The organism is Phormidesmis sp. 146-33, from assembly GCF_052939515.1.
In genome coordinates this window covers 1-46,537 of record NZ_JBJPHU010000047.1, presented here as the reverse complement: position 1 = coordinate 46,537, position 46,537 = coordinate 1, and the positions used below count along the sequence as shown (strand labels likewise).

At 50.0% G+C, this 46,537-nt stretch carries 46 protein-coding genes and 1 tRNA gene; 24 read left to right on the top strand and 23 right to left on the bottom strand.

The window, feature by feature from the left end; translation table 11 throughout:
- Positions 1-114 precede the first annotated feature (114 nt).
- From ACJ2PR_RS19030 to ACJ2PR_RS19000, 7 genes are all read right to left on the bottom strand, one after another.
- A complete protein-coding gene (locus tag ACJ2PR_RS19030) occupies positions 115-750 on the bottom strand; it encodes a hypothetical protein (RefSeq protein WP_446878136.1) in 636 nt (211 codons plus the stop codon).
- An 80-nt stretch (positions 751-830) separates the two neighbouring features.
- Positions 831-1,592: an alpha/beta hydrolase gene (locus ACJ2PR_RS19025; protein WP_446878135.1), complete on the bottom strand. Its 762-nt coding sequence runs from the start codon at positions 1,590-1,592 to the stop codon at positions 831-833.
- 190 nt (positions 1,593-1,782) lie between these two features.
- The gene (locus tag ACJ2PR_RS19020) at positions 1,783-4,023 is read right to left on the bottom strand and encodes a glycoside hydrolase (protein ID WP_446878134.1); all 2,241 of its coding nucleotides are present in this window, start codon (positions 4,021-4,023) and stop codon (positions 1,783-1,785) included.
- Between the two features lie 104 nt (positions 4,024-4,127).
- A complete protein-coding gene (locus ACJ2PR_RS19015; protein ID WP_446861172.1) occupies positions 4,128-4,370 on the bottom strand; it encodes a NifU family protein in 243 nt (80 codons plus the stop codon).
- A gap of 121 nt (positions 4,371-4,491) precedes the next feature.
- On the bottom strand, positions 4,492-5,145 hold the full coding sequence (locus tag ACJ2PR_RS19010) for a DUF3386 domain-containing protein (RefSeq protein ID WP_446878133.1): 654 nt from the start codon (positions 5,143-5,145) through the stop codon (positions 4,492-4,494).
- 84 nt (positions 5,146-5,229) lie between these two features.
- Positions 5,230-7,026: an ATP-binding protein gene (locus ACJ2PR_RS19005; protein WP_446861174.1), complete on the bottom strand. Its 1,797-nt coding sequence runs from the start codon at positions 7,024-7,026 to the stop codon at positions 5,230-5,232.
- Positions 7,027-7,238: 212 nt separating this feature from the next.
- The gene (locus tag ACJ2PR_RS19000; protein ID WP_446878132.1) at positions 7,239-7,469 is read right to left on the bottom strand and encodes a hypothetical protein; all 231 of its coding nucleotides are present in this window, start codon (positions 7,467-7,469) and stop codon (positions 7,239-7,241) included.
- Positions 7,470-7,920: 451 nt separating this feature from the next.
- Here ACJ2PR_RS19000 and lepA point away from each other — a divergent pair, with 451 nt between their 5' ends.
- The 3 genes from lepA to ACJ2PR_RS18985 all read left to right on the top strand — a co-directional run bounded on the left by lepA (position 7,921) and on the right by ACJ2PR_RS18985 (position 12,588).
- Positions 7,921-9,732 carry a translation elongation factor 4 gene (gene lepA / locus ACJ2PR_RS18995; RefSeq protein ID WP_446861176.1) on the top strand — a complete coding sequence of 604 codons (1,812 nt, stop codon included), beginning with the start codon at positions 7,921-7,923 and terminating at the stop codon, positions 9,730-9,732.
- Positions 9,733-10,107: 375 nt separating this feature from the next.
- Positions 10,108-11,073, top strand: a complete 966-nt coding sequence (locus ACJ2PR_RS18990) for a UDP-glucuronic acid decarboxylase family protein (protein WP_446870642.1) — start codon at positions 10,108-10,110, stop codon at positions 11,071-11,073.
- Positions 11,074-11,178: 105 nt separating this feature from the next.
- On the top strand, positions 11,179-12,588 hold the full coding sequence (locus tag ACJ2PR_RS18985) for a UDP-glucose dehydrogenase family protein (protein WP_446861178.1): 1,410 nt from the start codon (positions 11,179-11,181) through the stop codon (positions 12,586-12,588).
- Positions 12,589-12,854: 266 nt separating this feature from the next.
- Here the strand turns inward: ACJ2PR_RS18985 and ACJ2PR_RS18980 are convergent, their stop codons facing one another.
- Positions 12,855-13,733, bottom strand: a complete 879-nt coding sequence (locus ACJ2PR_RS18980) for a lysophospholipid acyltransferase family protein (protein WP_446870643.1) — start codon at positions 13,731-13,733, stop codon at positions 12,855-12,857.
- 202 nt (positions 13,734-13,935) lie between these two features.
- Here ACJ2PR_RS18980 and ACJ2PR_RS18975 point away from each other — a divergent pair.
- Positions 13,936-14,008, top strand: a tRNA-Glu gene (locus ACJ2PR_RS18975).
- A 160-nt stretch (positions 14,009-14,168) separates the two neighbouring features.
- On the opposite strand, the gene ACJ2PR_RS18970 is transcribed toward ACJ2PR_RS18975, so the two are convergent.
- From ACJ2PR_RS18970 to ACJ2PR_RS18940, 7 genes are all read right to left on the bottom strand, one after another.
- Positions 14,169-14,927 (bottom strand): hypothetical protein, encoded by a 759-nt coding sequence (locus ACJ2PR_RS18970; protein ID WP_446878131.1) that lies wholly within the window; start codon positions 14,925-14,927, stop codon positions 14,169-14,171.
- Between the two features lie 246 nt (positions 14,928-15,173).
- Positions 15,174-15,467, bottom strand: a complete 294-nt coding sequence (locus ACJ2PR_RS18965; protein ID WP_446870645.1) for a hypothetical protein — start codon at positions 15,465-15,467, stop codon at positions 15,174-15,176.
- Between the two features lie 88 nt (positions 15,468-15,555).
- On the bottom strand, positions 15,556-15,753 hold the full coding sequence (locus ACJ2PR_RS18960) for a hypothetical protein (protein ID WP_446870646.1): 198 nt from the start codon (positions 15,751-15,753) through the stop codon (positions 15,556-15,558).
- Between the two features lie 3 nt (positions 15,754-15,756).
- A complete protein-coding gene (locus ACJ2PR_RS18955; RefSeq protein WP_446878130.1) occupies positions 15,757-16,011 on the bottom strand; it encodes a hypothetical protein in 255 nt (84 codons plus the stop codon).
- 73 nt (positions 16,012-16,084) lie between these two features.
- Positions 16,085-16,612 (bottom strand): hypothetical protein, encoded by a 528-nt coding sequence (locus tag ACJ2PR_RS18950; RefSeq protein ID WP_446878129.1) that lies wholly within the window; start codon positions 16,610-16,612, stop codon positions 16,085-16,087.
- 153 nt (positions 16,613-16,765) lie between these two features.
- The gene (locus ACJ2PR_RS18945) at positions 16,766-17,371 is read right to left on the bottom strand and encodes a hypothetical protein (RefSeq protein ID WP_446878128.1); all 606 of its coding nucleotides are present in this window, start codon (positions 17,369-17,371) and stop codon (positions 16,766-16,768) included.
- A 200-nt stretch (positions 17,372-17,571) separates the two neighbouring features.
- Positions 17,572-17,778, bottom strand: a complete 207-nt coding sequence (locus tag ACJ2PR_RS18940) for a helix-turn-helix domain-containing protein (RefSeq protein ID WP_446878127.1) — start codon at positions 17,776-17,778, stop codon at positions 17,572-17,574.
- 172 nt (positions 17,779-17,950) lie between these two features.
- On the opposite strand from ACJ2PR_RS18940, the gene ACJ2PR_RS18935 reads away from it, so the two are divergent.
- The 15 genes from ACJ2PR_RS18935 to ACJ2PR_RS18865 all read left to right on the top strand — a co-directional run bounded on the left by ACJ2PR_RS18935 (position 17,951) and on the right by ACJ2PR_RS18865 (position 28,142).
- Complete coding sequence (locus tag ACJ2PR_RS18935) at positions 17,951-18,262, top strand: hypothetical protein (protein WP_446878126.1); 312 nt, start codon at positions 17,951-17,953, stop codon at positions 18,260-18,262.
- Between the two features lie 41 nt (positions 18,263-18,303).
- A complete protein-coding gene (locus tag ACJ2PR_RS18930; protein WP_446878125.1) occupies positions 18,304-18,516 on the top strand; it encodes a hypothetical protein in 213 nt (70 codons plus the stop codon).
- A 246-nt stretch (positions 18,517-18,762) separates the two neighbouring features.
- On the top strand, positions 18,763-20,145 hold the full coding sequence (locus tag ACJ2PR_RS18925; RefSeq protein ID WP_446878124.1) for an AAA family ATPase: 1,383 nt from the start codon (positions 18,763-18,765) through the stop codon (positions 20,143-20,145).
- A 34-nt stretch (positions 20,146-20,179) separates the two neighbouring features.
- Positions 20,180-20,449: a hypothetical protein gene (locus ACJ2PR_RS18920; protein WP_446878123.1), complete on the top strand. Its 270-nt coding sequence runs from the start codon at positions 20,180-20,182 to the stop codon at positions 20,447-20,449.
- A gap of 374 nt (positions 20,450-20,823) precedes the next feature.
- Positions 20,824-21,018, top strand: coding sequence for a hypothetical protein (locus ACJ2PR_RS18915; RefSeq protein WP_446878122.1), 195 nt, complete (start codon positions 20,824-20,826; stop codon positions 21,016-21,018).
- Between the two features lie 79 nt (positions 21,019-21,097).
- Positions 21,098-21,424, top strand: a complete 327-nt coding sequence (locus ACJ2PR_RS18910) for a hypothetical protein (RefSeq protein WP_446878121.1) — start codon at positions 21,098-21,100, stop codon at positions 21,422-21,424.
- Between the two features lie 66 nt (positions 21,425-21,490).
- On the top strand, positions 21,491-21,796 hold the full coding sequence (locus tag ACJ2PR_RS18905; RefSeq protein WP_446878120.1) for a hypothetical protein: 306 nt from the start codon (positions 21,491-21,493) through the stop codon (positions 21,794-21,796).
- Positions 21,796-24,252: a hypothetical protein gene (locus tag ACJ2PR_RS18900; RefSeq protein ID WP_446878119.1), complete on the top strand. Its 2,457-nt coding sequence runs from the start codon at positions 21,796-21,798 to the stop codon at positions 24,250-24,252. The genes ACJ2PR_RS18905 and ACJ2PR_RS18900 overlap by 1 nt, the downstream gene beginning before the upstream one ends.
- A 6-nt stretch (positions 24,253-24,258) precedes the next feature.
- Positions 24,259-25,080: a hypothetical protein gene (locus tag ACJ2PR_RS18895; RefSeq protein WP_446878118.1), complete on the top strand. Its 822-nt coding sequence runs from the start codon at positions 24,259-24,261 to the stop codon at positions 25,078-25,080.
- 128 nt (positions 25,081-25,208) lie between these two features.
- On the top strand, positions 25,209-25,751 hold the full coding sequence (locus tag ACJ2PR_RS18890) for a hypothetical protein (protein ID WP_446862520.1): 543 nt from the start codon (positions 25,209-25,211) through the stop codon (positions 25,749-25,751).
- Positions 25,751-25,984, top strand: coding sequence for a hypothetical protein (locus ACJ2PR_RS18885; protein WP_446862521.1), 234 nt, complete (start codon positions 25,751-25,753; stop codon positions 25,982-25,984). The genes ACJ2PR_RS18890 and ACJ2PR_RS18885 overlap by 1 nt, the downstream gene beginning before the upstream one ends.
- Positions 25,966-26,469 (top strand): hypothetical protein, encoded by a 504-nt coding sequence (locus ACJ2PR_RS18880; RefSeq protein WP_446862522.1) that lies wholly within the window; start codon positions 25,966-25,968, stop codon positions 26,467-26,469. The genes ACJ2PR_RS18885 and ACJ2PR_RS18880 overlap by 19 nt, the downstream gene beginning before the upstream one ends.
- Positions 26,466-26,795 (top strand): hypothetical protein, encoded by a 330-nt coding sequence (locus ACJ2PR_RS18875; protein WP_446862524.1) that lies wholly within the window; start codon positions 26,466-26,468, stop codon positions 26,793-26,795. Before ACJ2PR_RS18880 ends, ACJ2PR_RS18875 begins: the two co-directional genes overlap by 4 nt.
- A gap of 1 nt (position 26,796) precedes the next feature.
- A complete protein-coding gene (locus ACJ2PR_RS18870; protein ID WP_446878117.1) occupies positions 26,797-27,966 on the top strand; it encodes a discoidin domain-containing protein in 1,170 nt (389 codons plus the stop codon).
- A gap of 2 nt (positions 27,967-27,968) precedes the next feature.
- Positions 27,969-28,142: a hypothetical protein gene (locus tag ACJ2PR_RS18865; RefSeq protein ID WP_446871563.1), complete on the top strand. Its 174-nt coding sequence runs from the start codon at positions 27,969-27,971 to the stop codon at positions 28,140-28,142.
- Positions 28,143-28,390: 248 nt separating this feature from the next.
- Here the strand turns inward: ACJ2PR_RS18865 and ACJ2PR_RS18860 are convergent, their stop codons facing one another.
- Together ACJ2PR_RS18860 and ACJ2PR_RS18855 are read right to left on the bottom strand one after the other, a co-directional pair.
- A complete protein-coding gene (locus tag ACJ2PR_RS18860) occupies positions 28,391-30,016 on the bottom strand; it encodes a DUF2079 domain-containing protein (protein ID WP_446878116.1) in 1,626 nt (541 codons plus the stop codon).
- 49 nt (positions 30,017-30,065) lie between these two features.
- Positions 30,066-31,631 (bottom strand): NupC/NupG family nucleoside CNT transporter, encoded by a 1,566-nt coding sequence (locus ACJ2PR_RS18855; protein WP_446878115.1) that lies wholly within the window; start codon positions 31,629-31,631, stop codon positions 30,066-30,068.
- Positions 31,632-31,889: 258 nt separating this feature from the next.
- Here ACJ2PR_RS18855 and ACJ2PR_RS18850 point away from each other — a divergent pair, with 258 nt between their 5' ends.
- A complete protein-coding gene (locus ACJ2PR_RS18850; RefSeq protein ID WP_446878114.1) occupies positions 31,890-32,156 on the top strand; it encodes a hypothetical protein in 267 nt (88 codons plus the stop codon).
- A gap of 49 nt (positions 32,157-32,205) precedes the next feature.
- On the opposite strand, the gene ACJ2PR_RS18845 is transcribed toward ACJ2PR_RS18850, so the two are convergent.
- Together ACJ2PR_RS18845 and ACJ2PR_RS18840 are read right to left on the bottom strand one after the other, a co-directional pair.
- Complete coding sequence (locus tag ACJ2PR_RS18845) at positions 32,206-33,558, bottom strand: FAD-binding oxidoreductase (RefSeq protein ID WP_446878113.1); 1,353 nt, start codon at positions 33,556-33,558, stop codon at positions 32,206-32,208.
- Between the two features lie 110 nt (positions 33,559-33,668).
- Positions 33,669-34,979, bottom strand: coding sequence for a cytosine deaminase (locus tag ACJ2PR_RS18840; RefSeq protein ID WP_446878112.1), 1,311 nt, complete (start codon positions 34,977-34,979; stop codon positions 33,669-33,671).
- Positions 34,980-35,318: 339 nt separating this feature from the next.
- Here ACJ2PR_RS18840 and ACJ2PR_RS18835 point away from each other — a divergent pair, with 339 nt between their 5' ends.
- Both ACJ2PR_RS18835 and ndhD1 read left to right on the top strand, forming a co-directional pair.
- Positions 35,319-37,400 carry an NAD(P)H-quinone oxidoreductase subunit 5 gene (locus ACJ2PR_RS18835; protein WP_446878111.1) on the top strand — a complete coding sequence of 694 codons (2,082 nt, stop codon included), beginning with the start codon at positions 35,319-35,321 and terminating at the stop codon, positions 37,398-37,400.
- 120 nt (positions 37,401-37,520) lie between these two features.
- A complete protein-coding gene (gene ndhD1, locus ACJ2PR_RS18830; protein ID WP_446878110.1) occupies positions 37,521-39,113 on the top strand; it encodes a photosynthetic/respiratory NAD(P)H-quinone oxidoreductase subunit D1 in 1,593 nt (530 codons plus the stop codon).
- 158 nt (positions 39,114-39,271) lie between these two features.
- Here ndhD1 and ACJ2PR_RS18825 read toward each other — a convergent pair whose 3' ends face one another.
- Entirely contained in the window at positions 39,272-39,988 is a 717-nt protein-coding gene (locus tag ACJ2PR_RS18825) for a Crp/Fnr family transcriptional regulator (protein ID WP_446859901.1), read from the bottom strand.
- A gap of 281 nt (positions 39,989-40,269) precedes the next feature.
- Here ACJ2PR_RS18825 and ACJ2PR_RS18820 point away from each other — a divergent pair, with 281 nt between their 5' ends.
- On the top strand, positions 40,270-41,130 hold the full coding sequence (locus ACJ2PR_RS18820) for a DALR anticodon-binding domain-containing protein (protein ID WP_446878109.1): 861 nt from the start codon (positions 40,270-40,272) through the stop codon (positions 41,128-41,130).
- A 530-nt stretch (positions 41,131-41,660) separates the two neighbouring features.
- Here the strand turns inward: ACJ2PR_RS18820 and thiL are convergent.
- From thiL to ACJ2PR_RS18805, 3 genes are all read right to left on the bottom strand, one after another.
- Positions 41,661-42,659 (bottom strand): thiamine-phosphate kinase, encoded by a 999-nt coding sequence (gene thiL, locus ACJ2PR_RS18815; protein WP_446878108.1) that lies wholly within the window; start codon positions 42,657-42,659, stop codon positions 41,661-41,663.
- A 70-nt stretch (positions 42,660-42,729) separates the two neighbouring features.
- A complete protein-coding gene (locus tag ACJ2PR_RS18810) occupies positions 42,730-43,863 on the bottom strand; it encodes a peptidylprolyl isomerase (protein ID WP_446878107.1) in 1,134 nt (377 codons plus the stop codon).
- A gap of 133 nt (positions 43,864-43,996) precedes the next feature.
- Positions 43,997-44,491, bottom strand: a complete 495-nt coding sequence (locus ACJ2PR_RS18805) for a hypothetical protein (RefSeq protein WP_446878106.1) — start codon at positions 44,489-44,491, stop codon at positions 43,997-43,999.
- 299 nt (positions 44,492-44,790) lie between these two features.
- Here ACJ2PR_RS18805 and ACJ2PR_RS18800 point away from each other — a divergent pair, with 299 nt between their 5' ends.
- A complete protein-coding gene (locus ACJ2PR_RS18800) occupies positions 44,791-46,314 on the top strand; it encodes an N-acetylmuramidase domain-containing protein (RefSeq protein ID WP_446878105.1) in 1,524 nt (507 codons plus the stop codon).
- Positions 46,315-46,537: the final 223 nt, after the last annotated feature.

The window sequence follows — 46,537 nt, the reverse complement described above, 5'->3', positions numbered from 1 at the left end:
GCCCTCGGTTTTTGGGAACGAAATGGCTATCATCGACGCGGCGAACCGTTTGCAGAAGAACGATATAGCGATCGCTAAAAAGCTGTGAGAATCATTTCACCCATTTGCTCATCTTTAAATAAACGACGATTTCGCTTTCTCTTCAGCTTCGATCACCGCTTGCCAGGTGCGATTATAAACTCCCGGCGTGAAGGGAAAAGCCTGGTCTGAGGTGCGTCCAGTTAGTTGCGTCAAAAAGTCCCAAGTTGGATTGGCGACAAGATCCCATTCGTAGAGCGTGACTCCCATCTCTTGGGCGATTTGGTAACAGGCGGCAGTGTGACGATCGTAGGCTTCTGCAAACCGTTGGCGATCGAACGTTACGCCTCCATACAGCGCTTCTCGAATTTCGATTTCAAAGGGTGACAGCGTATCAGACGGTCGTGACTCAAACCAGGCTTGACAATCTTCTAGCCAGGGTTTTAGCGATCGTGTGGTGAGAATGTAAAGGCCATTTTTGGGCAACTTTTTTTGTCGAAACCAGAAGGCGACGGGCGCATCCGTGACCGCATGAAACTGCCAGAGAGACTCGTACGATCGGGGATAATGTTTCCACGAATAGCCCAACAGCGTCATGGCTTTGCCTGCGGTGCGGTTTCCAGTGGCGGCTAGCCCTACAAAGAAAAATCGCTGACGGTAAATCAGAGCCGTTGTCACAACGTAGCGAATCCTATGGAAGATCTGTTTAATTTGACGTTTTAGAGAGTCCATTGTTTTAGTAGATGCTGAAATTAATTTAGGGGTCAGTATAACTTTGCTTTCAGCCAAAATCTAATCATTAAAATATCTATTTAACTGCCTGTCTTTGCTTGTACAGTCTGAACGAATTGTTTGACAACGTTGGTATATTTTTCTGGCATATTATTGTCGTGTCCACCGTTTTGAATTAAGAGCAGTTGCTTGGATTTGGGAGCCGCCGCATAGAGCGCTTGACCCATCTCGACGGGGATTTGAATATCACTGGTGCCTTGAATAATCAGAACGGGCATCTGGACAGATTTCATCTTCTCAAGCGACTCAAAATGCTGCTGCATTAAAACGTCGATCGGCAACACCCAAAAAACGCCAAACCGCTTGCTCATATCCCTCATGCTAGTGAACGTACTTTGCACAATTAGAGCGGACGCTTCGGGATGTTTTGAGGCAAGGTCGATCGCGATCGCACCGCCGATCGAGTGTCCATAAATCACAATTTGTTTGGCTGAAATCTTCAGATCCTGAGTCAAATACTTCCAGGCAGCTTGTGCGTCTTCATACACTTGAGATTCTGTCGGAAAGTCTCCTTCACTTTGACCAAATCCTCGATAGTCTATCAACAAAATTGAGTAGCCCAACTTGTGAAACTGACGAGCCTGACTGACATTTGCGCCAATATTTACCGCATTGTGATGAAAGTAGAGCATGACGGGCGCATTCGTTTTCTCAGCAGGAATCCACCAGCCATGTAAGCGATCGACCTTCCCTGGTTTTGTCGTAATCAGTAGCCAAACATCTTGATAATTTAGCTTGTATAAATTAGGAGTATGGGGATAATCCCGTAAGGGAAAAAACATTAACCGCTGCTGTTGAAAGAATAGCAATGTGCAGAAAATAGAGTACCCGATCGCAAACCGTCTTGCTCGAATTAACCATTTTTTGGAACGTGAAATCGGCGGTTTTTTAGAGCGCGATTGTCCTTTTTTGAACACTAAATTTGTCCCAGTTTTGCGATTTTCTTGACCAACGATGTTAGCCTTCCCAGTATTAGGGAACTGAGATTGGAATCAGCGAATTTTCTGGAAAATATTGCCGATAGCGTCCGTTTTCAGACAGTACAACCACCATTTTTAACGGGTAATCAGGCTGCACCTGCAAATCTGCCCAGGGCACACTAATCTCCAAACATTTGTCTAAGCCGACCTGAGCGCGAGTCTTGCGAGAATACCACTTAAAATCGTCTCCCGCTTCCTGAAGCCGAACCGTCTGCGTCAACAAATTCACCCCCAAATGATGGTGAAACTGATACGTCAACGGCGCTTCGTCCGGCAACTCTGTGAGCGGAATCGGGCTATTTCGCATGGGACGGTCGGCATAATACCACAGCAAATTCAACTCAGGCGGACAGTCAATACCGGGTTGAACGCCCGATCGAAAGTCTAACCGCACATAGAAATTCAGGTGATCCAGCCCATACCAAAGGCGTTGAATCTCACTGCTCTGGTGCATTGTCCCTCGTGCGCCACCGACTTCGATTCGACCCGCTTTATCCCAATCCTGCTCGTCTCCCCGCCCATCAACAACGGGATGAATAAAGCCCTGTGGCGCATGGTCGCCCTGTTTCGCATGAACTTCGACCGCCCGCCGCACATTGTCAGGAATCGGCTCCCCTAACGCCTGATACAGCGCTGCCAAATGTTCTCGAAACAACTGGTCAAACATGGCATCTTGATTCGACGAGTGCCCTTCGCCAAACCACCAAAACCAATCAGACCCTTCTGCTGCATACAGCGCTTCCCAGGCTTCAGGGTTCGTTTCCTCGGTCGCTTCGGGATGGGTAGACAACACCTGCCGAGCCGTCGTCAGCAAATCCCAGGCGCGATTTTTTGCCGGATCGCCAATCCAAGTTGTAAAACTCCCATCCACCCAGGAACCACTGTGAAGCTGATTAGTCGGAATCGTTTCCGTCGCAGGATGCTGGTCTAAAAATTCCGAAACCGTCACCAGCTTGATCCCCGTGTGGCTGTTCAGCGTTTGGTAGAGGCTTTCCAAAAAGGGCTTGCCGTCCTGCGGATAATATTCCCAGCAGTTTTCACCATCCAAAGCGATCGTCACCAGCCAGGGTTTGTCCAGGTTGCCGCCGTTTCGCTGTCTGAGCGATCGAGAAATTGCCTCCAAATGTCCCACCAGATCGGCTGCGGCCCGTTTTGGCTCCATCGATCCGTAAGTGAACCCAATCAGATCCGACAAACGGTGATCCCGAAAGACGATCGACAAATCCCCAGCCGGAGTTTCCAGGCGATAGGGACGATACAGCATTTCGGGGTCATACACATTCCCCGTTTCATCGCGATTAAAAAAGTGCTTGAGCGACCAGCCCAACACCGCTTCATCCGAGCAGAGCCACTGAAAGCCCGACTTCGCCACATAAGGCAACATCGCAGGACTGACTGATTGCTCAGACGGCCACAGACCACGAGGCGATCGCCCAAACCGCTCTTCGTACATCTGCCACGCTTTCTGAAGGTGGCGCGTAATATCGTCTGCAAACTGAAATCGCTGCTCAGGCAAAGCCATCTGAGGAACAGCAACCCGACCCGCATTCGTATCCGCCAAGAGCGGCAAAATGGGGTGAGTATAAGGAGTCGTCGTCACCTCAAGCTGACCTGCATCCTGCATTTTGCGGTGTTGAGGAATGATCTGGCTAAGAATTTCGCGATGTTTGGCGATGATGAGCTGGCGATCGCTCAGACTAAATCCCTTTCCTTTCTCTAGCCAGCCTGCGATTAACGGATCATCCCAAAACAACGGATCAATCCACGCTAGGTTGTGCCACATCAGCAGGTCGCCAAAGTCTTCTAGCCCCCAGTGATTAACACACCATTCGCGTCCTTTATCCTGTCGCTGTCCATACAGTTCGGCATAGCGAGGATGAGGATCAACCAGCGTATGGTGATTGCCGTCAAAGAAATGCTCAACAATAAATTCTTTTTGCTCCTGGTCTAGCCGCTCTACCGGAGTCAGTGTCAGGGTCAGATAAGGGTCGATCGCCGTCCCCGCTACATAGTCTTCGATCTGAAGAATCAGCGAAGGCACCAAATTGACCGTCTGATGCAGGTTAGGATATCGCTCCAACAGCAGCACCAGATCTAAATAATCTTTTGTACCATGCAGGCGCACCCAGGGCAGACGATATTGCCCTTCAGATTGCGCGTCTGCACCTCCCCTGCTTTTGTACAACGGCTGGTGCTGGTGCCAGATAAACGCGACGTACAGAGGATGAGACATAAAGTTTTGAGGGGTGGAGTTTGAGTTTTGAGCCTGTCTGAGATGCAGGAGTGAGTGCTGTGTTCTTAAATTGATTCAAAACGCAGCACCCAAAACTCAACCTACTACATTACTTGCTCAACTTCTTCGATTTCGGGAATGAATTCGCGTAGACGGCGCTCGATCCCCATTTTTAGCGTCATCGCAGAACTGGGGCAAGATCCACAAGCGCCTTGTAGACGAAGCTTGACGATCGGCCCGTCTAACTCAACTAGCTCGACGTTTCCGCCGTCTGACATCAGATAAGGACGCAGTTCATCCAGGACAGTTTCAACGTTCTCAGGGGTTAGTGCCAATGCTTGAGACATAATTCACCTTTTTGGTTTCAGTCTTTTTTGGTTTCGGTCAATTGTCTTGATCCTAGCGCTATCTGAGAGGGGTTTTGCGATTCGGCTGTCTGGTTTCCTTCAATCCCCTCCCCAAGACTCTCTACACCAGCGCAGGTTGTAAAAGTTTGACATTTGAGAAAGCAAACTCACTGGTTGAGACCTTTCCGGCTTCCTCAGTGCGAATGATGCGCTGCGTCATCACGTAGTAGTCGCCCACTTTCTCGTAGGTGTCTTCAAAGTCGCTCTTGCCGCCCTTCGATTCGCCTGTTGCCGCGTCGGTATAGACCGAATCGTAGCGGTGAGACAGATAGCCTTCGCCCGTTTCGTGGCTGCTGTAAGTGTTGATTGTGACGACCACATCGCGAATGTGACGGTGAACCAGCGTAATTTCGTTGTTTTTGACTTTGTAGCGATCGCCCATCGATTTGCCTTCGACGAACACCTCAACGGCTCCCGGGTCATCTGAGTTACCCAGCGTGAAAACGTTCTTGCCGTGGGTGTCTTCAAACGCTCTGCGGACTCGATGAATTGCAGTTTCCCACACCTGCCCCTGAATGGCTTTTTTGGCTTCTTCATCTTCAACGTCGGTCACCTCAAAGGTGCAGTCCTGGTTGATGCGAATCTTGCCCGTGTATTGGCGATCGTCTAGCCGATAAGTCACATCTGCCGTGTAGCCAGGAAAGTTGCTGTCCCAGGTGTAGCGATTTTCGTAAGCCGATCGAAATAGCTCACGAGCTTCCATTGGTTTTGTCATGAAACGCTCCTTAATCTCTTTCTTTAGTCTAGTTGGTCTGGGCAGGCGTTAGAGAGCGGGATCACCGCTCATTTCTCATCAATTTTACCCGGCAATCATCACGGGTTCCTGGTAGAGCGGCACTGTAAACGTCACAGTAGATCCCAACCCCTCGCCCATACTGTAGAAGTTGACCACGCCGCCCATCGCTTCCACCAGCTTTTGAGAAATCGCCAGCCCCAATCCGGTGCCTCCATATTGACGAGTCAGCGACCCATCTACTTGACTAAACGACTGAAAAAGTTTGTCTTGCTTATCTAACGAGACTCCAATTCCGGTGTCCGCTACCCGCACCTTGACCACACCTGGAAGATCATGATTTTGAACGACGATGCGCTTTTTGATCACTTCAGCACTAATCGTCACGCCGCCTTCGTGAGTGAACTTGATGGCATTTCCCACCAGATTGAGCATGACTTGCAGCAAACGTTGATAGTTGCCAAACAGAATGATCTCATCGTGGGTCTGGGGCTTCTGAATCTCAAAGCTGAGGTTTTTTTGCTGAACCTGAGTTCGCGTAAAGTTCTCGACATCCGCCATCAACTCATCTAGTTTGACGGGGCTGAGATCGATCTGCATCTTGCCCGCTTCGATCTTGGCGATGTCTAGCACGTCGTTGATGATATTCAACAAATGCAGCGCCGATCGATACGCCTCTTCGATAAACTCTTTTTGCTCCTCCGGGTCTTCGGCCATCCCATCCAGGATTAGCTTCAAAAAACCGATCATCCCGTTTAGAGGGGTTCGCAATTCGTGAGACGTGTTTGCTAGAAATTCACTCTTGAGGCGAGAGGCTTCTTCGGCTTGTTCTCTGGCTTCCTCCAGTTCACGATGCTTTTGCATCATATTGCTGTTAACGCGCTGAAGCTCGGTGGCCAAGTCCTGACTTTCTGAGAACAGGGATGCATGAGCGATCGCCGTTCCCACTTGGTCTGCCAACTCGCGCATAAACTCAACTTCGGCTTGGCTCCAGACGCGCTGGCGATCGCACTGGTACAGCACAATCACCCCGTTTGGCTGCTCTTGATAGCAAGTTGCCACCATCAATCGGGTCAAAGGCTGCTCAGGATCATCAGACGGAACGCACACCACTGGCTCAAGTCCGGCAATCTGATGAGTCGTGGAACTGATCGGCTTCAAAGTCGCCAACGCTTCACACAAAACGGGATCGTCAGCCAGCACAATCTCCGCTCCCAAAAGAGACTGTTGAGAATCGTGACAATATTCTGCGACCACCTCAACTTTAGAACTGAGCGGCGCAAAGGGGCAGAGAATACAGCGACTCACGCCCAAAGCGCGCCCCAACCCATCGACGGTCTGTTGCCAAATGGTGCTGAGATCAAGGGTTCGGCGGATATTCCAGGCGATCTGAGTTAAAAGCTTTTGGTAGCGATCGCTGTAGAGCGCCAACCCGCCCGCCGCCCGCGATTCTTCTAACAAATCGTCTGCGCGCATGGGTGGCAATCGTTTGCCTGTGACCACAACCGTCGAAGCCAGTCCATCCGGCAGCATGATCGGACTCATCACCAACTCAAACAGCAACGTCTGTTCAGCACAGCGAAACAGCGCGCGAAACTTTTCGGGGGTTTGAGACGTAAGGACTCGCTTGATCCGTTGCAGGTAATGCGCGATCGCCACCGGATAAAAACACTCCCCTAACGCATTCCCAGATAGCTCTGGTTGCAGCCCATACGTCTCCGACTCCTGCCAATAAAACGACAAAAAATGCCCGGCCGCATCCTGTGTCATCACCAAATCAGCAGCAGTCTCAGAAGCAGCATTCCCTACAGGATTCACAATATGAGTCTGAAACGAGTCAGGAGGTAAGCTTGAAAATTTCACAACAAGAGACCATTTGACTTAGGACTGGAAGCGATCGATTAAAAAGGAAATCAACACCGGAGCAAGGAGTTTTGGTACCAATTTTTGACTGAGACTCAATCATCCTTGTGCGATCTCCGCATTCTAATCACGACCCTACACAGATGCAACCAGTATCGGTTTTTCTAGCGCTAAGCGAGAATCCAACCGCTCAAGCCAGTATTTTTCTAGCGTTAATCGTTCCACTCACCTCTAGGAGGCACCCTCGGATTGCGTTCCAATGGGCGCGAGGATTCGTCTTCACGGTACGTTTCGCTCCGTAACCATTGGCGAATGGCAACCTCGACCACTTTGCTAGGATCGTTGGTCAGATGCTTGATGCGCTCAAGCAATTCAGAATCGATGTGGATTGAGAGTTCCACCTTATCAATGTGCGGATGAGAATGAGTCACTGGATCAGTCATGGTGAATGCGGTTGAACGCCGACTTGTGTAGCCCAAACCTATGTGTTAGTTTAGCTGACGAATTGCCCTTCGGAAAATTCTGTAGCCGATTTCAGCTAAACGATGTATGTAAAGCGTACGTAAAGTGCGATGAAGGACGATCGCGCGGAGGTTGGTCAAATTAAGCGCCAGTTAAATTATGCTGGGCGATCGGCTGCCTGTTTTTCAAAAACTCCTTCTAGATAACACCTCATCATCAAGTGGGCTAGAAAGAATGCCCGACGTGCTCCGTTAAAAACCCTATAGAAACATAGAATCCAACTTCTCTTATCACCCTTCGTAAAGAGAATCCTGTACTAAGCTGAGAAAGCATTAAAATATTTTAAGTAATCGATGTACGCTTCCTTCTGTTGAGAAGACAGTCCTTGCTGCGCCCATTTTGCCCATCTAAGTGTCCATCTAAGTAAACTGTATGACTGACGTTCCCGTCACCCGTATTCGCAACTTTTCGATCATCGCTCACATCGATCACGGCAAATCCACGTTGGCAGACCGCCTCCTTCAAGAAACGGGCACGGTTAACTCGCGGGAAATGAAAGAACAGTTTCTCGACAACATGGATCTGGAGCGAGAACGCGGGATCACCATCAAGCTGCAAGCCGCCCGGATGAACTACACCGCCAAAGATGGGCAGCAGTATGTCTTAAATTTGATCGATACGCCAGGACACGTTGACTTTTCTTATGAAGTCTCGCGATCGCTGGCTGCCTGTGAAGGGGCGTTGCTCGTCGTTGATGCGTCTCAGGGCGTTGAAGCGCAAACATTGGCAAACGTCTACCTGGCTTTAGAAAATGATCTAGAAATTATTCCTGTTCTTAATAAAATCGATCTGCCGGGTGCAGAGCCTGAGCGCGTTCGAGGAGAAATTGAGGAAGTCGTTGGGTTGGATTGCAGTGGTGCGATTCTAGCCTCCGCAAAAGAAGGGATCGGCGTGCCTGAGATTTTGGAGTCGATCGTTCAACTCGTCCCGCCACCCAAAGATACCGTTGATCAACCGCTACGTGCCCTGATTTTTGACAGCTACTACGACCCCTATCGCGGTGTGATTGTCTACTTCCGAGTGATGGATGGTCGGGTCAAAAAGGGCGACAAAATTCGCTTGATGGCATCTGGAAAGGAATATGAGATTGACGAATTGGGCGTTTTGTCTCCGACTCAAGTTCAGGTCAGCGATCTACATGCCGGAGAAGTGGGCTACATTGCCGCTTCCATCCGAGGGGTCGAAGATGCCCGCGTCGGAGACACCATCACACTATGCAGCAAGCCTGCTTCTGAAGCGCTACCGGGCTATGTCGAAGCAAAACCAATGGTCTTTTGCGGCATGTTTCCCACGGATGCTGACCAATTCCCCGATCTGCGCGAAGCCCTCGAAAAGCTTAAACTCAACGATGCCGCTTTAAACTACGAGCCAGAAACCTCTAGCGCGATGGGCTTTGGCTTCCGGTGTGGCTTCCTAGGTCTGCTGCACATGGAAATCGTTCAGGAGCGACTGGAGCGAGAATATAACCTCGATCTGATTATTACAGCCCCTTCGGTTGTCTACAAAGTGACCACCCTTAAGGGAGAAACCGTCTTTATCGACAATCCCAGTAAGCTGCCCGACCCTCAGCATCGCGAGAAAATTGAGGAACCCTACGTTCAGGTAGACATGATTACGCCCGAAGCCTACGTTGGGATGCTAATGGAGCTATCTCAGACTCGGCGAGGGGTCTTCAAAGATATGAAGTATTTGACTCCAGGACGCACGACGCTGATTTACGAGTTGCCCCTGGCGGAAGTGGTGACAGATTTCTTTGATCAAATGAAATCTCGATCGCGCGGTTATGCCAGCATGGAATATCAACTGATCGGCTACCGCGAAAATGCGCTGGTGAAGCTAGACATCATGATTAACGGCGACCCGGTTGATCCGTTGGCGACGATCGTTCACCGCGACAAAGCCTACGGAGTGGGGCGTGCACTGACCGAAAAGCTCAAGGAATTGATTCCACGGCACCAGTTCAAGATCCCAATCCAGGCCGCGATCGGCAGCAAAGTGATTGCCAGCGAACATATTCCTGCCATTCGTAAAGACGTGTTGGCAAAGTGTTACGGCGGCGACATTTCACGAAAGAAAAAGCTGTTGCAAAAACAGGCAAAAGGTAAAAAACGCATGAAGGCGATCGGAACGGTCGATGTACCCCAAGAGGCCTTTATGGCGGTGCTGAAGCTAACGCAGGACTAGACGTTTGCAGCGCTACACGCGGAGGAGCAGGCAAGCCATTGTTTCAACTGCTCCAGTGAGTTTCTTTAGAAATAGCACCCTCTAAACAGATTTACCCTCCCCTTTAAGATTTAATGAAGCTGCCCCTCCAAAACATCGTTTCTGGGGGGGGTTTGCTAAGGTTCTATTGAAATTTGCAATAAAATTTTACCGAGGGCAACACACTTTGTCCGTAAGGTGCATTTCAGGACGTGGAGCTTGTCGTACCGAGTCCGAGTTCCGTGAGAACATTGTGGCTTCTGGGTACACTTTTGCCATGTCAAGAAACTAAACCCTATGGCACGGTTGGTTTCACCTTCTCTGTTTGCAACTCCCCTAGCCTATTTGATTGAACTTATGCGAATCCTTGTTACTGGTGGTGCTGGTTTTATTGGTTCTCACCTGATCGATCGCCTGATGACGCAAGGGCATGAAGTTGTCTGCTTGGATAACTTCTACACAGGACACAAACGAAACCTGCTCAACTGGCTTGATAGCCCCTACTTTGAGTTGATTCGTCACGACATTACAGAACCGATTCGGCTAGAAGTAGACCAGATCTATCACCTGGCTTGCCCCGCTTCCCCGATTCACTACCAATACAACCCTGTCAAAACCATCAAAACCAATGTGATGGGGACGATGAATATGCTGGGTCTAGCCAAGCGCGTCAAAGCTCGGTTTCTACTCGCCTCAACCTCAGAAGTGTACGGCGATCCTGAAGTGCATCCCCAGTCCGAAGAATATCGGGGCAGCGTCAATCCGATCGGCATTCGCAGTTGCTATGACGAAGGCAAACGAGTTGCTGAAACTCTGGCATTTGATTATCACCGCCAAAACGAAGTCGATATTCGCGTCGCTAGAATTTTTAACACCTACGGCCCACGCATGTTAGAAAACGACGGGCGTGTCGTCAGCAACTTTGTCGTGCAAGCCCTACGCAACAATCCCCTGACGGTCTATGGAGACGGTTCCCAGACGCGCAGTTTTTGCTATGTCTCTGACCTGGTAGAAGGGCTGATGCGGCTGATGAATGGTGACTTTATTGGGCCGGTGAATCTGGGGAATCCTGACGAATACACCATTTTAGAGCTTGCCCAAGCTGTCCAACAGATGGTCAACCCATCCGGCAACATCAAATTTGAACCCCTACCCCAGGATGATCCTCGTCGTCGCAAACCCGATATTACCCGCGCCAAGACGCACTTAAATTGGCAGCCGACGATCCCCCTGCAAGATGGACTCCAGCGGACAATCGCTGATTTTCGCGCTCGGATTGTTGCAGAAAGCATGGTCGAGCCAGAAACGATCGCGCTTCACTAAAATCCACGCTTTTCTCTCAGTCGCCCTTTTTAGCAACCAGGGAAATCTATTCACAACCTTGTAGTTAGTCTGACTGCTACGCTCACCCTTTCTTGAGGAGCTTCTATGCGTGTTTGTGTTATTGGTACGGGGTACGTTGGTTTAGTGACCGGGGCTTCGCTGGCTCATGTGGGTCATCATGTGATCTGTGTAGACAACAATGAAGCCAAAGTTCAGTTAATGAAATCTGGGCAATCTCCAATTTTTGAACCCGGACTCTCAGAAATTATGCAGTCTGCCCTTCAAAGCCAACGTCTGGAGTTTACAACCGACCTGGCAGCCGGGGTCGAACATGGACAGGTTCTCTTTATCGCCGTTGGCACCCCAGCACTGCCTACAGGTGAAAGTGATACCCGATATGTCGAAGCCGTTGCCCGCGGAATTGGCTCTCATCTCAACGGCGGCTATAAAGTCATTGTCAATAAGTCCACGGTGCCGATCGGTTCTGGTGACTGGGTGAGAATGCTCGTTTTGGATGGAGTTGCCGAGCGCAAAGGTCTCTCAGTAGAGCCTGTCTTAGCGGGAATAGGCAGCGAAGAACCCATGAAGGCCAGCGCTCTGACTGGCGATTATGATTTTGATGTCATCAGCAACCCTGAGTTTTTGCGAGAAGGCTCTGCTGTTTTCGACACCTTTAACCCCGATCGCATCGTTTTGGGTGGAAACAGCCCCCGTGCAACCGCCCTCATGCAAGAACTGTATGCCCCGATCGTGGATCGCCAGTTTGCCGCAGACAAGTCCCTGCCCCCGGTGCCTGTTGTCGTGACAGATTTAAGTTCGGCAGAAATGATCAAGTACGCTGCCAACGCCTTCTTGGCCACCAAGATCAGCTTTATCAACGAAGTGGCGAATATCTGCGATCGGGTCGGTGCAGATGTCACCCAAGTTGCCAAGGGCATTGGACTCGATTCGCGGATTGGCAGCAAATTTCTGCAAGCGGGACTCGGTTGGGGCGGCTCTTGTTTTCCTAAGGATGTCTCTGCGCTGATTCATACCGCCGATGACTATGGCTATGAGACTCAACTGCTCAAGGCTGCTGTCAGTGTCAACCAACGCCAAAAGCTGATTGTGGTTGAAAAGCTTCAGCAAGTGTTGAAAATTCTTAAGGGCAAAACAGTGGGACTGCTGGGTCTCACCTTTAAACCCGATACAGACGATCTGCGCGACGCTCCCGCTCTCAGTTTGATTGAAAACTTGACTCGGTTGGGTGCCAAGGTCAAAGCCTACGACCCGATTATTTCTCAAACGGGAATGCGTCATGGTCTCTCGGATGTGATTGTAGAAACCGATGCAGAACGTCTGGCTGATGGGTGCGATGCGCTAGTCTTGGTGACCGAGTGGCAGCAGTTTCTCAACCTCGAATACATCAAGATGTCGCAACTGATGCACACGCCAATTTTGATCGACGGTCGAAACTTCTTGAATCAAAGCGTTCTCGAAGAAGCTGGGTTCCGCTACGTTGGAATCGGACGCTAGACTCAAGATTACTTCTACTGAATTTCTACTGAAGAAGATGGGGACGGGTTGATCACTCGTCTCTATTTTTTTAACGTGAACTTGATGAGATTGTTCACTCCGCTTACAGACTTGAGTAGCCCCCTAGATCCCTACCAATCAGGGACTTTGAACTGGAATTCTTGTCTGAAAGTCCCGCAGACTTGGCAGCTTGGGGGGTAGAAGCGTTCAACACCAAAGCGAAAAACATTGTCGAACGGACGTTTTTCGACCTGAATTCGGGTTAACTAATGACGACCGCTGCGCTCGATCGTCGCCTTATCCAACGTTCGCAGCGCATTTTCCAGGTCGCTGGTCAGTTTTTTCGCACCTTGTTTGGGCGGTTGATCCGCATAATTGCTGACCTGGAGCGGCAGTCCAATCCGAATTTCTACGCTACACCTCCAGGGAACCAAGGGCTGACTGTAGCCAATATTGATGGGGACAATCTGAATCCCTAGGTCATCTTGACTAGCTTCTGCTTGTAGGGCGAGGCGAGCCAGTCCAGGTTTGAGCGGTCTACACTCCCGGAAAATATTGCCTTCAGGAAAAATCACGAGCACCTGTCCCTTCTTCAACAGTTCTACGCTGTGACGCAGGCTGGAGATAGCAGGATGTTTTGTATCAATCTCAAACCCACCCATTCGTCTGATAAACCAGCCTTGAATTCCTTTTACCTCGTCAGCGGACACCATAAACCGCAGTTCTCGCCCGGTGACATCTTGACCCGCGGCACAAGGCACCATAAAAGCATCCCAACGCGATCGATGAGTGGGAGCCAAAATTACAGGGCCAGTTTTAGGTAAATTCTCACGACCGATCACTTCAATGTATCGAAAGTAAAATGGCAACAGCGCATAACGCCCCAACGGATAAGCCACCAAAGCCAGCCACGGTGAGAAACGAGAACCCACAAAATTTGCCCTGTCGATCGTTTGAGAATAGAGAGCCTTGTTAGCAGTATCCTCGGTTTTGCCATCCGTGAGGCTGCGTTTAGGAAATTGGTTAATTGCACCTGAATTTGTCACAGGAGTAGCCTGCTGGTTTAAGTTTGGCTCTTCCGAACCCTCTCGGATTAAGCGGCGGGTAGAAAACCCCGGTGAAAGTAAAGAGCGAATCGACAGCATGGGCGCAATAAGAAACGGCTGAAGGCTTCAAATGGCGGGTAGGTAACCCTTTTTTACCCTAGTCGGTTCCGATCTCCTTGGGTTTACCAAAAGGACACTTCTAAGGCTGGCTCTGTAAATCCGCCAATAATTTTTGAGGAATCTGTCACAATCTATTGACAGAGGTGGGTCTACCAGCTAAATTAGATAAAGTGTGAACTGCGCCCCCATCGTCTAGAGGCCTAGGACACCTCCCTTTCACGGAGGCGACGGGGATTCGAATTCCCCTGGGGGTATGCGAATCCAAGTCGAAGTAGTGATTTCAGAGTGATTAATCTCACTTTGACTAACTCACTTGATTTGAGTCAAAACCAAATCAAGGCAATGATTCTGGAGTGACTAACCTCACCCTGGGTAATTTGATCGACTTGGATTAAAAAAATAAAGCCGGGACTGTTAGTTGTTCAGTCCCGGCCTTTTGTTTTGATTTTTTCGCGCTGGTGGTCGTGGTCGATCGTCTCGACTGAGCAGGGCTTCATATGCCCTCTGATGTTCGGCTGCATTGATCCATCGGTGATAGATGCGGCTATGCACTTCTTCTGAGTGCCCCATTTGTTGAGCGGCTAATGTTCGTTTGAGTCCATATTCCATGCTGCGGATTGCCCATCGGTGGCGCATGTCGTAAAGGTGGAAGGGTAAGCCAAAATCGCTGAAATAGCTGGTAGCACTGTGTCCTACTCGGTCATTTGAGCGGTTTAGATTGACGTTGGGAAGCTGCACCTGGTGCAAGTCGAATTCGTCAAACCATTCGGGATGAAAGGCCCAGACCTGACGGAACCCGGTCTTAGTTTCGTTCTCAACCCAGAGAATGCGATCGCGCTGCCGTAAGCGTTCAAAATCTAGCCTGAAAGTCTCGTGTGGTCTAAGGCCGTAGGTTGCGAGAATGCCAAATATCCATTTCCAACCGGGGTTAGACAGTCGATCGAACCATTCAACAATCAGGTCATCACTGGGAATGTCACGTGGCGAGACACTTTTAGAAGAATACTTTCCTTTATAAGGGGATGGATCATAGTCAAGTTTTGCGAACCGGGCGATCGCGCCATAAACCATGCAAGCCCGAACTCTAGAGCGAGTGTTGACAGTGGATTTGAGAACGAATTGGTGTAACAGTTCAGAGGTTAAAGGTTCGTCTTGTGGGAGGTGTTTGAGCATTTTCCAATACTCGGTTCTCCATGTTGTTTCTGAGCTACCACGCTGGAAGTAGTCTTCTCTAAATCTTTCTATCCAGTAGTGGCAACTATGGGGCATTGACTAATAGAAATTGACAGTAAAAATTGCACGAAAAAAAGTCATCGATCGCTGTGTCAGCAATGATGTTTTGAAGCGAGTGTGAGTTCCGTGACGGGTGTGTTAGACCCGTTTCGCCTATTCGCTAGGGAGGCTCATCAGACGGTAAGACTATTCCTGATTGCGTTGCAGGATTTCTAGAATGCGGCGATTTTCGGTTTGAAGTCCGCGTACTTCTGATTGAATTTCACGAACTTCAGTTTGCATGGTTTCAATCACTTGGAAGGTTTGGATTTGTACTTGTGCCATGCGATCGACTGCTTGCATTGTGGTTCTAAGCTGTTGGCTATTGTCGTAGACAACATCAATCAGGCGATTGAGGGAGACTTTGACATCAAGCATGTCTGTCTCTAATGATTCGACTCTGACTGTTAAATTGTTGGGTTGTTCGGGGGTGTCTGTCATAATAAGAAGTGTCTTTGTCCTGTGTTCTTTAAATCCCCTCTGGAGTGGCTTCCGAAGGGGATTTTTGATGAGATGACGTGACCTTAAATCAGGCTTGAGAAACTAACTTCAACTCGATCAGTTTTTGTAAACGACTGAGCAGAGGAGCTGGAGACCTTAGACCGAGACCGTGAACCATTTCGCGAATCGTTAGAGAAACTCTGCCCTCAATCGCATGTTGACTCATGAAATCATAGAGATTTTGCAGAGGGGCTGGTAAGGGACTAGAAAGCGGATGAATCGTCATAGGTTACTCCGGTAAATCATCAATTTTGTCTCGATCGTAAAGGATATAGTCTCGATCGGTCGAGTCAACATCCGTATGCTCCCACGCTTTGGCATGTTCATTTTCAGAATGGTCGCCGTCGTAGTGCCCCCAGTCTGTAATGAATGTCTCAACAGGGGCCGTCGTGCCAGCCGTCTTTAGAGCAGCGTCTAACCGCTCATCGGAATCCTCTGGAAAATCGTCAGCATCCGCACCTGCAAACCAGCCGAAAATGCCCATAATTTAGATACCTCGATAATTTTGTAGTTGTTGGGGTGTGGCCAGGGTTGTAGTTTGAGCGCTTCCGCCCTGGCTATTGATTTGGAGATAGAAGGCTGATAGAGGCGACGGTATCTGTTGCCCGATCGCTCACTACCGCTATCTCTCCGTCTTCAGTCATGTAGAAGTCTGTAGAGGCTTCACTGTCAAATCGGTCTGGGTAGCCGACTCGATCAATTAAGCCCTTCATCCGATTGCCTGGTCTAGTGTTGAGCAGGATTTTTGCTCGAATGTCTTTTGGTACAAAGACGGCTGTCTGCGGGGGCTGATTGCGTCCTAAAGCTGTGGGCATCTCTTCAGAGATGGGAACTGATGCCATCGTCGGAGGTGGAGCCGCACAAGGGGTAATCGCCGATCCGTCTCCCCGACCAACCGGGGGAGTGTTTTGGGGGACGGGAAGCGGTTGCTCTTGAGCTTCTGCACTGTTTCCATAAGAAGCGCTCCAGCGAGAAACAGCATCCAGGAATGAGGCATTCACCCGCATAACGATCATGGGAGTTGCCAGAAGTCCTCCAGCAATAAAGCCGAGCATGAACTTAATTTGACTGTTGGTTAGATTCATTTTTCCATCCGGGATGAAGTGAGTATCTTGGGGACAAAACATTGAAAAGTGTGAGAAGCACGATCGCCCAAAACATCGTTCGCTTTAGCCGATAGTTTCTTAGTTCAGTTCTCGGAATGTTCTCGGAATGTTCTGAGAAGTTTCCGAGAATTCCTAGAACAAAGAAGCGATCAGTTGCTTTGGGGTAGTCACCTCCGGTAAAGCACACTGCTCGTCAAGCTGCTCATAGTCACCGATTATCTGGGCAATGAAATCGTTGAAAGCTTTGTCAGCCTCTACACGAGTTTCTAGATAGCCTTTAACCTTGCTAGCTAGCTCGGCTTTAGCGATCGCGCTGCCTTCCTGGTAGCCCGCTTCAGTCCGTTGAGACAGCAGTGAGCCTGATTCCTGTATTACTGCTGTTCTCAGTGCTAAGTTCTGATTTTGGTCTGACTCTGTTTGCGCTTCCTGCGCTTCCCGATTCCGCCTCTCCTCCATATTCAGAACGTTCTCAGAATCATTCTGGGTAACTTCAGATTTTCTAGGATTTGGTGTGAGAGTGCCATGACGACAAGCGTTAATTAAGTCTTGATCGACATCATTGAAGTAGGTTCGATTGCGTTCACCGGGACTACCAATCTGGTAGCCTAACTTTCTTACTTTCGCAATCCAGTTGGTGAGCGATCGTGAGTCGATTTTCCAGAACTCTGCTAGTTGTTTGGTATGCATTGACATATTGCTGTCAGCATAGATAGCGTCATTGACTGCTGCATTTTTCATGTGTGTCTCCTGATTTTGATTGAACAAAACAAAGGTCGATCGTCTCCATAGCTAGTGGAGGCGATCGACCTTTGTTAATAGAAATAAAAGCCTGGAATACAGACATAATTGGATTGCTCCATTGGGTTAAACGTCGGTGGGGCCATCCAGGGAGTGTTGATAGCACTGCCCTGGTTTGATTTTGCTGAGGTGTAAGCAGGTTACGCTTCAGCGTTTTTAATTCGTGAGAAGTTCGTTGGTAACTCATGGACGGAGCATTCTAGCAAAGTACAGAGTTCCTGAGTTTGCCGAATAGTCAGTCTCGGCTCCCTAGTGCCAGATGTCCAGTAGTAAACGGCTCTAGGAGATATCCCTAAAGCTTTGGCAACGTCCTCGACTGTTTTCTGCTTTTCCCGCAATAGTTCCATGAACGACGAGTCATGACGATTTCTATTCATCTTACCTGAACAAATGTTCACTGAACAGAAATTCATGTAGAATTTTCTAAACTGAATTCTTGTTCAGTGAGATAAACAACAAGCAGCACGAAGTGACGTGTGAACTAGTACACGTTGCCTAGAAGTTGTTTGAGGGTATGCCGTGTTGCCCCCACAGCATCCCAATAATCGCTCAAATGCTTACACCATGATCAATTCAGCTATTTCAGGAGTGCCAATGACCCAAGAGAATGAGACCGCGATCGACCTGGAAGCGATCGGACTTGCTGGTGAGGATGCGATCGAGCCTGCTGCTAATGACGAAATCGACCAAATTTTCATCTTGTTCAGAAAACTCCCTCGATGGCGGCAATTAGCCGTCCTGGAACGTATGCAAGTGTTTCTTGACCACAGCCCAGAGCCAAGCTTTCACGGCGATCTCTCCGAGTTACCCGCAAGGGGTCGGTTCGAGTAATAAAAAGCGATCGCCCCTCATCCCTCATCCCTCATCCCTTTATGAACTTCTTAGACATCAGCAACGCCGATCGACTCAGACGCTATCCCTCTGGCAAATGCCCTCTCTGTGGAGGGGATGACTTTACCGCATACCTCACAGTTGACGAGGGAAAAGTTGTCGAGCATGGACTGGAATGCACTGGCTGTACCGAAAAATATCGAATCGAGCAGCCGATCGCCTGGATCGAAGGTGAGCCAGTTTACCGCCAATAGAAAAGGCGATCGCCTCCAATTAGCGATCGCCCTCAAAAAATCTGCCGAATACTTACAAACATTGACCATGATCCAAAAACTCTAAATCAAAAGCCTGTCTGTCAGATCCCCATCGTCCAGTCAGGCTTTAAATTTTTGCTTCTTGAAGCCCAACCATCAAACACGAATGCGTTGGGGCATTCTTCCGTGTGCTCACTGAAAAGCACCCAGTCAAGCAAATTCACAACAAACTTACCGGACAAGCAAATGGTAGCAGAATTTAAAAGACCGACTAGCGATCGCCGTATCACCGATCTCCAAATCAATGCACAGATGCAGCTTGAGGAGGAGATCTTAGAAGCTGGTCTAGAGCAGCACTTCGACCCAAACAAAGGAAAATTTCAACTTGCTCAGATAGCGAAGTGGACGGGTGTACCAGTCGAAACGGTTGAGCAGATCGCCCACTCGCTCGTGAGCCGTCGCGTGGGAGTGGACTTAGAAGAGTCCGAGTTCAACAGCATGATCGAACAGGTTAGGACGATCGAGTCAGTCCTCGACGACGGCTTCAAAGAATTCAAGCTTGAGAAACTGGCTAGACGCTACAAACTCCCCAAGACAGCCATGATGAACTGCTTTTATAAGGCGCTCATCAATCAGGCACCCTTCATCGCTTATGGAGTGGAAGATCTCGATCAACTCTGCCAGGTCGAGAAGGAATGGTTGGTCAGTGGCTGGATTCCCAAGGGTATTGTCCTGCTGCTTCACGCGATGGGCGGTGTCGGGAAGTCTCTCATGATCTATGAGCTAATCGAGTGCATCGCCAAAGGTCAACCCTGGAATGGCTACCAGATTTCTCAAGGGCGCGTCCTCATCCTTCAGTCCGATGAACCCGTGGTCGTGACTCGTGAGCGGATGCAAATCAGGGAACTCACCAACAATCACCCCGTCGAGGTCGTACCCGGCTGGCAAGTCGAAAACATTGCCCGATTAGAGGCTTACCTCAAGAAATATCAGGAAGCAGGTGATCCGGTTAGCTTCTGCATGATCGACTCGGTGACCTCAATTAACCGCAACACCCTGATCAGCGAAAACGATACCGAATACGCCCGCTTCATGCTGCAACTCAACGATTTGGGCGATCGCTACGGCTGTACCTTCTGTGTGATCCACCATTCCAACTCAGAAGGCGAATCGAGAGGCACAAAAGCCCTTTACAACTCAGCTTCAGAAGTTTGGGGGCTGCTACTGACCGACGAGCGGAGCGGCGATCGCGTCCTTCGAGTCCAGAAGACCAGAATGGGACGGCCGCCAGGTCGCTATGCTTTTCGGTTTGATGAAGACCGATTCACCTTCGAGTATCTGGGCAAAGAAGGATCGGAGAACGAGGAAGAAACCATCCACACCGAAAAGCGGATCGAACTCTGGCTAAATGAAGACGATCGCCGAGGTGTTCGCTATGAGATTGAGGAGATGGCTCAATGTTTGAACATAAACAAAAACACAATCCGACGTGTCCTCAAAGAGATGTGGGCAAAAGGGATGGTAAGCAGGTGTCTAAAAGGACAAGGTAATACAATGTTGTATTACCTTGAAGTATGTCGATCGGTCGATCGAGGGGTCGATCGACTCGATCGACCCCTCGATAATTGACCATAGAAAAAAATCTATAGATCGAAATGACATCGTGGTTGCTGGTGGTCTTTCCGTATGGATGCGGTATGGAAGCGATCCGATAGACTCCGAAAAAGTACCCGCGATCTACCAGGGGCAAAAATCAATCCCCCTCACCGAATTTCCGCTAGATGTTCGGAGAGAACTGCTGCAACCGAGCCGAGTTTTGAAAGTGAAGGGCGATCGCGTCAGAGTCAGAGGTCAGGAGACAGGGCGAAACAGCGTTTTCCTTCTAAAAGACTTAAATATCTTGAGCAAGGCAAATGGCAAAACGCAAGATTAAACTCATCCAGGGCGTTCAACTGGAATTACCCCTTATCCTTCATCCCTCAGCCCTCATCCCTCAAAAACCGGAGAAGGCTGAGGGCGATCGACTGGAGAAAAGCAAGGGGAGCCAAACAGAAGGAACCCTTTTCCTCTTTAGAAGGTATGGACGTTTGATCGCCCATAACAAGAACTGCCCTACGTGCCACAAATTTCTCAAAAAGGATGGAACCTGCACTTCTTGCCTTAAGAATTCTGGCTGACTGCTTTCTCCGCAGAAGTCCAAGCTGAAAGCCTTGATTTTCCGTTGCCGTCGTCATCGATGCCGAACGAGAGAATCAGGGTTTCAATTCATCACCGATCGGTGATGTAGTCCTTTTTTAGTCCAACGCTATGGCTGACACGATCCAAACCTCTTTAGACGTTCTCATCGCAACTGTTCAGACGACTTCTCAGCAGTTACAAACAGCGATCCAAATCGTCGAATATCTATCTAAAGTTCAAATCCAAATGCAGTCCGACATTCAATCACTGCAAGCGGAAAATCATCGCATTCTGCAAATATTGAGCGATCGCCCTAAAGAGTAGCGATCAGGGATGTGGGCATTTTGAAATGAGAAAACCCGCAAATTTTTGCGGGCTGAGTTCAAAAATCATTTTCCCCATTATGCCCATCACCCACATGCTCGCGGCCGCCTTCATCGGACTGGCAATTTTTTGCATCGTCATTATTCAGTTGTTGAACGCTTGGTACGACGAAGCAGAACGCAACCCCAGACAAAAACGCCGTCGCCGTCGCCGTGGTTCTCTTGACTTTGAAACGCCTCCTCCTTATGCCCCGTTCCCCAATGCCCCGCTTGATGTGATTGCCCTGACCCACGATCGCGCTACAGCTTACCGTCTGTTTGAGGAAATTCGAGATCGTTACCCAAATCGCTCTGAGCAGTGGGTTTGGGAAAAGGTGAAATGGGATATCGAACGCGATCGCCAGTGATTCGTAGCCGTTAGCGACTCTCCGTGTAGGAAATGTTTGATTAATCACACTCCCTACCACAACTGTATGACTACCATCAATCTTGCGACCGATATCCCTAACAGCATCGTCACCCTAGAACAACTTCACGCCTGGACATCCCTAACCTTGGGGGTCTTGAATCCGACGTTAGCGGTTCTAGAGGCCGCAGATCGCGCTGAGTTCGTGGTTCAGACAGGCGTATACAAAGTTGCCGATAACACCAATCGACTGTTAACCCGTGCCTCTATCTCGCTCGATCCGAGTTTCATGAGCGATCGTTCAAAGAAACTCTGGATGTTTGCTCAAGAGTTCTCAAATATCGCCATCCCCTCGGGGTTCAAAGATAACTAATGGCAAGACCGATCGACTTTGAGCAACTTTCAGCGAGAGCAGCGCTAGAAAAGAATTATCGTTTCAGCCCGAATGCAAGCAAGGCAGACGGTTATTTCAACACAAAACCCGCGCCTCCTCCCAAGCCACCTCTGCCCAAAGACATCTCTTACAGAAGCGAAGCGGGATACCGATGGCAACGAATCGAGCAAGGCTACACGACCGTACAACCCGTCAAAGATAATCCGGGCTTTCGGAATGCTGCAAATACCGTCGGTGATCGCATTACTCGATCACCCTCAGCCCCATCAGGCGTAAACAGCACACCCATTCGACCGCCCAATCCCATTGGGACGATGGCAAACAACGCGATGAGCAGCATGAGGACGGCCAGCAGTCAGATACTAGCTCCGGCTGGTAGAGCGCTGGGGCCCGTTGCCAAGACCCTGGCCCCCGTTGGAAAGGCTCTCGCGCCGATTGCAAAAATCGTAGGGCCGATTTCAATCATCCCGTCGCTAGTGGATGCTTTGAAAGACGTTTTTGACGATCCGACTCAGAAGATTTTTGATGAGGCAAAGCGAAAACGACAGGAGCGGAAAAACCGTAACACCAACATCCCCGATTTCAATCCGAGAGATCGTCCGCCTGGTGATATCCCCCCTTTCAGGGGTGGAAATATTGCGGGAAAGCGTTACACCGTCTTTTTCACGGCCAGAGGGCGGCGAACTTACACCAACCCATCGACAGGAGACAAATTCACTGAGGATGTCGATGCAGGGACGGGACGGGCTGAAGGGTTGATCGGGCCGCTAGGCGGGCTTGAAGTGGTCGGAGAAGCTTACGTTTCCGCATTGGGCGATCAATATGTCACGTCACGCCTCTACATCACTCAGACTTATGGCACTCCGGGTGCAAACCGATCGCTGATCTACACGATTAGCGCCCTAGATGGAATTGCTCAGGTTGGTTCGTGGGCTGTCCCTGCCGATGGATCGACGGATGATGCTGTCAACCCAAACGGACAAAGTTCACCGCCAGAGTGGGAGCCGCCCAAAGCTTCGGAAGATTATCCCATCTTTGTCGTCCCCGGCAATGGGATGCCTGATTTCAACATCCCTCCTAGACTTCCAGACGCGCCGGGGCAAACACCACAAACGGATCGCCCTGAAGCCCCTGACAGAAATCGCGAGCGAAAACTCGCGCCACTTCCGACACCAGCCGATCAAAATCCCGTGTCCCCCGCGCCCACACCGATCACCCCTCCTCAGTCGATCAATCCACTTCAAAACCCTCCTAGTTGGCAGCCAAACCCCGGAAGGCAAACGGGAACGTCTACCCCTTCTAGTCAATGGAGCGATCCATCCTTTCCCGGCCCGTACACAATCACAAAAACTGAAATCGGGAAAGAGACAAAAGAGACGAAAGAACCAGAAAAAACATTTGCCCCCTTGCCAATTCCCCCAATTTTTCCGCGCCCAACCGATCCGGATGGCAACTTCGATCGCCCCCGGCAAGAAGAAGAACAACGCCGTCAAGATGCTAGTAAACCGCTACCCCAACCTAAACCCAGATGCCAAAATTCTTGCAGCGCTGGTTTGGAGATGGGGCAAGAACAAATCAATGGAAAACTGGATGGTTTAGCAGGAAAAATTGGGGCAGGAATTAGCGCGGCCGATATGGCCTCTAATTTGTTCTTGCTCAATCAAATCAACAGCAAGTTAGGTGATCAACTTCCCGGTGGTATTGCTGGAAAATTGACACGTTTATCGCAATGGTTGCATTTGGATCGAATCTTAAATGTATTGACCTATGTTAATACACTTCACAATGCTTACATGTTGTCGAATGGGCTGACACAAACATTGTTCAGCATGATTTCCAATGTATTAGCAGCAGTGGGAATTAAAGACGCTGAAAACAATCCTCTAGACGTTGGCGCAATCATTGGTAAGAGTGTTGATGCCTTTGCTAAATCAGTGCTTGGAGTCGAGACAGTAGACGGCATTAAAGCGGAGTGGAAAAAGTACTCTCGCATCTACCAAGCGGCTTCTAATTTACTGTGGTCAATCCAGTCGACCGGGCAATCAATTTTAGGTGCATTAGAGATTGTTGGATCAATGGTAGCCAAGATTGGAAATGCATTAAGGAAGTGGGGTGCAATCAGCGAGAAAGCATTCGGTTGGATGAATCAAACACCCAACTATCAAAACAGATTCTTTACCGCTCTAGAGAAAGCTGAGGAAGTAACTAGCAACATTGATTCGATTGCTGGTGAAGTGCTCTCAATTCAAGACACTATCACACAAATCGGAACGCAAAAGACAGAGCTAGAGAAAGCTTTGAAACAAGACGAAGGAACAAAGCAGGGTAAAGAATCTCCCGAAGCAAACGAACTCAAGAAATCGGAAGAGAAAGCCAAAAACGACAGCAAGCCCCCAACAATTCCACCCGAGGCAGAACGCAAACCGGAGGCTTAAAAATATATGCCATTACCTGAAAATTTCAGCAGTTGGGAACACTTCCAACAAACCTTGATGCAAGTTCAGAATCGTATTGTTCGAGAAGAGTTTAACGACTTGGGCAGCGATTGGGATGACGATATCACAACGTCTAGAGGAAGCCTGAGAGTTGCTTCTACGTTGCGAGATGCTGACTCAGCACTAGAGACTTTAAATAAACTAATGTTCTTCTATTTCGTCTTGCGAAAAGGTGCAGACCTTCAGGGATCTATTTATGGGATGCCGTCGATCGCCTTTCAGGAGCAATTCACCTTTGCACCTCAGATTCGGCTTTACTTCCTGGAAGATGCGAGAGACGTAGAGCAGGGTTTCTCACCCGTTGAAGGCGATATCACTTTTAGGTTGACCAGAGAATCCCCTGAGACAATTACGCCCTCTGAGGCGAGAAATCTGGCTTCTAGAGTTCGATCCGCGTTCACTGCGGCCGGTGGATTCGTTTGGAAAAAGGGGCGCGTGAAGGTCACTTATCTAGACAAAAAACGTGGCTATGATTTTCGGCTGCTCGTCACCAGCGAAGCTGAAGGAAAGCGAATTATTGAGCAGGTTCTAGACATTCAAAGTCACGCCCCTGACTGGGATTTCCTGACGGTTCACGAGAGTCGAGCAACCTTCCCGATCGTGCCTGGAAACCACACGGTCTATGGCAAGTCACGCCGCAAAATGCGGAGGCGGCCCCGCGCAGACGTGCGATTTAGATGGGCGGAGCTGCACATCCACGGACTACCGAATCCAGTGGTGTTAGTCGATCGCACAGGCACTAAACGAGATGCCCTGGTGAAAGTCTGACCTTTTAAGAATTGGCAAAAATTGACCGAGATAGTTAACTAACTCGACCGCAAAAAATGACCTGAAACCTTTACTGGTAGGGCATTACTAGAACTATCAAGTTGACTCGTTCAAACCTTTCTAATTTTATGAGCAGACGTAAGACCGCTAGAGAACTACAAGAGCAATTGGAGGCAGCCCGTCGTCGTGAGGCTTATGTTCCTCCCCAACGGGCCGAAGGCACCGCTACCCAGCGCCGTCCTAAGAGTTCTGTAAAGTATGGCTGCACCTCGGCACCAACGACCGAATTCACGATCCAAACGCCTCAATCTGGTGTGACTTTCTTTGGGGGATTGGCTGCTTTGGGTCTGGCTGACGCAGGCAGCGATCCAACGGCTCCTAATGGATTTAAGCCCAACCGGATCTACGCAATGGTTGCCGATGCATCTCCTCAAGTCGTACGAGCTCGGGCCAGCAATCGCGCTTATATCCGTTACGCTCGTGGCACCCGTGGCAGTAGCACTCAAAGCACTTTCTCGGCTGCAATCTCGGACACCACTACCCCGACGATGGCCTCAGTCCGTACAAAATTTGGTACCGTCTCCAATGCCAAGAAAAATGAAGTAGGCGGGTCGTACGGTCGGATTTGGTTCGAGCCAGAACGTCTACCCCTAGTGGAAAGCGGTAACTAATGGATGACCTTCTCTTAGCTACACCCGCGCTTTGGTATCCAGGGCAAACTGAAAGCGAGTGGCAGGAAGAGGTAGAAGCGATGATGGATCGGGCAATCATTACAGCCGCATTCATGCGCGGTGAGATAGAACCCGATTCCTTCCTCGATTATCTGGCTGAAGAATACGCCGACCCGATCGAAGTCGCCCAGGCGTGGGAAGAGGAGCTAGAGGCGTGCTTAATTTTGACCTGAGTGAAGCGGGAAACTGGAGACTTATCTACTACCAGCAGCATGTCGGGGATAAGTCTAAGAGCAAAATCAGGGCCCCGATGATCGACATTATTGAGCTTCCTATCACGATCGCAAGTCGAGTTTTGGCGGTGGGAGCGTCTTACCTCGATGCTCCTCCCAGTTGGAACACCGCAGGCTATTTTTATCAGGAAGTTGGCGGAGTTTCCCTGGATGACACGCTGATTTTTCCCGGCTTGAGCGGAAGTAGTTCGTCTGTCCTGGATGGGGCAAAGCGACGGATCACTCTGAACACGATCGAGCTTCACATTTTCCCTCGCCTCGCCACCGAACACCGCTATCGCTTTGAAGCCATGCGCTGGATGCCCAAAATCACCCTTGGAGTATGGGAGTACATCGGCGCTGAATCGGATACCACGGAAGAACTGCTACAGGCTCTCAGAGTCGATTTGGCTCGAATTGAAATGAGGATCAACAACCTACAATGATTAATTTTGCTGGACTAGATCAGGTTTTGCCTGATGAAACGATGACCTGGCGCGGTTTTGGTGAGCCTGTCATGCTCAATCTCAATCGGCTGACGGGAGATGCTCTAACGCCTGAATCGAGCGTGATTGAAGCGATGGGCAAGTTACTCAACTCGCTACATCAATTACAGACTCAACTCAATGAACAACGTCAACAAGCCGATCAACCCTTGCTAACAAGCTTCTCGAAAGTGGTCACGGTGAATGCCAATGGGAACCCGATCGTCAAGCTAGGCATTGAACTAGAGATCGACTTAGAAGCCTCACTCAACAATCTGGTTCAATAATATGTGGCGGTTGGTTGCTCAGATTGAGATTGCAAATCAATGGACTTGGACAGTTCCCATTGAGGGGGAATGGTTTCGATTTGAGTTTGTCGATCCGCCTGGTGAGGTGCGTGTAGACATTACTCAGGGCAACGGGTCGGCACCTTTTGCGACTCCTACCCGCGTCACGACGAGCGAATCTCAGATTGTCCGATTTCAATCCCCCCCGGCAACGATGGGCGATCGACGGTTGGCGATCCGATCGGGCGATCGCTTCTTCCGTGACTACAATCTCGGCTGGCTGGTCAAAATTTCCGTCTTTGAAGGTGACATTGAAGTTGACGGAAACGACTATTCATCTGCCCTTCAGACGCTTTTGAATGGGCAACAGGAAATCTTACAGCAGCTAGAAGCGGGAGGGATTGACCCGGCGATCGCGTCCAACATTCAAGCGATCGCCACTGGACAGATTCAAATTCTGGATCGACTACAGCAACCGATTCAGGCTCAAATTCCCGTGTCGATCATTGAGACGATTCAGGCGACCCTTGCGGTAACTGCGGAGCAGATCGCGATTGGACAGGGGCAAATCCTACAGAAGCAAAGTGAAGTTTTAGGGAAGTTTCCGATCGACGTGGAAATCGATCCGGCGATCAACGCGGGCATTCAACAGATTTTGGGGCAGTTTCCCATCACTGTGCAGACCGATCCGGCGATCACCAATGGCATTCAAGAGATTTTGGGGCAGTTGACCCCAACTCCAATCGCAGCCCTAACGCCGATCACAACAAACTTCACGGTGTCGCAATCGTCGGTCTATGGCAACCTTTCTTATCTAACAGGAAGCTTTGCCACGCTGACGGATGGCAATCCAGGGACGGGCTTCGCTTCTAGTTCGGGGGCGATCGAATGGATTCAAGCAACCTTTGCCACTGCGATCACTCGCAGGGGGATTCAGGTTGGGGGGGGGGGTTTGCAGAACTGGGGAGGGGTTGCCGCTTATCTCAATGGCAAGCAAATTCAATGGAGTTCAAACGGATCTGACTGGATCGTATTGTCTGACATCGTTCGCGTGTCCGATTCTGGCCCAAATCAATTCGTGCTTTGTGTTTTTCCACAAGTGACGGCACGGTTTTTCCGCATCGTCGGCAACAGTTGGCTGTCTACAACTGAATTTAGGTTTTTCAATTAGTCATGAAAATTACTCGCAGTTTGAAACAAAGAATTGCAGTGCCGCGATTGGTGCAACCGTTGTTTGGCAAGGTGGTTGCCGACAAGGGCGATGTCTGGCAGAACCTGGCAAAGCAATGCCATCCACCCAAGAAGCCTTCTATCGTGCTTGACCACAATTTGCTGCTTTCGGCTTAACCCGTACTCAGGTTAGCTACATTTTTTAACGTCAATTCGATATAGTTTTTTTCGCTTTGTTCTCAGGTTCTTCTGCCCTCCCGCCTTTCATTCTGAGGGACTTTCAGAGAAGATTTCCGGCTCAAAGTGCCTCACTTGTGGAAGATTTAGTTAGCTCTCCCGCGGTTGGAGCTGTAGCAAAGAAGTTCACTTTTTAGTTCAGTCTTTTAGGTCAACATAAGCTCTGTAGGCGGTGAAATACTGGTTGGTCATCCTTTAAGTTTTTGCCACTCTGCTAGTGCCTCGATCGACGATCGCCCTCCTTTCTTGAGCAAGACGACCCCATCTTCTGCTCGCAGGATGCCATATTCACCCGTCGTAATTAGCTTGTCTAGAGCAGGGACGATGGCAACAAAATGACTTAGCGTGTCTTTAAAGGCTTTTTTGTATTCTCGTAACTGCCAGATGTCGGCAACAGCGTATTCCATCTGGATCACCTGATTGCGATCGTCACGCAATTGCAGCGCAGGCAAGCGAATAATTTCTCGGCGACTCGACAATTGGGGAATCAGGTGCGTGGTGGCTGAAACGCTGGCATCTGGGGGAATGTCGCCAATCACACGATTGATATACTGGGCGTGTTCCCATTGACGTGCGATCGGAACGAAAACCCAAGGGCGAATGGAATCAGGAATCACAAATGAAAACGCTCGATTGGGATTATTGGTAATTGTGAACACGATCGACAGCGCAATGCAGACGCTCCAAAAACGCCGAACTCTAGGCGTAAAGGACTGGGGATGATGTGACCACCACAGCACCGCTCCATAAAAAAGTCCGGGAACGACGGCTAGGGCATAGCGCAAATTGATCGAGAGAGCAGACACGCCAGATTGGGCAAACAGGGACAATAATGGCGGAGCGCTCACAATCCAGGCAGACGCAGAAATCATCGGCACAAAAGCTACGGGAAGCCAGTGAGAAACGAGATAAATTAAGCGCCGATCGACGGGTGTAAAAATGCTGGTAATCAGGGCGATCGGATTGGTCAACATGCCCCACAAAACTTCTAGTGTCGTCGGTTCATCGTGATTGACAAATTGCCGAAACCGCACGGCCATGTAGAGGCGAGGATTGTCCTCTGAGATTTGCGGCATGATCACGCTCGTGACGATCGCCACATAGCTAAAGCTCAACAAGCAAAGCGCGAATCCGGTTTTGGGATGCCGCCGACTAATCAGCAAATAAACGCCCACGCCAAACAGCATGATTCCAGCATCTTCTCGAATGCCTAAGACAAGCAGCGCCAACACCCAAAACCATCGCCAGGACTGTTTCTCAAGGGCCAGCAATAAGCCAAACATCAACAGCGGAATCTGACACTGCTCATAAAAATTGGCAACGGTGGGACTGATAACGGCGATCGCTGCATAATATCCTCCAGTAATCCAGAGTGAAAGCTGGGGCGATAGAGAGTGTCTCGCCAAGGCATAGAGCAACAGCCCGCCAACAGCCATTAACCCAACCTGCAACACAATTAAAGTCGCTGGATTGGGATATAGCGCATACAACGGTAACCATAGAAGAAAATTTAGAATGAGATGCTGACCCAAATGTAAAAAAGATACGGTGGGAATCGCTCCATCTGCCATTGATGAAATGGAATTATTGGAAGTCAGCGAACTCTGGAAGAATCGCCCGTGTAAACTGTTCCAAAATACCTGGTTAAACAGTCCTTGATCGTAGGATGTATAGAAAACAAAATAGCGATGAAGTGAAATCAGCAATACTGCTATGAAGAAGATAGCTGCTAAAAGATACGCACGACGTAAACCAGGGGTACGATCGCTCGGAACAATTGGTCGAAAGAGATAAGGAAGTTTGAAAAAGGGCATTAGAGAGAATCGCGGGGGGAACGATCGCAAACTATATCACGCCGCTACTCTAGCGAGGTGAAGGGGTGGGAGCGGCGGCTGGCTTTTTGGCTGGTTTGGTCGGTTTGGCGGTGGCTTTGGGAGGGGCAGGAGGCGAAGGGGCAAGGGTTTTGGGAGCGGCGGGAGCAACGGGGACGGACAGCGGGGTGGCTTTAGGGGAGGCGGCAGGAGCCACGATCGCAGGCTTTTCACCTAGAATGCTGGCGCTTCCGGTATCATAAAATCCGGCGACACAGGCGATCATCAAAGTTGCTAAGGTTCCGGCAAACAGAGCCTTCCAGCCCAATTCTGAGATGTCTTTACGGCGAGAGGGAATTAGCGCGATCGTGCCTCCTACAAAGATTCCCACAGAGGCGAGGTGAGCAAATCCAGAGAGCGCATAGCTGATGATCAAAACGGCGCGATCGCTTAAGGGGTTGTCAGGGCGGGCGGCGGCGGTGGCGAGCGCTTGATAAGGGGGAATGGCCGTTTCGAGTAGTCTGCGGCCGATAATAACTGACGATTCCCAAAGCTCATTCCACTCTAGAGAGACCCCTGTGAGAAAGGTGAAAGGCAAAAACATCGCGCCTTCGATGTTGGCCAGCGTGACAATGCCAAAAAACTGTCCAATTACACCGGGAATGTTAGCCAGCCCTGCAAAAATTTGATTGATCAACGAGACTAAGCCCAAAATTAGAATCAGCACAGCCGCGATCGACACCGCCATTTTTACGCCATCCAACGCTCCGACGATCGCCGCATCCAGTGGGCTAACGCGCTCGATCGGTTCTCCTGAGACGGTTTCTGGAGGGGCAAATTCTTCTTCGTCAAAGTCATCGTTAAACTCATCTCGCGTCGTTTTTTCGCTGGGAATGCCACCCGCCGTTAGTGGAATTTCGGTTTCGGGAACCAGAATCTTTGACAACACAAAACAGGCTGGAATAGCAATAATCGAGGCGGAAACCAGATGTCCCAAAATGTTGGGAAAGACAGGACGCAAAAAACTGACGTAGATTGCCAGCGTTGAGGAGGCCGCCGTCCCAAAGCAGCAGGCGAGAATGGCGCAGAGTTCGCTTCGGGTCATTTTTGCGAGATAAGGCTTGACGACGATCGCCGCCTCAATGCCCACAAAAATATTCGCTGCCCCGCTCAACGCCTCAGCCCCGCTCAATCGCATCACGGAGTAGAACACTTTAGCAAATACGTTGGTGATTACTTGAATGACCCCGATGTTGTAAAGCAGCGCCATCAAACCAGAGAAAAAGATCACTGTTGGCAACGCTCGAAAGGCAAAAATATAGCCTAGATTCACATCGGCAGGTCGGTCTGGCAGGGGCACGATGTTCTTACCAAACACAAAATTTGCTCCGGTATCTGCCGCCAAAAACAGCCCATCCAAAAGATTACTAAAGCCTTGCAGCGCTTCTCTCGTAAACGGCACTAGAAAAACTAGCGCGCCCAAAATTAGTTGCAGCAAAATGCCCATTCCAACCACGTGCCACGGAAACACCCGCAAACTGCGATTCTCGGAAAATAACCAGGCGATCGCACACAAACCAAAAATTCCAAGCAGCGAGACAAGATTCAGCAAACCCATGAGGCGGCACCTTATTGACGATCGAGCAAAACGCGCTTGAGGACTACCCTTACGGTAGATGAACCGTTGCCCCTTAGACGATACCTAAAAATGCTTCGATCAACACAGAAAATGTCAGTAAATCTGAAGGGTGACACAAAAGTTATTTGGACGTGATAAGAAATTTTCTCCTCATAGCCCGATTCCCCTATCCTCCAATTCACAGGTCATAATAAGCAAAGCCTTCTTACGTCGCGATACATGGATGCTTTCGAGCCAATGCCGCCCGCTTGGACTAAATCAGCCGTCCACGCCCATGAGTTTCACTGCCCCAACTGTCACAAAACCTGTCTCGAAGCAGAGCGAGTTTGGATCAATCGCCGATCGCCTGTCTTTTTGGAGGACTATCGCAAAAAATGGCAAGAATTTTATCAGTGCCAATGTACAACTGTCTGGTGGGCCTGGAGCAACGATCGACCGCCTTCAGAGTTAGCCGATCGCGAACCTCCCCACCTCGATTTCTTCAATCCCTTTGACGATCTTTAGAAACGATCTTTAGAAGTGGTTCCAGCTTCAATTTCTCTCAAGCAAATCTTTATCGCTCTAGCCACGCCCGCATTTTGCCAGGATTAAGTAATCCGTAGGGATCAACTTTTTCTTTAAATTTGAGTTGTTCGACATCGACCTGCTTCATGCCGCCGTCTTCTAACACATAGGTATGAGGATTGAAGATAAAAGCGCCTTTGGCTTCGTGGTAGGCAATAATTTCGTTGAGGCGTTCTTCGGTTGTGTAGCGCACCACTTGCAAAGCAGCCGGACGAGCCACTCCCCCCACACGCAAAAATTCCAGGTGCATCATAACTTCATCGCCAAAGTGTTGATACATGTGTTCGAGCAAGGTCAGTTGTTTGTCGTCAGGAAACAGGGTTTGCAAATAGGTCAACGTCGGGTCAACACTGCGAGCATGAAGCGTGGTGTGATTCCAGGAATACTCGGACAAAGTAACGCCTTTGCTGGCTTCTTGAGCCGTTTTTTCGTAGGCGCTCGTTCCCCCAAAATCCTTAACCCACTCATTTAAGGCTTCAAGGCTGGTTTCAGACACCATCAACAACGCGCAGTGTGACCCTTCTGGAAAGTAACTCTTGAGCGCAGCAAAATAGCCCGGAATCGGGTCAGCACAGATGCAAACCAGCTTTTTGATCACGCCGTCGGCATCACTGATCGCCTGACCAAATCGAGCCGCCGTCATAAAGTCTGGAAACGTCACGATCGCCTCTGCCCAGGGATAAGCGGGCGCGAGGGGAACCTCTAATTCCGTAATAATGCCATTCGTTCCGTAAGCGTGAGCCACTTTGTAGACCTCATCGCCCCGAAGTTCGATCGCTTTTGGTTCGTCTTCCATTGTCACCACCCGAACGGCTTGCAGATTGCCGCGATCGCGCAGTTGTCCATAGGTGACAGACCCGATGCCTCCACTGCCGCCGCCGATAAAGCCGCCGATCGTCGCCGTTCGATAGGTAGACGGAGCCATACGAATTTCCCAGCCCGTTTCTCGTGTCTGCTTGTCCAAGACCGAAAGTTTGACCCCTGCCTCCATTCTCGCCATCCCCGGTTTGACCCATTTCACCGCGGTCATTCGGGTCATGTCCAAAATCACGCCACCTTCGAGAGGAACACACTGCCCATAGTTGCCCGTTCCTGCGCCTCGTACCGTCAGCGGAATTTTGTACTTCACGCAGACTTGCGCCACTCGGATCACTTCCGCCTCATCAACGGGACGAATCACCACCCCGCCGACTTTTCCGGTCAGTTGCTCGACCAAAACGGGGCTAAAGGTGTAGTAGTCTTGCGAGAGTTTGGCAATCTGATTGGGATCGGTGATGATATCAAGTCCGGTAAGGTCAGCGATCGCAGCTTTCAGATCAAAGGGGCTAGTTGTCGAAGTCATCAGACGTTCTATGTGAACATTTCTTTTGCATCTTAAGCCGATTCTGGCAGGAAATTGGTATCCAAAATCTCCATCCCCAAAGAGTGAAACAATTTACGGAGCGCGTCAGGTCAAAGTTCTTTCAAGTCATCTAATTCACTATAGTCAGGCAGCGTGGCATCGATCGCCTTACCGTTTCGGAGAACTAGACGATCATGCTGTGATCGAGACAGTAGTTCACTGTAGCTTCTCGCTTTGAATAGCACCAGATTGGCGGGGAGTCCGACTCCGATTCTACCGACATTGGGTAAGCCCATCAAATCAGCCGGGTTGGACGTAATCGCATTGATCCAATCGCCGTAGGGACGATCGAGTTGAGCAATTCGCACCGATAGATTGAAGACCTCAAAAGCATCATGATCGCCAAAGGCATAGAAGGGATCGCGGCAGTTGTCATGAGCGATCGCTACCGTTACCCCCGCTTGTTTCAACTCATGCAGCAGAGTGACACCGCGCCAGCGAGGAGTGCGGCCAGGTTTACGATCCTGTAGATACAAGTTGCACATCGGCAGACTGACGACACCAACGCCCGCTTTTTTGACCAGAGCGATCGTTTGGTTGGCTTCCACGTCTTCTTGAACGGACAAACTACAGCAGTGCCCACACACCACTTTCCCTTTGTACTTGTGCCGAATGGCAGCCTGAGCCACCGATCGCAGCGTCATTGATTGGGGATCGTTGGTTTCGTCGGTGTGAAAGTCGAGATTGAGTTTGCGGTCTTTGGCCAGGGTGAAGGCGCGATCGACCTGCGCTTCAATATCGGGATTCATGTAGGCGACACCCCCCAAAATCCCCTGAGATTGGGCCACCAGATCGGCTAATTTTTCACCGTCGGGCGTGAGAAAGTAATCCAGCGGCACAAGGCAAACGGCTTGCAGCGTTAAGCGATCGCTCCATTTTTCTCGCAGTTCTCTAAAGACGCTAAAGCTAATTTCGCCCTGCTCCCCAAACGCATCGATGTGGGTACGAATCGCCTGAGTACCGTGAGCATAGCTGCATTTCAGCCCAAATTCCATGCGGCGGTAAACGTCATCAGCGTTCCAATTTTTGGCGGCATCAGTTTGAACCGCATTCAACGCGCTTTCAAAAGTGCCATCTGGATTGGGAGCGCGATTCCAAATGTGGCCTTTATCCAGATGCGTGTGCAGATCGACAAAACAGGGGAGAACCATTCCGCCTCGCAGATCCATCGATGGATGCGGATAGCTGGTGTAAGTTCCGGCAGACACGATCGTCGCAATGCTGCCCTCAATAATCTCTAAATCTACAGATAACAGGTGATCTTCAGGCGGTTTGCGAGGAGTCCATTTGGTGCCGCCGACGACGATCGAAGCCGGAATATGGGCGTTTCTCAACCAATAATGCGAAGAGTCAAAAATCATGGAAGCAAACTGCACTCAGCGTCAGGATTTGAAAAATTAGCTTTTGAAATATTTGAAATAGTTGAGATTGAAGCGTTAAGGAGGAGTTGAAATTGCTCGTTTTAGAGTCAGCTTTTCTTAAAAGATAGAGACTTCTCTATCAAAAGTGTGTCGAAATCTTAAGACAACCTGGCTCTTTTGCCTGTCCTATTACAGATGTTGACTATAAACAAATTGGAAATACTATCCCATAGAAACTAAGATTGCAATTTCCAATCCCAGTCATTTGGATCAGACTATCCCAACGTTGCCCAAATTGACTACCCTGGATAGTAAAGAACTCTAAACTAGGCGTGAGTGATGGAACCGATTTATCAGTATGCCTGGCTAATTCCCGTCCTGCCTCTTGCAGGTGCGATGCTAGTTGGTCTAGGGCTGATCTCATTCAATAAAGATGTCAATCGTCTCCGACAGGCAAACTCTATCTTCATCGTGTCTCTGATTGGCGCGGCGATGACCCTCTCGTTTGCTCTGTTTTGGAGCCAATTTCGTGGACATGCCCCTTATACTCAGATGTTTGAGTGGGCCTCGGCGGGCGACTTTCACCTGTCGATGGGGTATGTGATCGACCCGCTCTCGTCATTAATGCTAGTGATCGTGACGACGGTTGCCTTTCTGGTCATGGTCTACACCGATGGCTACATGGCGCACGATCCCGGATATGTTCGCTTTTATGCGTATTTGAGTCTGTTCAGTTCCTCGATGCTGGGTCTGGTGATTAGCCCTAATCTCGTCCAGGTCTACATTTTTTGGGAACTGGTGGGCATGTGTTCCTATCTGCTGATTGGGTTTTGGTTTTACCGTAAAGCGGCAGCCGATGCCTGCCAAAAGGCGTTTGTGACGAACCGAGTGGGTGACTTTGGGTTACTGCTTGGTATTTTGGGTTTGTATTGGGCAACTCGCAGTTTTGACTTTAATGTGATTGGCGATCGTCTCCAAGACCTCGTGGCCACTGGCTCAATCAGCGGTTGGTTAGCGGGATTATTCGCCATTCTGGTCTTCTTGGGCCCGGTGGCAAAATCAGCCCAGTTTCCGCTCCACGTTTGGCTGCCGGACGCGATGGAAGGCCCGACTCCCATTTCTGCTTTGATCCATGCAGCGACGATGGTGGCGGCAGGGGTCTTCTTGATTGCTCGTATGTTCCCGATGTTTGAAGGCATTCCCGCATCGATGGATGTGATTGCCTGGACGGGAGCTTTTACAGCATTTTTGGGGGCATCGATCGCCATTACCCAAAATGACATCAAGAAAGGTCTGGCGTACTCTACGATGTCTCAGTTGGGCTACATGGTGATGGCGATGGGAGTCGGTGCTTACAGTGCCGGACTGTTCCACCTGATGACGCACGCTTACTTTAAGGCGATGCTGTTTCTTGGCTCTGGGTCGGTGATCCACGGCATGGAAGAAGTGGTTGGACATGATCCCGTCTACGCTCAAGACATGCGGATGATGGGCGGACTGAGAAAGTACATGCCGATGACAGCAATTACTTTCTTGATCGGAACGTTAGCAATTTCGGGAATTCCGCCGTTTGCGGGCTTCTGGTCAAAGGATGAAATTTTGGGTGCCACGTTTGCCGCAAATCCTGCCCTCTGGGTAATTGGCTATCTGACGGCTGGGATCACGGCGTTCTATATGTTCCGCATGTATTTCAGCACGTTTGAAGGGAAATTCCGAGGCACGGATGCCGCCGTCAAGCAAGTTCTCAAAAACGAGCAGCTTCAGAAGATGGGGCTGGCATTTGGGCCCGGCGCAATGAACCCCAAAGAACTAACAATGGAAGCTCCGGGCGGCGAAGAAGTCGATTCCGGCAACCATCAACACCACGCCGAAAAGCCTCACGAATCTCCGTTGACGATGACGTTGCCGTTGCTGCTTTTGGCCATTCCTTCAACCCTGATCGGACTGGTCGGAACACCCTTCGGCAACTACTTTGAGGAATTCATTCATACGCCTGGTGAAGCCGTTCAAATCGCAGCCGAAGCCAGTCAAGAAACGCTGTCTGAGTTTTATGTGATGGCGGGTAGTTCAGTGGGGATCTCGCTGATTGGGATTACCCTAGCCTCTCTGATCTACCTGCGCGGCAAGATTGATCCGAAGGCGATCGCCGCCAAGATTCCATTCCTCTACAATCTGTCGCTCAACAAGTGGTACTTTGACGAAGTTTACGGTGAGCTTTTCGTGAAGGGTAGTCGCCGTCTGGCTCGTCAGGTCTTAGAAGTCGATTCCAAAGTGGTAGACGGGGTAGTCAACCTGGCCGGACTCGCAACCCTGCTGTCTGGAGAAGGACTGAAATACCTGGAAAGTGGTCGGGCCCAGTTTTATGCCCTGATTATTTTTGTCGCCGTCCTTGGACTTGTGATCTTTTCAGGCGCAACCTAAAGAAGTTATGAGAGGTTGGCTGTTAGTCCTGTGGGGTAGATAAAATCCTGCTGACAGTCAACCGCTATCGTCGATCGCCACCTCTCTCAAACGCCTCATAACTCAACCTTAAAAACTAGAATGCTAACCGCCAATTTTCCCTGGCTGACCACGATCATTTTGTTTCCGATCGCAGCCTCTCTCTTAATCCCCATTATTCCCGATAAGGACGGCAAAACCGTTCGCTGGTACTCGCTGATCGTTGGGCTGCTGGATTTTGCCCTGATCGTCTACGCCTTCTATACTCAATACGACTTTGCAAATCCAGATCTTCAGCTTGTCGAAAGCTACCCCTGGGTTTCTCAGTTAGATCTCAATTGGTCAGTTGGTGCCGATGGATTGTCGATGCCCCTGATTATTTTGACAGGATTTATCACTACTCTGGCAATTTTGGCAGCTTGGCCCGTCACCTTTAAGCCTCGCCTGTTCTACTTTCTGATGCTGGTCATGTACGGCGGTCAGATTGCGGTTTTTGCGGTTCAGGATATGCTGCTGTTCTTCCTCTCGTGGGAACTGGAACTGGTGCCTATCTATTTTCTGCTGTCGATTTGGGGCGGCAAAAAACGGCTGTATGCAGCAACAAAATTCATTTTGTACACGGCAGGCGGTTCGCTGTTCATCCTGGTTGCAGGGCTGGCGATGGCTTTTTATGGTGACACGGTGACCTTCGACTTTCGCGCTTTAGCCGCCAAAGATTTTCCGCTCAACTTTCAGCTTTGGGTTTACACGGGCTTTCTGATTGCCTACGCGGTCAAACTGCCGATCATTCCGCTCCACACCTGGCTACCCGATGCTCACGGTGAAGCGACGGCTCCCGTTCACATGCTGCTGGCTGGCATTCTCCTCAAAATGGGTGGCTATGCGTTGATTCGGATGAATGCAGAAATGCTTCCGGCGGCTCATGCAACGGTGGCACCAGCTCTGGTGATTTTAGGAGTAGTGAATATTATCTATGCGGCTCTCACTTCCTTTGCCCAGCGCAACTTGAAGCGAAAGATCGCCTATTCCTCAATCTCTCACATGGGATTTGTCCTGATTGGCATCGCCTCATTTACCGATTTAGGGTTAAGTGGTGCCGTTTTGCAGATGGTGTCTCACGGTTTAATTGGGGCGAGTTTGTTCTTTTTGGTAGGAGCAACCTACGATCGTACCCACACCCTGATGCTGGACGAGATGGGCGGTGTCGGCAAACAGATGCCCAAAATCTTCTCCATGTTTACGGCTTGCTCGCTGGCCTCGCTGGCTCTGCCTGGAATGAGTGGCTTTGTCGCCGAACTGATGGTCTTTGTCGGCTTTGCCACCAGTGACGCTTACAGTCAGACTTTTAGAATTATTGTGGTGGGCTTGGCAGCGATCGGGGTCATTCTCACGCCCATCTACTTGCTCTCAATGCTGCGCGAAATCTTCTATGGGCCAGAAAACAAAGAACTGACCTCACACGAAGCGCTGATCGATGCAGAACCTCGCGAAGTCTTTATTATCGCCAGTTTGCTAGTTCCAATTATTGGCATTGGCTTCTATCCAAAACTGCTGACTCAGATCTACGACTCCAAGACACAGCAGCTAACCGCTCGGCTTCGCGATCAGGTGCCAACCCTGGCTCAACAGGCTTCTAAATCTGTGGCTTTACAACCCCCGCTAGGAGAAGCGATCGCCGCTCCAACACTGCGTTAACCAAACTTTTCTAAATCATGCAAAAAGGCAGGAAGTAAGTTCAACTCGCTCCCTGCCTTCTTTATTGGCAACCTTTCTGAATCTTCAAGCTCAAAGGATTGAGGAAGACAAACGCTGCTGTTCATCCCCCTATCGTAAAGCCTGTCGAAGATGACCCCTCATCCCTGACTCTGCGTATTCCGCGTGGTCAAAACCGAGTCAGTCGGCAAACAGAGCAGATTATCGCCTTGAGTGCGAATCATTCCTTTTTGGCGCAGCTTGCCCATCAGACGGGTGACCGTAACGCGAGTTGAACCGATCGCGCTCCCGATCTGGGCATGAGTCAACGGAAAAGGCAGACAGTAGCCGTCTTCGGTCGGTTCGCCATATTCCTCAATCAGCAGTGTCAGAAAACCGAGGAGGCGATCGATAGTTCTGCGCTGACCCAGTGTACTGAGCCAGAGAAGTTTGCGCTGATGCTGATAGCGGAAAGCATCCAACACTTCGCGGCGAAAATGCGGCCAGTTGTCCAGATCGTGCCAATACATCCAGACCACGGAGGTTTGGTCAACGTGAGCATAGCTTTGTAGCGTAAACGGTGATTGCGCCACAATCTCAAAGGGTTGCCCTGCGCCGACAAATCCTAAGAATGCTTCTTCGGGGCTGATACGAGCGAGACGAGATGCATTGCCGCCAGTGGCGTTGACCTGGGCTGTTCCCACGAGTCTTACGGCACCTTTTTGCACCAGATAAAGTAGACCTGGACGGGCAGGAATCCGCTCATCTTTACTAAAAGACCGAACTCGATAATGTTCTTGGGCCCAATCAATAATGCGCTGCCACGTCAAAAATGGACGAGACGCTTCTGAATTTTGTTGGGGAGATACTGAGTACATAAGTTAAAGGCTGTTGGAGAACAGTGTGAGACTTTGACAAGTCACTGAGTATTTAGCAGAAACCGAAACGCTGGCTCATTTCTCAACCGATCGGAATAGAGATAGGCACCTTTAGACACTTTTGCACTAAAGGGAGAAATCCGAAAGTAGAGTCTCCTTGTTTGTAGCCTGATCTCAGTAATTGTAACTACAAGCGACATGGACTCTTAACGAAACTGGAGGATTTTCGACCGAAATTTGACCAAAATCAACCTTATCCTAGAGCATCAACCGTAAATACCATGAATTGTAGCCTACATAAGATTACTTATCCTACGTTTCGCATATTGTTACTGGACAGACTATTTGAAACAATCTACCCGAAGGAGGATGTTGTAGTAGCAAAAGCTTCTTCACCTCAAAGACAGAATAATTCTTCTTACAGCAGCAAGCTTTGTGCGGCACAGATTCCGCTCAGGCAGGTCAGAAATGCAACGTCTCTAACTGAGTATCAGTCTGCGATCGCCCTCAAATTAGCGTCTGGCTCACTGAGAACAGCCTTGCCTTTGGCGTATCAAGTCGCAAAAAACTTCACCCAGTTTGATGCACCCCAGACCGAGGAATCTACGGTGTTTCAAGACATTTTGCGTGAATTTACGGTACGAGTCACAGCATTAGGCTATCTGGAGTTTGTGTTGAGTGATCGAGGATTCGCAATCTGGTTACAATTCTTAATCGAGAAGCCACCCCGGATACCCCTGATTTCTGCGGATAAATTGCCCTCAGATGAGAGCACTTTCCTTTGTCAGTACAGCCATGCGCGTTGTGTAACGCTGATCCGTCTGGCTAAAGAAGCAGGAATTGAGTTAGATCGGTCAAATAGGACACAATCTAAGCCTGACCTTCGTCAACCAGCAGATCGAGATCTGATTTTTTTGATAATTTCCGTTCTAGATGATCTGTATGACGCTTCTATGACCCAGAGCAGTCAAACAGTCTTTAAAGGGACGATCGCGCTCGCTCAAGCTTTCCAGCGCTTCTACAAAGTTTGCCAACTTGTAAATTTATCTCCAGAAAGATTAAGTTTGGTGATGGTGACTCAAAGACTGCTGCGATCGTTGCTCCAAGAAGGTTTGGGGATCTGTGCACCGGATGAGCTTTAGCCCTTTCATTGAGAGACACATCGCTGTCATCTTGGTGTCATAACTTATTTTTATCTCCCAATCCGTGACAAAACCTGGGCGCTCAGATATATTATTGGAGTGTGAGGAGCGAACCAGCAAGAGTACCGAGACGAAACACGGCCAGTCGTCGGTACTCTTCCTGATTTTAAAGCTCTGTTGGTTGGCTCTCAAACAGTTAACCTGAAAAGTTTTTCCATTGAAGTCTCAAATTACTAAAAGTTGGGGTTACGGACTCCTGGCGAAAGTCTGATCGAGAAGGGCTTTGTCGGGAAATAAAACCAGTTATGGCAGAGTTTTCCAAATCCTTCTCTGATCAATGCTGCCTCTGAATAGAAGTTCCACCAGCCTGCTGTAAAAGACAATCTATCTGAAATGTGGTGGCATTCCAGACGGCAGCATTACGAGAAGGCGTAGAACAAATTTTGTCACATCAAATAGATGAAAAGTAGATGAAAAGTAGTCGAAACCTGATTAACCGAGCTTGACATCTAACGTCTAATCACTGCCGTCTAATCACTGTCAAAGTGCTGAAAGCCGCCTTCTAAAGTGAGAATCTCATCGGGTATTTCTCCAGTCGGATCGACGACGCGAATATCAGGGTTAGAAGTGATTTCGCCCACGATCGCCGCTCCCTTTACTTTCTCGACTAACACGTGTGCGGCTTCTAGCGGCAGACACAACACCAGTTCAAAGTCTTCTCCACCATAAAGCGCCCAGTTCATCGCCTTTTCGGGAGACACCAGACGCTTTAGAGCAGGATGGATGGGAATTGCAGATCGATCAACTCTCGCCCCAACTTGACTGACACGACAGATCTGAACGATCGCGTCCGCAAGCCCGTCGCTGCTGTCCATTCCAGAAATAGGGAGGAGGGAGGAGGGAGGAGGGAGGAAAGGTAGAACGTCCAGGCGAGGGTTAGGGAATTGGTGGGCTTGGATTAGGGTGGTGAGATCGGCTTCATTGGGGGTTTCTGCAAGTTCTAGATAGAGCAACAGTTCTAAACCTGCTCTTGAAGAGCCGTGATAGCCTGTGACTAAGATGGCATCTCCAATTTGAGCCGTTGAGCGACAAATCACGCTGGCTGGCTCGACTTGCCCGAATGCGGTGATAGCGACGGTAATGATGGGCGATCGACAAATGTCACCTCCGACAATGACGGTTCCATACTTTTGCAAACAGCCTGTGATGCCGCGATACAAATCCTCAACCCAGCCCACCGACAATTTGCCCGGAAGCCCTAAGCCTACGGTAATTCCCAGGGGCGAAGCTCCCATTGCTGCGAGGTCAGAAAGATTTGCGGCCGCCGATCGCCATCCCACTGCTTGAGGAGGAGTGGTTTGATCGCTGAAATGTACGTCCTCGACCAGTACATCCGAGGTGACGACGAGTGACTTTCCCGCTTCGATCGAGAGCACTGCGGCATCATCTCCCACTACGTCAGCAGGGCAAAAGGCTTGGAGGCGCTTGAGGAGTCCTTGTTCACCGATCGTCTGCACTGTTTCTGCCATATGAAAAAAAAGCATATGAAAAAGACTGAGTGGCTATCACACAGTCCTGAATTATGGATCAAATTTTCAATTAAGCGGCTTTGGGTTCGACCAGGTTCTCTAGGCCGTCGATGACTTTCATGGATTCGATCGTATCCCCTGCCTTGAGTTTTTCTAGCACTTCTCGACCAGAGGTGACAAAGCCAAAAATCGCATAGCGACCATCCAACAGATTTAAGCCTGCGGGGGTCAATTCTGGCTCAAATAAGAAGAAGAAAAACTGAGACGAGCCGCCATTGGGGTCTTCACCCGGACGCGCCATCGCTAACGCCCCAAACGACGAGAAAGGCAAAACGGGCTGATCCAAATAGCGTCCAGCATCTTCGAGCGTGATGCCATACAGGGGAGCCGCATCGCCTTTGACCAAAATTTCTAACGGGACAGCGCGATACTTCTTGGTGTCAGGATCGATGAATCCAACTTCTGGGCCGGGCGGATCGCCAATTTGCAGCACGTAAGAATCTTCGGCTCTCGTGAACTGCAAACCATCGTAGAAGCCGCGTTTGACCAGATCGACAAAGTTGCCAGCCGTGACGGGGGCGCTAAACCCATCGAGCACGATCGTCAAATCTCCCTGACTCGTCTTCGCTTCAACCGTCGCACGTCCTTTAAGTTGAGGCAGATTGCTATATTCTTCGGGCACCTCGTAAGGGAATTTTTGCACCATCAATTCTTCGAGGTCGGTGACGAGACTGAGCAAATCCGCCCGCTGCGATCGCGTCTGTTCTTTATTCTTCGCTTCGGCGCTGGTTTGGAGGGTTTCAACGCCCGCTTTGAGTTTGGCAATGATCGCCTCTGCGTGGGGCTTTTTGTCGTCGGGAATTGAGGCTAAAAGTTGAGTCTGACGATCGGTCAAAATTCGATAAGCTTGTTTGACATCGCCGACGACTGCCCCCCAGCGACGATTGGCCCGCAGTTGCGCGGTGATATCTTCGAGGCTAAATTGCAGCTTGCGAACATCAGGATTGTCGATCGGCAATGCATATCTCAACAGCGACTGCGAATCAGTAATCGGATTGCCCGGAGGCAGTGCATAAACTGGAGATTGCCAACCGATCAGAAAGCAAACCAGCCCTAGAATCAGCAGTCTGACCGACCCCTTGCGGGTATCTCGACGAGATCGCCGCTTCAAAGAATTGAGCTTCATACCATTCCAAACAAACATGTTGCGCTCCCTCTGTGCTAAAAAGCCCTTCTCGATTGTGCCATGAGGGGGAGCATCGTGAAGATTGGGGTTTGGGGTGTAAAGGTGCAGGTCAAATCTTTTCCTTGACTCCTCACTCCTCACTCCTCACTCCTCACTCCAGCGCTCTACCCGAAATCGAATCTTCTTTGAGCGGCTTGATAAATCGGCTGTTGGCACGAATAAAGCAATTGATGGAACGATCGCCCTTTTGCACACTGACCGGAATCCAGGGCTTGCCACGATTGTCGAGGAGCATAATTTGATTGCGTCCCATATTGCCCGTGACGGCTTGAAGGCGCTGTCCTTTTTTGAAGGTGAACCTGATGGGCCAGTCGGCGATCGCATACTGATTATTCAAAAAAATTGCGGCGGGTGCATCGGCACCATCCAGCGTTACGGACTGAAATTGCTTGGCCATGCGGCAGTTTAGCCCTTTGAAGTCTCCATCGACGACGATCCAATTGGACTGTCCGGGGGAGCTGCTTCTCGCTGACTTGGGTATTGGGTAATCGCCAGGGCGATCGGGAACCGGAACCGCTGTCGCTAATTGGGTTCCTACGATCGTGGCAGCCAATGTCAGCAAAATAACCTTGATTGAGGGTTGCATCGTTTGTTAGGGCTTGTAAAAACTGTGGAGATTCAGTACAAGATTTTATGCCGTTTCCTGGTGCAGTCTCCAAGAGAAGTGTGACTAAACCTCTTGAGCGTGCTGAGTGCAAAGTCTAAAACTTAGAGCTAGTCAGTGCTTGAAAGCGACTTGAGAAACGCAGCTTATGACCTAAGCCGCTTAAGCATTTGTAACAAAAGAAGACTTCTCTATTTGAAAGCACGTAGATTTTTCTCAGAGAGAATTGACGATCGCGCCTAAAATTGGAAAGCCATCTACACAAGAGGACGGGCCCCACCATGAATCTGAGAGACCTTGCTGCTGCTTCAGCGACCTGGCAAATTGCTAGTGTACGAGCCGATCGTGATTTGACGAGAGAAGTCCAGCAGCGCCTGATTTTGTTGGGATATCAACCTGGGCCCGTCGATGGACTCTGGGGCAATGGGACTCAAGCCGCCTATGCTGCCTTTGCGAGAGCCAACCAACTCAAGCCAGAAGAACTGTCTCCAAGAGCGGCTCAACTGCTGCTGAGAATCAACCAAACTCCCGCGCCTCGACCGACTCCTACGCCCACTCCGACTCCGCGTCCGACCCCCACGCCCACCCCTGCCCCCAGACCAACGCCCGTTCCCACGCCTGCTCCGACTCCCACGCCCAGACCAACCCCCGCTCCGACTCCAACACCCAGACCAACCCCGACACCTGTTCCGGTACCAACCCCCGCTCCTGTTCCCACGCCGACTCCTGTTCCCACGCCAAGCCCTGTTCCAGTTCCGACTCCTGCACCAACCCCTACGCCCACGCCGACTCCTGTTCCCACGCCAAGTCCTGTTCCAGTTCCGACTCCTGCACCAATTCCTACACCGACTCCTGCACCAACCCCTACGCCCACGCCGACTCCTGTCCCTACGCCCAGCCCTACACCCACGCCGACTCCCACGCCTGCCCCAACTCCGAGATATGCCAGCCCGACCCAGGCCTTGCCTAGAGGCTTGCGCGAGATTGCAACCGGGGGCGTGATTTGGCAGATTGACAGAATTGCGGCGAGTCAGGGCTTGGCGAGAGAAGTGCAACAGTGTCTGGATGCGTTGGGTCATGCACCAGGGCCGATCGATGGCGTTTGGGGCAATGGCACTCAAGCCGCCTATGCTGCCTTTGCCAGGGTTTACCAATTCAAATCGAATGAGATGCCCCCTCAAGCGGCACAGTTTCTTTTGGAGCCGACGATTTCAGGAATTGCGATCGTGCGTCCGATTCGTCAACTGGTGGATGGGGACTATCGATCGGTGGCTCAGTCGATCGGCTGTGAGGTGGCCGCAGTCCGAGCGGTGGTGGATGTCGAAGCCGCAGGGTCAGGATTTTTTAAGGATGGCCGACCCAAAATCTTGTTTGAGGCTCACTGGTTTTCGGCATTTACAGACAGTCGCTTCGATCGTTCTAATGGCGACATTTCTAGCCCCGTGTGGAATCGTGCCCTTTATCTGGGCGGCGCTGCTGAATGGGATCGGTTGTACAAAGCGGCTCGGCTCAATCGCGCAGGTGCCCTCAAGTCAGCCTCTTGGGGGTTGGGTCAGGTGATGGGCTTTAACCACGAAGCGGCGGGCTACAAAGATGTCGAGAGTTTTGTTCGCGATATGCACCTCAGCGAAGGCAAACAACTCATGGCCATGTTCAACTTTATCAAGAGCAACCGTCTCGATCGCTTTTTAATCAACCGCGACTGGGCCGGCTTTGCACTCCGCTACAACGGCGAAGGCTATCGAGCCAACCGCTACGACGAAAAACTAGCCGATGCCTACCGATATTGGAAAGGGAGAGCTTAGGGAGAAGATGAGGAGCTAATTTGAAAGGAGAATGGGCGATCGTCCAGATAGAACGGCTTGAGGTTCTGAGCCAAGGGGAATTGGGACGATCGCGCTTTCATTCATAGTCAATATTAATGAAGTTCTTTCGCTCTGTTGCTGAGATCTTCTGCCCCCACCTGCCAATTCCTACCGTGTACACACAAGTCGTTGTCGCTTCGTTTCAGGCGGCTTCAGCCCCCTA

What these genes read in the sequence shown, in the direction of transcription:
- ACJ2PR_RS19030 (WP_446878136.1), bottom strand. Translation starts at nt 750, where the DNA reads ATGGACTCTCTAAAACGTCAAATTAAACAGATCTTCCATAGGATTCGC.
- ACJ2PR_RS19025 (WP_446878135.1), bottom strand. Translation starts at nt 1,592, where the DNA reads ATGTTTTTTCCCTTACGGGATTATCCCCATACTCCTAATTTATACAAG.
- ACJ2PR_RS19020 (WP_446878134.1), bottom strand. Translation starts at nt 4,023, where the DNA reads ATGTCTCATCCTCTGTACGTCGCGTTTATCTGGCACCAGCACCAGCCG.
- ACJ2PR_RS19015 (WP_446861172.1), bottom strand. Translation starts at nt 4,370, where the DNA reads ATGTCTCAAGCATTGGCACTAACCCCTGAGAACGTTGAAACTGTCCTG.
- ACJ2PR_RS19010 (WP_446878133.1), bottom strand. Translation starts at nt 5,145, where the DNA reads ATGACAAAACCAATGGAAGCTCGTGAGCTATTTCGATCGGCTTACGAA.
- ACJ2PR_RS19000 (WP_446878132.1), bottom strand. Translation starts at nt 7,469, where the DNA reads ATGACTGATCCAGTGACTCATTCTCATCCGCACATTGATAAGGTGGAA.
- lepA (WP_446861176.1), top strand. Translation starts at nt 7,921, where the DNA reads ATGACTGACGTTCCCGTCACCCGTATTCGCAACTTTTCGATCATCGCT.
- ACJ2PR_RS18990 (WP_446870642.1), top strand. Translation starts at nt 10,108, where the DNA reads ATGCGAATCCTTGTTACTGGTGGTGCTGGTTTTATTGGTTCTCACCTG.
- ACJ2PR_RS18985 (WP_446861178.1), top strand. Translation starts at nt 11,179, where the DNA reads ATGCGTGTTTGTGTTATTGGTACGGGGTACGTTGGTTTAGTGACCGGG.
- ACJ2PR_RS18980 (WP_446870643.1), bottom strand. Translation starts at nt 13,733, where the DNA reads ATGCTGTCGATTCGCTCTTTACTTTCACCGGGGTTTTCTACCCGCCGC.
- ACJ2PR_RS18970 (WP_446878131.1), bottom strand. Translation starts at nt 14,927, where the DNA reads ATGCTCAAACACCTCCCACAAGACGAACCTTTAACCTCTGAACTGTTA.
- ACJ2PR_RS18965 (WP_446870645.1), bottom strand. Translation starts at nt 15,467, where the DNA reads ATGACAGACACCCCCGAACAACCCAACAATTTAACAGTCAGAGTCGAA.
- ACJ2PR_RS18960 (WP_446870646.1), bottom strand. Translation starts at nt 15,753, where the DNA reads ATGACGATTCATCCGCTTTCTAGTCCCTTACCAGCCCCTCTGCAAAAT.
- ACJ2PR_RS18955 (WP_446878130.1), bottom strand. Translation starts at nt 16,011, where the DNA reads ATGGGCATTTTCGGCTGGTTTGCAGGTGCGGATGCTGACGATTTTCCA.
- ACJ2PR_RS18950 (WP_446878129.1), bottom strand. Translation starts at nt 16,612, where the DNA reads ATGAATCTAACCAACAGTCAAATTAAGTTCATGCTCGGCTTTATTGCT.
- ACJ2PR_RS18945 (WP_446878128.1), bottom strand. Translation starts at nt 17,371, where the DNA reads ATGAAAAATGCAGCAGTCAATGACGCTATCTATGCTGACAGCAATATG.
- ACJ2PR_RS18940 (WP_446878127.1), bottom strand. Translation starts at nt 17,778, where the DNA reads ATGGAACTATTGCGGGAAAAGCAGAAAACAGTCGAGGACGTTGCCAAA.
- ACJ2PR_RS18930 (WP_446878125.1), top strand. Translation starts at nt 18,304, where the DNA reads ATGAACTTCTTAGACATCAGCAACGCCGATCGACTCAGACGCTATCCC.
- ACJ2PR_RS18925 (WP_446878124.1), top strand. Translation starts at nt 18,763, where the DNA reads ATGGTAGCAGAATTTAAAAGACCGACTAGCGATCGCCGTATCACCGAT.
- ACJ2PR_RS18915 (WP_446878122.1), top strand. Translation starts at nt 20,824, where the DNA reads ATGGCTGACACGATCCAAACCTCTTTAGACGTTCTCATCGCAACTGTT.
- ACJ2PR_RS18910 (WP_446878121.1), top strand. Translation starts at nt 21,098, where the DNA reads ATGCCCATCACCCACATGCTCGCGGCCGCCTTCATCGGACTGGCAATT.
- ACJ2PR_RS18905 (WP_446878120.1), top strand. Translation starts at nt 21,491, where the DNA reads ATGACTACCATCAATCTTGCGACCGATATCCCTAACAGCATCGTCACC.
- ACJ2PR_RS18900 (WP_446878119.1), top strand. Translation starts at nt 21,796, where the DNA reads ATGGCAAGACCGATCGACTTTGAGCAACTTTCAGCGAGAGCAGCGCTA.
- ACJ2PR_RS18895 (WP_446878118.1), top strand. Translation starts at nt 24,259, where the DNA reads ATGCCATTACCTGAAAATTTCAGCAGTTGGGAACACTTCCAACAAACC.
- ACJ2PR_RS18890 (WP_446862520.1), top strand. Translation starts at nt 25,209, where the DNA reads ATGAGCAGACGTAAGACCGCTAGAGAACTACAAGAGCAATTGGAGGCA.
- ACJ2PR_RS18885 (WP_446862521.1), top strand. Translation starts at nt 25,751, where the DNA reads ATGGATGACCTTCTCTTAGCTACACCCGCGCTTTGGTATCCAGGGCAA.
- ACJ2PR_RS18875 (WP_446862524.1), top strand. Translation starts at nt 26,466, where the DNA reads ATGATTAATTTTGCTGGACTAGATCAGGTTTTGCCTGATGAAACGATG.
- ACJ2PR_RS18870 (WP_446878117.1), top strand. Translation starts at nt 26,797, where the DNA reads ATGTGGCGGTTGGTTGCTCAGATTGAGATTGCAAATCAATGGACTTGG.
- ACJ2PR_RS18865 (WP_446871563.1), top strand. Translation starts at nt 27,969, where the DNA reads ATGAAAATTACTCGCAGTTTGAAACAAAGAATTGCAGTGCCGCGATTG.
- ACJ2PR_RS18860 (WP_446878116.1), bottom strand. Translation starts at nt 30,016, where the DNA reads ATGCCCTTTTTCAAACTTCCTTATCTCTTTCGACCAATTGTTCCGAGC.
- ACJ2PR_RS18855 (WP_446878115.1), bottom strand. Translation starts at nt 31,631, where the DNA reads ATGGGTTTGCTGAATCTTGTCTCGCTGCTTGGAATTTTTGGTTTGTGT.
- ACJ2PR_RS18850 (WP_446878114.1), top strand. Translation starts at nt 31,890, where the DNA reads ATGCCGCCCGCTTGGACTAAATCAGCCGTCCACGCCCATGAGTTTCAC.
- ACJ2PR_RS18845 (WP_446878113.1), bottom strand. Translation starts at nt 33,558, where the DNA reads ATGACTTCGACAACTAGCCCCTTTGATCTGAAAGCTGCGATCGCTGAC.
- ACJ2PR_RS18840 (WP_446878112.1), bottom strand. Translation starts at nt 34,979, where the DNA reads ATGATTTTTGACTCTTCGCATTATTGGTTGAGAAACGCCCATATTCCG.
- ACJ2PR_RS18835 (WP_446878111.1), top strand. Translation starts at nt 35,319, where the DNA reads ATGGAACCGATTTATCAGTATGCCTGGCTAATTCCCGTCCTGCCTCTT.
- ndhD1 (WP_446878110.1), top strand. Translation starts at nt 37,521, where the DNA reads ATGCTAACCGCCAATTTTCCCTGGCTGACCACGATCATTTTGTTTCCG.
- ACJ2PR_RS18825 (WP_446859901.1), bottom strand. Translation starts at nt 39,988, where the DNA reads ATGTACTCAGTATCTCCCCAACAAAATTCAGAAGCGTCTCGTCCATTT.
- ACJ2PR_RS18820 (WP_446878109.1), top strand. Translation starts at nt 40,270, where the DNA reads ATGAATTGTAGCCTACATAAGATTACTTATCCTACGTTTCGCATATTG.
- thiL (WP_446878108.1), bottom strand. Translation starts at nt 42,659, where the DNA reads ATGGCAGAAACAGTGCAGACGATCGGTGAACAAGGACTCCTCAAGCGC.
- ACJ2PR_RS18810 (WP_446878107.1), bottom strand. Translation starts at nt 43,863, where the DNA reads ATGTTTGTTTGGAATGGTATGAAGCTCAATTCTTTGAAGCGGCGATCT.
- ACJ2PR_RS18805 (WP_446878106.1), bottom strand. Translation starts at nt 44,491, where the DNA reads ATGCAACCCTCAATCAAGGTTATTTTGCTGACATTGGCTGCCACGATC.
- ACJ2PR_RS18800 (WP_446878105.1), top strand. Translation starts at nt 44,791, where the DNA reads ATGAATCTGAGAGACCTTGCTGCTGCTTCAGCGACCTGGCAAATTGCT.